We start from the raw sequence: 57107 nt of genomic DNA, 5'->3' as shown, positions 1-57107 counted from the left end.
GTTGTCGGTAACTCACTAGCATTGAGCTCATGCTGGTGGGTGAAAGGCCACATAAACGCCCAACATTAAAACAGCCCTCAGCTGCGTTAGCGGAGCAATGTCCCGCAGCATGCACGCACCCGATTCTATGGCAGTGATCTAATACGACAGACGTAAGGCGCTGTCACAGCACAGCGGCGGTATTGATAGTTCCAAAGGAAGACGCGGACAGCGGCCACGTCAGTGCGGCGTAGTTCCTGCCGCCCGGAACTATTCAATAGAAAGCGATACACATCTTCGAATACAGCAGCATTTGTAATCCGTCCAGCCAGTGGCATGTTTCCGAGGTGTTCTAGATAGCCCCGCATCGCTTTTCTTAATAGTTGGTCTATCCATGTAACCATAATTCAAAGTCTCAATTGTCAGACGCAGCTCGTTTACAGGCTTCGTATTCAATCCTCGTGACCTGCTCCCCATTGATAAAAACACTGCAATGTTAGTCGTTCTTCCATTAATTGAGAGAACAGTTTTAAACTTCCGTTTCTCGCTCAAAGCCGACTTGCAACGTAGGCATAGGTTCCTTTCAGCCAAGCAGTGAAACCGGCCATCTTCCGCAGTGGACGAAAATCCAAACATTGCCATCATACTTTTACGTCTGAAGGTCAATGGTGTTCACCTCGGGTGAAGAGTGGTGAAGAGTGCCAATCTAAGTGATCACCAGATAATGTTATGATTTTTAAGAATAAACATTAAAGGTGAACAGGGTGAACACTTTTTAATAAAATCTTTTTTTTCTGAAGATAACCTGTGCATTTAGTTTCATGAAGTCTGAACTTATCCGCTATCGAAAAGTACAGACAAAACGGCATTGGTATACGTTTAGGTATACCAACCAAAGTTGAATTCATAAAAGTCACACTAATACAGTAATTTGAAGGAAAAATTCAGATTCCGCCAGCCCACCAAATTATTGGTCGATGGCTACCAGAACCATTCGATGAAGTCCTTAAAGCCCGCAAAGCGAAAGTTTTGCGGGCTTTTTTGTGTCCTGGATTAGTCGCGCACTGATACAAGCGAGATGGCCGCAATTGCTGGCCAGAGAGGACAATACTACGGCGGCGACCATCGACACGCTGGAATCTTCGAGAGAACATGCAAGCATGGTTGGCTACTCGCTGATTATCCTGCCGGATCAGGAAAAATGGAGCGGTGACGGCGCGAGTATCAAGGCGATTACCGGCGGCGATGCCGTGGCGATTGACCCGAAGTACCGCGACGCCTGTTCAACTCACATCCCGGCGGTGATACTGGCTGTGAACAATAATCCGATGCGCTTCAGTGGCCGCAGCGGCGGCGTGTCCCGCCGCCGGGTCATCCTGTTGTTCCCGGACGTGATACCGGCGAACGAACGTGATCCAAAACAGCTGGAAAAGATTGCCCGTGAGCTGGCGGTTATCGTGCGCCACCTGATGCAGCGCTTTACCCGACCTGATGATGCCCGCGAGCTGTTGCAGGCGCAGCAGTCGCCTGAGGAAGCGCTGGAAATCAAGCGCAGCGCCGACCCGCTGGTCGACTTCTGCGGCTACCTGACGCTGCTCAGAACGCCAACTGGCCTTTTTATCGGCAATGCCAATATCCGGCCGATGAATCCGAGACGATACCTGTATCATGCCTATCTGTCGTTTATGGAGGCCAGAGACCATTAGCATCCCATGATGCCTGACAGCATTCGGCCCGGCGGTGCTATTGCTGGTTTAATGTGTGGGCCTGACGCACCCGTATGCGTGCTATTAGGCGGATTTGTGGGCGGTGCTTTAGCGGCATGGGAAATGGGCAACTGGTGGAAATAGAGATGGAAGAAATTACGACACTATCGTTATCGGAAGTGAATCAGGCAACAGATACCACCCAGGCCCGGTCTGAAGTGCTGCTTGAAGACAACTCAACAGGAATTATTATTCCCGGCCAAGTGCTTGAGGCTGCGATAAAAGTCGATGCGCGTCGCTATCTTTTATTCGTGACGGATGACGTCATCTTTGAAGAAATGCTGACGATCCTACTGCTGGATCTTTCTCAAGGCGTAGTAGAAGAACTAACTATTGGAGGCGCTTATACTTCAGGTCGCTTTGAAGATTTAAAGGTTTCGCCCCGCTCCGCAAGCTTCCGCTTTATCGGTGATACCACATGGACAGTAAAAGTATCGCCTTCACCCACGTTAAAACTGCCCTTTTCCGATCCTCGCGGTGTAAGTCGTCCGACGATATTGCGGAAATACATTGATATCTCCGCTACCCCTGCTCCGGCCAGGGCTGAAGGTGGCTGTTAGTGCAGTCTCTGGGCGCTTTTCTTTATCACCAGAACAGGCGACAAAGCTGCGAGACGAAACGCTCTTGGCATACGCTCAGCTATACTCATCAAAATTGAATTTATTAAATCATATAAATAACGTTGCCGAGAAAATTCAGATTCCGCCAGCCCATCCGGCAAAGACCTGAGAGCCCATATGGCATAAGCCCTGCGGGCTTTTTTGTATCCTTCAGCGGCGTTGTGCCCAGACCTTTCCGCATTAACCGCTATACATCAGCGATAACCTCTGTAATCGCTCCACTTAAACTCGCTCAGCCATTCTCTCTACCGTAGTCCACGCCCTAAGCGCTTCCGGCAGCCTCATTAGCGGGCGACCAATAGTGAAAACGACAGCGCTTCCAGTTTAACAATAGCCCGGGGATAGCCTGAGCCAGCTTGCTGGCGTGATCAAAATCAGTAATTTGTTGCTGATGAACCAAACGATAGCTATCGGTAACGGCTAGCCAGCTAATCTGCACGTCGTTCAGTTTCAGCAAGGCCGCCTCGCCTTCCGCTGACTCTGCGGCAAACGCAAAGTCCATCACTGCTGATAATTCATTCATCAATCCGGCCACGTCGCCTGTATCCGGCTGGCAGATATCATTAACCGCCAGGTAAACCCGGCTACGTAAGAACAAGGGGAAAATGCGCTAAATAGCCATGTTCGCAGCAGGCAGCAACGCTGGTGATGCGCCATGCTAAACTGGCCTCCTCTCGCCTGTCGCCAGTCCGCCTCAATTCGTGCGCCAGGCGCCTGCTGGCAGGCTGCACTCAGCAAGACGTCTGGCTATAATGCGCTCATTATTGCTTAACGCGCGCGACCGGTCAGACGCAACACCAGACCAATAAAAAGTAGCGCAATGCCCGAGGCATAAATCGGGAACCAGCGCGCCCACCAGTTAGTAGAGAACAGCGGCGCGCTGTTGACATGACTGACGGCATAGCTGCCATAGAGATTCACGGCCAAAGCTATTGCAAAGCTAACAAGGCCGATAAAAACCAGTAGATTCGAGACCTTATGCATTGTGCTTCTCCTGTTCAGGGCCGGATAGAAATTGTCGCCGGAAATCACTATTTCAATATAAATTTCATTGATGTAATTATTTTCTGCGCCTGTATCCAACTGCTCTCTGGTGAGGAAAGTGCTTCCCGGAAAATCCTCCAGTCGACTATTCGCACCAGCAGAAGCAGCGGGTCAACACAGTGTGCATTGCTCAGTCGGCACCATACTGGCCAGGCCGACTTTACCTCGAGCGGCGAATGATGTTCACCTTCGGATGAAGAATGGCGAAGAATTTCCGCCTAATTAATCATTTAAGTCACTGATAATAAATCACAAAAATTAAAAAGTGAACAGGGTGAATACTTTTCCCTTATATTTTTTATTACAATCTTCAAAAAATTAGTTTAACAATTACTCTTTCAGACTAAGACATCACGTCACTAACTTTGATAGCTTTAACCTGCTATAGCGAAAGACAACCCGTGTAATGGTCTATGCCTGGATACTAACTATCGACCGGTTGAAAAACCGTAGACGAAACGGCATTGATATACCACTCAAAGTTGAATTCAAAAAAACCATTTAAAAACATAAAGAGCAGAAGATCCAAAATAAAGAGCAGAAGAACCAAAAAATTAGAAAATTGCCAAATGGCGTTTTGATAAATCAGACCTGAACGGTACGTCCTCAGCACGAGAGCTGTAAAAGATTACAGGCAGTAATAATTGAAGATTTACATCACTGCCAGTCACCGCGTATTATCCTCTGTTAACTCTACACCGGACAATGACACAAGGAATGTATCATGATGGCGGCTCTACAGTTTCCCTGTACTATATTCAAAACTCAAAATAGGATGGATGACTATAGCGCTGAGGATATGCGCTGTGGCGATCTGACTGAAGCACAACTGAAATCCCATTACCGGCTGGACTATATCTCTGACCGTGTTGATCCTTACATGCTGACCCGGCGTTCCTCAATGGATCGGCCTCAATCCATGTTCTGTTGCAATCGGCGCGGAGCCGGAGAGAAAATTAGTCGGCAGCAGTGCGCCATGATGCTGTTTGATGAGTTCCGCTCGTTATCCCGTAATTTTTCCATTTATGGGCCGTACAGCCACCTGATCGAAAAGATGATCATCCATATGCAAAACGGCAACGGTACGCCTTTCCATGATATGTCACTGGACACAGCTTTAAAGGAGCATATTCTTAATGACAAATCAAAAAATAGCACTCGCCTAAGACTGCATGAAGTTATTAAAAAAAATATTGATTGGCATAAAAAACATTACCCAGCAAAAGAAAAGGATAAATTAAAAGAAATAATCCTCGGCGGGAAACTCCCTAAATTTGACCGTTTCCAGGATGATTTTAATGGCATGGGTATCACTGTTCATGATACCTGGGCAACGCGTATCACCATAAAATCACTGCATATCTATAACGATCACTTTCGCGCAGTGGTGCATTACAAAGTTCAGGATCACTTTGGCCTCGACAGTGACGATATACTGAAGAAAAAATTCAGCCAGTTCCATTTTTTCCGTATCTGGTTCGTGCTCCAGCGATACAATCAGTTTGGCTTCAAGCCCTTTATGACCAACATGGAAGCCATCATAGAAATTAAGGGAGCTCACAAATGAGAGTGAAAAATAGGAGAACTATAGCTTCGTTCTTTCTGGCTGGCTTGGTGCTGCTTGTCTACTGGTTTTGGTTGTCTCTGCGTCCAGTAGAGATTGTCGCTATTCATCACAGAAGTAGTGGTTTCAGTGATGTGCTGGTCACTAGTTTTCCACCGACTGATAAAGGGAAAATTAAATGGTGGTTAAAAAACCAGAATATGTTAAAAGATAAATATGCCATTCCAAAACCTGATTCAAATGGCTATTTTTATGTCACCTTCTGGTTGTTTGGGAAAGGGTATAAGGAAGAAGGAAAATATGACAGACTCTGTTTTAATGATATAAAAACAAAAATAAACTGCATCGAAAAGGACGCTATCTTTTCTGTAGATAAAAGTAGAAATATGGGTTTAATGTTCACTGTGTATGATGGCGATAATTATCGCTTAGACCTTAATGGCGACATTATAAAAGTTACATCTGATTAGGTCTGCCTCTCTCGCGTAGAGGCAGCAATAAAATCATTCGCCCTGCCCGGCTTGCACCAGCAAAGCGGAAGTAGCAAATACTCAGGAGTCTATCCAGACGGAGAAAAGCGGCAATGCCTTGCCGCCGCCTCACTGATATTGCGCCTTTCCCCGACATGAACGCCCTGTTTTGATATGCGCCGGGTATGATTGCATTCTCTACCATGACGACAGCCTTGAGTGACCTGTTAAATCCAGCGACAGTAAAATCCGGCGGTTTCGCTCATTCGCCCCGCCATTAAAAAGCGCGCGAAAAGGGCTTTGTGCTTATCCATCAGCCAGCTTCGCTAAGGCCCGAATTACACAGGCCTGCTTTCAGCAGCGCGTTCTGGCAGGATCCACTCGCCGGTTACCTACTCCAGCTGGCTGGCAATCAGGCGCAGCTGTTCGGCAAGCTGCTTTAAATTTTGCTGCTTTTGATTGGCCGCACCGGTAGAGCTGCGCACCACCAGCTTCGCCGGCAGGATTGATGACGAGCGTTGCCGATCTAGATCGCTGGCCAACAGAATACGCGCTACCGCTTCTTTTCCCTGTAGGTCAAGATCCAACGAAACCGTGGTCAGAGCCGGATGGAAAAACGCGCTTTCATAAGTGTCATCGTAGCCAATAACGGAAATCTGTCCGGGTACCGCCACGCCGCGCTGATGAAGCGCGCTTAACACGCCGAGCGCCATCTGATCGTTGCCTACCAGCAGCGCGCTGAAGTCAGGCGCTTCACGCAGCAGCTGCAGGATGCCGTTATAGCCGCTCTGCGCGTCCCAGTTACCGTGGCGGATGCTGACCGGCTCCAGGCCATAGCTGGCCAGCGTCTCCAGCCAGCTTTTCAGACGCAGCCTGGCGGAAACCGACTGTTCAGGCCCGGCCAGCAACGCAAAATCACGGTGCCCCTGCTCATAAAGATATTTGATGCTGGCGCGGGTGCCGTCCGCCGGGTTAAACGAAACGTTAAACACCGACGTGTAGGGATCGACATCCAGAAACAGGCACAGGATATCTTCGTTCTCCAGCACGATCCGCTCGGCATCTTCGCTCTCCAGCGGCACGTTGATAATGACCTTATCCACCCGCTGCGACTTCAGCTCATTGATACAATCCTGCAAACTTTGATTGACGTTCTCATCAATCATGGCGATCAGCACCTGATAGTCAGCGGCATTGGCGTAGCGTTTTACCGCCGCGGCCACCTGTGAAGGCGCGTGCAGCGCCAGCGAGGTGGTCACCAGTCCCAGCGTCGTGCTTTGCTTACCGACCAGCTGCTGCGCCAGTCTGTTAGGCACGTAGCGCAGAGTTTCAATGGCGGCCTCCACCTTGCGCCGCGTTGCTTCCGAGACGTTTGCCGACTTATTCAAAACCCGCGAAACCGTCTGATACGACACGCCAGCATGGCGGGCAACGTCCTCTAAGGTGGCATTTTTTGATTTCATAACTCGCATCCCTGTTAACCAGTGGCGGAATAGTATCATAACGTAACTTCAGGTCAGGTTACCGTTATCACACTGCAATAAAACAACAAAAAAGTTATACCTTCACATACAGGATTAAGTGATCTGTTTCACCAATCGTTACAAAATGCGCCCTTTTATTTGCAGTATGTCACATATTATTGCGATTTGAATTGTCACCCTCTGGGGGAAAGGCGTTTACTGCCGCCGTATGTGAACGTATTACAATTAAACTGAGGGTAACATGAATACAAGGCTTCGCACTGCTGCTGTGGCGCTCGCTGCAGTCCTGACCTCCCCTACACTTTATGCGGCGATCGACAACATTGATTTCCATGGCTACCTGCGCGGTGGCGTAGGCGTGTCTCAGGATGGCGGCATGGAAGAGTGGCAGAAAAACAAGATTGGCCGTCTGGGCAACGAAGCGGATACCTATGGCGAGGTTGAGCTGGGCAGCGAAGTCTATAAACAGGATGACGTCAGCTTCTACGTCGACACCATGGTCAGCATGTTTTCCGACGGCTCCAACGACAACGAAACCACTTTCGGCGACGATGCGCAGTTTGGCCTGCGTCAGCTTAATCTGCAGATCAAGGGGCTGATGCCTGGCGACAAAAATGCGGTGATCTGGGGCGGTAAACGCTATTACCAGCGCCACGATTTACATATCATCGATACCAAATACTGGAATATTTCCGGTTCCGGCGCCGGTATTGAAAACTATACGCTCGGCCCCGGCGCCATCTCCTTCGCCTGGATCCGTGGCGATGCCAATGACGTGGACTACCGCGTGGATGACGACAACGACGTAAATATTAACTACCTCGATCTTCGTTATGCCGGCTGGAAACCCTGGAGCGGCGCGTGGACCGAGTTTGGTATTGATTACGCCATTCCTAACACCACCAAAAAACAGGAAGAGTATGGCGGCCTGTACGACGCTGAAAACGGCGTGATGGTAACAGGCGAAATCAGTCAGGATCTCTGGGGCGGCTATCAGAAACTGGTGCTGCAATATGCGGATAAAGGGCTGGCGCAAAACATGATCTCCCAGGGCGGCGGCTGGTATGACATGTGGAACGACACCAGCAATGCCAAAGGCTACCGCGTGATCAACACCGGCCTGCTGCCGATCACCGATAAGTTTTCGCTGAATCAGGTCTTCACCTGGGGATCGGCCGATGACGTTACCGCCCTGACCAATAAAAGTACGCTGCTGTCGCTGGTGGGCCGTGGTCAGTACCAGTTTACGCAGTATGTGCGCGGCATCGGTGAAGTGGGCAGTTTCTGGCAGAAAGATGAGAATAAAGTCGGTGGCGACTACAAACAGGCCGGACAGAAATACACCCTGGCTTTAGCGCTGGCCGCCGGTTCGGAGTTTATGTCGCGCCCTGAACTGCGCGTGTTTGCCTCTTACCTGAATGACTCTGAAAACGGCCACAGCTTCCAGGACAACACCAGTAACGATACCTGGAACTTCGGCGTGCAGGTCGAAGCCTGGTGGTAAACGCGCACTATCCTCATTGTCATTATTATTAGCCTCTTATACAGAGGCTTATTTTGGATAACCGTCGCCGGTTATCCTTTTTTTTTATCCCGGCTGAAAGAAGCGCGCCTCCAGCAGCTGACGCAGACGATCGGACTGCGTACCGAAAATCGCATGAACTTCATGCCCAAGAATAACCACGCCAATCGCTCCCGCCTCCTGCAACCCCGCAGAATCTACCACCGCCAGTGATTTCACCGTTACGCGTAGCCGCGTTAAACAGGCGTCTACCTGCCGGATATTGTCGCGCCCGCCAAAGCAGTTCATCAGCCGATCCAGCAAAGCGCTGTCGGCCGGGGCGGCCTCAGTCGGCAATGCCTGTCGACTGAAGTAGTGTTTAAACGATTTCAGACTCACCATGCTGCTCTCCTTCAGAGAAAAAAAAGGCGGGCTGCTGCCCGCCATCTTACTGACAACGCTTACCGCTCCATCAAGCCAGCGGCGCGCACAAAACGCGGCAGCCCCACGGCACCAGCGTCAGCGGCCCGGCCAGCGGCGTGCCGTCAATTAAATCCTCAAGCCCCGCCGGTAGCTGTAGATGATGCGTTTGGCCGCTAAAATTCTGCAGAAAGATAAAGGCACGTTCGCCATCGGTGCGCCGCTGGGCCGTGACGCCTGGCGGCAGATCGATCGCCAGCGCGCGCGGCAGCGCCAGCTGTTTAATCAGCGCGCCGTAGAAGTCACGATGGAACGCCAGATCGTTACGCGATGCGATATACCAGGCTTTGCCCTGGCCAACGCGGTTAACGGTGACAGCAGGCGTACCGGCGTAGAAGTCGCTCTCATAGCTGGCCAGCGCCGTAGCGCCTTCCAGATGGATATGCTCGCAAAGCTCGCGTGCCTGATAAGGCCCGCTCAGGCCAAGCTCGTTGCCGCGCACGCCGCGCACGCCGTTGAACTCTTCATCCGTCAGGCTATCGATCTCTTCCGCCCAGATACCCAGCAGCGGCCGCAGCGGGCCTGGAAATCCGCCGGGATAGCAGAGATCGCTTTCATTGACGATGCCGCTCCAGTAGCTGGAAACAAAGTGGCCGCCCTGCTCCAGATGCTGCTGCACACGCCCGGCAAAGCCGTCGCGCACCATATAGAGCATGGGCGCTATCACCAGCGCATAGCCGCTGAAATCGCTGTCGCCGTTAATCACATCCACCGCCACGCCCTGCTCCCAGAACGCGCGATAGTGTTCGTTGACGGTGCGCTCATAATGCAGGCCCAGATTGCGCGGCCCTTGGGCATTGTCCATTGCCCAGCGGCTTTCCCAGTCAAAGACGATCGCCACTTTGGCTTCAGTCCGGCTGCCGACTACCGGCGTCATCGCCGCCAGCATCCGGCCCAGCTCGCTGACTTCACGCCCGGTGCGGGTATCGAGATGGCCGACGTGGTCTATCACTGCGCCATGGAATTTTTCAACCGAACCGCGGCTTTTGCGCCACTGAAAGTACTGCACCGAGTCCGCGCCATGCGCCACCGCCTGGAGCGAGGAAAGGATATGCATACCCGGCTTTTTAAGCTTGCTGGTTGGCTGCCAGTTGGTGGCGCTCGGCGTCGACTCCATCAGCACAAAGGGTTTGCCCTGCTTCAGAGTACGCATCAGGTCGTGATACATCGCGGTATAGCAGGCGAGCGCGGTTTCATCCTTGTCGTTGTGCCACATGGGATAGCTGTCCCATGAGATGAAATCAAGCGCCTGCGCCAGCTTCCAGTAGTCGTAATCGTAAAAGTACTCCATAAAGTTGGTGGTTGCCGGTAGCGCCGGGTTCGCCGCCTTCAGCGGTTTGATCTCTTCACGACAGAAGTCGGTGACCTGATCGGTCATAAACCGCCGCCAGTCGAGGTTCAGGCCATGGATCGAGACTTCGCCCTGCGGAGCCGGCGAGACAACCTGCGACCAGTCGCTGTAGGTGTGGCTCCAGAAATCGCTCCACCAGGCGTGATTAAGATTTTCCAGCGTTTCGTAACGGTGCTGCAGCCAGCCGCGAAAAGCTTCCTGGCAGCGATCGCAATGGCATTCGCCGCCGTACTCATTGGAAATGTGCCAGCCGATTACCGCCGGATGGTGCGCATAGCGCGCGGCCAGCTGTTCATTCATCGCCCGCACTTTCTGGCGGTAAACCGGCGAGGTCATACAGTGGTTATGTCGGCCGCCATGCAGCGCGGGTACGCGATCGCGTCCAACACGCAGCACCTGCGGGTATTTCTGCGACATCCAGGCCGGACGCGCGCCGCTGGGCGTGGCGAGGAACACCGAGATGTCCTGCTGGTGCAGCTTGTCCAGCACGTTGTCCAGCCAGGCGAAATCGTAGCGTCCCTCCTCCGGCTCCAGCTTCGCCCAGCTGAAAATGCCGACGGACATCACGTTACAGCGTGCCTGCTTCATCATCGCTACATCATCATCAATGATACCCGGCTGGTGAGCCCACTGTTCCGGGTTGTAGTCAGCGCCGTGCAGCAGCGCGTTGACCCTGGCGCTGAGCGGGGGAAATTTATTCATACCTGTTCCTTTGAGGTGTCAGAAATATCAGCGATAGCGCCAATGGATTAATGAAAAACCTGTAGCGAAGGCAGCGCCTTGCCGTGACAGTCAAACAACGCCTGATTTTCGCGGGCGTTACCCTGCTTCCACTCGTCGTGGATATACTTCATCCCGGCTGGCGTCGCCCAGGTATTGCCCGGCGCCGGGATCCAGGCCGGTTCCCAGTACACCACGCCCTTGCCGCGATGGTTCGGCACCGCCAGCACCGCTTTGATCAGATCGTGCAGATAAGCCGCCTGACCGGCCACCGTGCCGGGATAGCCGCCCGCCTGTTCCTCTTTAGCCTGGAAGCTGTTTTCGGCGCTATCGCAGTTTTCCAGCGTGTAGCCATAGGCGGCCTCCACCACCATTACGTCTTTGTTATAGCGCTGGCTGATGTCGTCCATATTGACTTTCAGCGCGCTAATCGGGCCGTTCCAGTAGGTGTACATCGACAGGCCGATAATATCGAACGGCACCTGGCGCTTGACGATTTCATCAAACCACCAGCGGAACATGTCGTTTTTGGTGCCTTCGGCCAGATGCAGCATGATCTTCACCTGCTGCGGATCGCTGAGGTTTTCGCGCAGGCCACTGATGCCCGCTTTCAGCAGGGCCGCCAGCCGATCGAACTCGCCGCCGTTCTGCCCCCAGCTTTTGCCCTCTGGCCAGAGCATGCCGCCGTTCAGCTCGTTGCCGATCTGCACGATATCCGGCATTACGCCTTCCGCCTTAAAGCGGGCGATGGCGTCGCGCGTATAGTCATGCACCGCAGTTTCCAGCTGCGGGAACGGCAACGACTGCCAGGCTTTAGGCTTGAACTGCTTGCCGGGATCGGTCCAGAAGTCGCTGTAATGGATGTCGAGCAGCAGCTTCAGGCCCGCGGCTTTTACGCGTTTTGCCAGCGCCAATGTGGTCGGCAGATCGTTACCGCCGCCGCCGTAGGTATGGCCGCTGCCGTCGCGGGGATCGACCCACAGCCGTAGACGAACGGTATTGATGCCGTTGGCTTTCAGGATGGCGATGGCATCCTGCTGCTGATTGGCCGCGTTATAGAATTTCGCGCCCTGTCGCTCCAGTTCCGCCAGTGAAGAGATATCCGCACCCTTCACAAAATCCGCTGGCCACGGCCCGGCGGAGGCGACAGGTGCCGGATCGGCGGCGAGCAGCGGTGTCGCCCAGGCCAGCGCCAGGGCGAGAAGTAAGGTTTTTGGTGTCATGATTTATCCTTTGGTGCCGCCTGAGGTCAGGCCGGAGACGAAGTATTTCTGCAGTGCCAGATAAAAGACGGCGACCGGCAGCGCAATCAGCACCGCGCCTGCCGCGTAGGTGGTATAGCTGGCGCCCATCTTTTGCGACACCAGGTTATAAAGGCCAATCGGCAGCGTGAATTGCTCGGGGGTACGCAGGATGGTGCTGGACAGGATAAAATCACCCAGCGGCCCGGTGAAGGAGAACAGCGCCACCACCGCCAGGATCGGCTTCGACAGCGGCATAATAATCTCCACAAAGATACGGAAGTTGCCCGCGCCGTCCATGCGTGCCGATTCATCCAGATCTTTAGGGATAGAATCGAGATAGCCCTTCATCAGATAAGTGTTCATCGGGATCATGCCGCCCACGTATATCAGCACCAGCGCAATATGGCTGTTAATCAGCCCCAGCAGCTGCGACAGCACGAAAATAGCGATTAGCGCGGAAAACTGCGGGATCATCTGCAGCAGCAGAAACAGCATCAGCCCGTTTTGCCGTCCTTTGAAGCGAAAGCGCGAAAAGGCATAGGCCGTACAGCTGACGCTGAGCAGGGTCAACACCATGGTCAGGAAGCTGATTTTCATCGAGTTCCAGTACCAGGTCAGGTAAGGCACGGTGCCGTTGAACAGGTTGCGATAGTGCTGCAACGAGGCGTTTTCCGGGATGATCGAGCTGCTGAGCAGGCTATTGCCGGCGTTCAGCGACGCGCCTACCGTCCAGATCAGCGGATAAATAATAATGGTCGAGACCACTAACACCACCAGCCAGGTCAACGACAGGCGCACCCATTTTTCGCGTTTAATACTCACGGACTTCGCCATAATTGCTTCCTTACGCCATCTCATCTTGTTTAAACGATCGGGTTGCGCGGAACTGCCACAGCGCAAGACCCACCACGAAAATCGACAGCAAAATAGTGATGGTGGCGGCGATAGCGTACTGCGACGACGACATGGTGAGCTTGTAGATCCATGACACCAGGATATCGGTCCCGCCAGCGTTCGATCCCGCTACCGCCGGCCCGCCGTTGTTAAACAGGTAGATAATGTTGAAATTATTAAAGTTGAAGGTGTACTGGGTGATGATGATCGGCGCAATGGCGTAGAGCACCAGCGGCAGCGTGATGGTTTTCAGCCGCGTCCACGCGCTGGCGCCGTCCATGATCGCCGCCTCGTAGAGATCGTCGGGGATCGCCTGCAATACGCCGGTGGTCATGGCGAAGACAAACGGAAAGCCGAGCCAGGTCTGCATCAGGATCAGCGCGGTTTTACTCCAGAAGGGATCGGTCATCCACGCCTTCGGCGCAATCCCAAAGAAATGGAGAATGGCATTGTTGATCACGCCAAAGCTGTCGTTGAACATACCGGCAAACACCAAAATAGTGACAAAGCCCGGCACCGCCCACGGCAGGATAAAAATAGTGCGGATAAGCGGCTTAAAGCGCAGGTCTTTCTGGTTGACCAGGATCGCCAGCATGACGCCGACGCTACACTGTAGCGTGGTGGCCAGCAGCGTCCACACCACCGTCCACTGCAGCACGTCCAGGAAAGTGGAGCGCCAGATCGACAGGGTGAAAATATTAACGAAGTTTTTGAAGCCGACCCAGTCCACCAGCTTCGCCGGCGGCGTGTGATAGAGGTTATAGTTGGTGAAGGCGATGGCGAAACCAAACAGGATCGGAAACACCACCACAAACACCAGCAGGATAAAGCCGGGCGAAATCATCAGGTAGGGAAAGCCGTCACGCAGCAGCAGCTGATACTGCTGGCGCACGCTGTTCAGCGGCTGATGGTTATCGCGCTTTGCGCCGTTAAGCCAGGCATCGCGCACCGACAGCGCCCAAATCGCCACCCCAAAGGCAACGATAAGCACGCTGATAATGCCCTCCGCCAGCAGAAAGATCGAGTTATCGCGCGGCACCTCTTCGCCCAGCGTATAAAGCCCCCACAGCCCCTCGCGGAGAAAATCGTGGAAGACGCCGGTAAAGCTGCACAGCAAAACCAGAAAGCAGAGCCCTTTGGCCCACTGGCGGTGATAAAACTGGCCGCAGCCAGGCAGCAGCGCCAGCAGCGCGCCGGTCGTCGCATGGCGGCGCGGACGCTTAGGCATCGCCAGCTTTTCATCGGAAGAAATAGTCACACCCGGATCCTTATCCTGTGCGGGTTGCCCCGCGAACCTGCATTACTGGTTACTGGCCTGCATCGCTTCGATCTGCATTGAAATTTGCTTCACGGCGTTATCCAGCGCGGCCTTCGGTTCCTGCTTGCCGGAAACGCTCAGCTCCAGCGCGGCATTGGCCGGGCCCCAGACTTCCTGCATCTCCGGCACGCCCGGCATCGCGGAGGCGCGGGTCGCCTGCACCGCTACCGCATTCGCTTTCTCATCGTTTTTGATGATCGGATCGTTCATCAGCGCGGTCACCGGCGGGATCTCCTGCGTCTTCTGATAGCGTTCTTTCGCATACTGCGGCTGGTTGATAAAAGTGATGAACTTCTGCGCCAGCGCCCGATCTTTACTCCAGGTCGACACCACATAGCCTTTTACGCCCAGGAACGAGCTCATCGGCTTGCCGTTGGGCAGCAGCGGCAGCGGCGTTACGCCATAGTTGATGCCCGCCGCCTGATAGGGCTGGAAGGCCCACGGCCCGTTGATAACCGCCGCGGCTTTTTTCTCGGTAAACAGTGAGTCGATAGCATTCAGGCCGTTGTCGCCCATAATGCCGCTCGGCAACAGTCCTTCGCTGAAGAAGCGCTTGAGGTAAGTAACTGCTTCAACGCTGCCGGGCGTATTTAACCCGACATCCTGGGTCGCGAGCGCGCCCTTGCCGTCTTTGCCAAAGATGTAAGCGCCCATTGGCGACATAACGCCCCAGCTGTAGTAAAGCTGGTCGAACTTCGCCAGCAGGCCGTATTGCTGCGCCGCGCGCTGCTTCTGAGAGAAAGCGCGATATTCATCCAGCGATTTCAGCGGTGACGGCAGCAGATCCTTGTTGTAAATCAGCACCAGCGTTTCCACCGCCTTCGGGATGCCGTAAACCACCTTATCGTGCACAAATGCCGCCATGGCCGATGGCGTGTAGGCCGCCTGCTCTGCCGCCGCGACGTTCAGCGGTGCCAGCAGCCCCTGCACTACCGCGCTGCCAAGCTGATCGTTAGGGATCACCAGCACGTCCGGGCCGATGCCGGCCGGGCCATCAAGCCGTAATTTTTCGATCTGCTGGGCGAACGGCATTTCCTGCACCTTCACCTCAACGTTAAATTGCTTTTGAAAATCGACGATCGCCGTTTTGATGCCGTCCGATTTTTTAATATCTTCCCAGACGGTGAGCTGTGGTGCGGCCCAGGCCGCCTGATTCAGCATCAGGGCTGACAGAAGAAGCGTAACGCCAGTTTTGATTCTCATTAAAGACCCCATGTGAAGGTATGACATTTCAAACTAAAAGATGCTGAAATCATGTGCGCAGTTCGCGGTTTTCCTCGGCTTTCACAATCTATAAAGCAGGAACGACGTATCGCATTGTGGGCTTAAGCTACGCGTAACTTCCGTCGTGCTCCAGCCCCTTCGCATCAATGTGTGATCGGTATTACAGAAATCAACAACAGCGATAGGGCGTGCATCAGGGCGGCGTTATAGTCAAAGCAGGCACCATCAGGGCTGACGTGAAGTGCTCGTAATTGTTATACGTACTACATACTTCCACAGCCAAACCTTTTCGCCATGAGGATCCGCATGTCCAGCATCAGACTGAGAAACGTCACCAAACGCTTTGGAAAAACAGAAACGCTGAAAAATATCGAGCTTGATATTGAGGCGGGCGAGTTTGCCGTTTTTGTCGGCCCTTCCGGCTGCGGTAAATCCACCCTGCTGCGGCTGATTGCCGGACTGGAGGAGATCAGCGACGGCGAGATTTTAATTGGCGATGAGGTGATGAATGACGTTGCGCCCGCTCATCGCGGCGTGGCGATGGTCTTTCAGTCCTATGCGCTCTATCCGCATATGACGGTGGCGGAGAATATCGGCTACGGCCTGAAGGTTAACGGCGTGCCGAAAGCGCAGGTTCAGCATCAGGTTGAGATGGTGTCGAAAACGCTGCAGCTTGCCCACCTTCTCGACCGTAAACCGAAGCAGCTCTCCGGCGGGCAGCGCCAGCGCGTCGCTATCGGTCGCGCTATCGTGCGCAACCCACGCGTGTTTATGTTCGATGAGCCGCTCTCGAACCTGGACGCGGAACTGCGCGTCGATATGCGGCTGCACATTGCCAAACTGCATCAGGAACTGAAAACCACCATGGTCTATGTCACCCACGACCAGATCGAGGCGATGACGCTGGCGGATAAGATCGTGGTAATGAACTACGGCAAGGTGGAACAGGTCGGATCGCCGATGGCGCTCTACTATAATCCGGTAAACCGCTTTGTGGCGGGCTTTATCGGCTCGCCGAAAATGAATTTTCTGCCGGCGCGCGTGCAGCAGTGCGGCACCGGCGGACTGATCGCCAGTATCAATGAGGGCGAGCATACGCTACAGCTGCCGCCGCCGGTGCGCCAGCTGCAGCCGGGCGACGCCATTACGCTGGGCATTCGTCCAGAGCAGCTGCAGATTGGCGGCGACGCGCCGCTGCATCTCAATTTCCATTGCGAAGTGGTTGAACGGCTTGGCAACAATACTTATCTGTTTGGCCAGGGCCACGGCCACGACGGCTTCAAGATGCTGCTGCCGGGCGACGTGCATTTCCGCCCTTATCAACATCTACAGCCCGGGTTTTACCCCCATCACTGCATGGTGTTTGATGCCGAGGGAACCCGCATCAGCGCCGATATCGCCATGCCGCAGGTACGTGCCGCCTGATCGATATGATACCGCCCTCTTTCCGTTCGGCCCTGCCGGACGGATACTTTGTGTTCGTCAGTATCCGGCCCCACTTTCTCGCTGCTGCAATCCTTCTCTTTATCCCTGCGTAAGCGCTTTTTAACCGCCATTCCACCGGTAAAGCAGCAAAATCGCCCGCTTCAGCTATGCTCAAATACAGGTTATTCCTAAGGCGGGGCGTCATTTGCCGTGCCATGCTTAACTACACAACGGATCAATGTTTGGTGAGGAAATCATGAAAAAAACGATTATTGCACTTTCTGCCCTGCTGCTGGCTTCTCCTGTTTTTGCCGCCACACACGCAACGGACGACACCGTAGCCGCCGCTAACGAAGGCGCCAACACGGCAAAAGAGAAACTGCACCAGACCCAGAATGAAGGCAAAGAGCTGAAGCTGAAGTCTGAACACGCGGCGGAAGGCAAAAGCCACGACACCACCAGCAAAATCAGCGAAGGCACGCAGAAAACCTGGCATAAGACCAAAGAAGGTACCGAAAAAGGTTGGGATGCAACCAAAGAAGGCACTGAAAAAGGCTGGAATAAGACCAAAGAAGGCGCCAGCGATCTGAAAAAGAAAGTCACTGAGTAATCGCTTATCGTGATCGAGTTGAAGGCCGCTTATGCGGCCTTTTCTTTTATGGCTCTACAGGGTTTCACAGACTGATGGGGAGCGAACGCTAGCGGCTGATGCTGGCATTCAGCGCCTCAATTGACGTTTGCAGCCCGGCCTCAACGCTCATCGTCAAATCTTCCATTTCCAGCGCGACATAGTCGTTGTAGCCGGTCATGCGCAACACGGAGAAAAACTCCTTCCACCACAGTAAATCTTTCCCGCAGCCCACCGCTACATAGTTCCAGGTTCTGGATTTCGTTTCCGTTACCGGCTGCGTTTCCATCAGTCCATCAATATCCGCCAGACCGCGCTCAATGCGCGCATCTTTGCCGTGCACGTGGAACACCGCGCCTTCCAGCTTTCTGGCGGCGGCGATCGGATCGGCACCCATGGCGATCAGATGCGAAGGATCAAGGTTGATCCCTATCATCTCATCTACCGCACTACGTAGCTTAAGCAGCGTCGACGCGTTGTAAACCAGCTGGCTCGGAAAGGCTTCTATAGCAATTTTCTCAATGCCGTGCCGACGCGCATGCTGCACAAATTTTTTCCACCAGGGAATAGCCACCTCTTCCCACTGGTAAGCCAGCACGCCAGGCATATAGTCGGGCCACGACACGGTTGAAGCGATCCAGTTTGGGATTTTATCTTCCGGGCCGCCGCCCGGCAGGCCGCTCATCATCACAATCTTTTTCACGCCCAGCCTGGCCGCCAGCTCAATGGTTTTGTAGCTGCTGTTGCTATGCCTTTCCCCCAGCTCGCCTGGCGCCAGCGGATTGCCTGAACAGTTCAGCGCCACGATCTCCATATCGCGCCGTTCCAGTTCATGACGGAAAGCGGCCAGCTTTTCCGCAGAGGCCAGCAGCTCATCGGTTGGCACATGCGGACAGGGCGACCAGCCGCCTGCCGTCATCTCCACGCCGTAAATCCCGTAGCTTTTTACCCGATCCAGCATTTCGCCAAATGACAAATTTGCCAGGACGTCCGTACAAAGTGCAAGTTTCATGGGTGATCCTTAATTCATCAGGTCTGGATTGCGCTGTCGGCCTGTTTAAAATTCCGGCTTTACAAACAGCGTAATAAAATCGGTTTTGCTGGTTGCCTGCGCCAGCAGCGTGCTTTTCCATTCGTTGCTAAACAGGTCAGCGATATCGGCGATAACCTGGATATGCTCGTTTTGCTTCGCCGCTACCGCTACCACGATAAAGGCGATCTTGCCCTTCCCCCAGTTCACGCCCTGTGGAAACTGAAAAACCTGAAAGCCGGTTTTAATCACCAGATCGATGCGCTCTTTAGCGCAGTGCGGCAGAGCAATCCCCGCGCCCAGATAAGTCGATACGCTGCTTTCCCGCGCCAGCATGGCATCAAAGAAGCCATGCTTTACGTAGCCGCCCTGCTCCAGCGCTGCGGCTGCCTGACGGATCGCCTCTGTTTTTGACGAGGCCTGGCAGTCGAGAAAAAGGTCGTCCTGCGAAAGTGCCAGCATAGTCGGTTCCTGTTAATGATTAGCGGTAGAGCGCCGGACGCGGCGGCACGGTGACTTCGTGTTTTAAGCCATCCTGCAATGAAGCGAGTCCCGCATCGCACACCAGCGCAACGACGTAACCGTCCCAGCAAGACGGCCCGCTCATCTCTCTGCCGCTGCTGATATTGTCGATAAAGTTCTGCACCTCCCGATCGTAGGCAGTGGCAAAGCGTTCCATACAGGTTTTGGCGATAGGGTATCCGGCGCCGCTGACGGATCGCTTCACGGTTAGCGCCTGTTCTGTCAGGCTGGCGATAGCATTTTCCCCGATAACTTCACACTGGATGTCGTAACCGTAGTTGCAGTTAACAAACAGTTCGTCATCGATGCGCACGCCCGATTCCGTTTCAAAAATCACCATCAGCGGATCCTGCAAATGCGGCAGCGCGCGGCTGGTTTTTTTACGCGGTATATCGACGCGTACCGAAACAATGTTTTCGTTAAGCAGGTAGCGGATGATGTCGATTTCATGGGTTGCTGAATCGTTAATCGCCATTTCCAGCGTATAGCTCTCCGGTACGGAAGGATTGCGGTGCGCACAGTGCATCAGCAGGATATCGCCCAGCTCGCCGGCATCGATGCTCTTTTTCAGTTCGATATAGCCGGGATCGAAGCGACGCATAAAGCCCAGCTGTAGCAATCGTTTACCGTATGCCGTTTCCGCATCGATAATGGCTTTCGATTCTTCAGCGGTCGGCGTCAGCGGCTTTTCGCAAAATATTGGCTTGCCGACTTTGATGGCGGCCAGGATCTGTTCCTTGTGCACAGGGCCGACAGAACAAATAAAAATGGCGTCCACGCTTTCTGAATGAATCATCTCAATAGCGTCATAATAAGCGGTGGCCTGGTACTGCTTCGCCAGCGTATCCGCTACGCCGCTATTGATATCGCACACCGCCGTGACTCTGGCGTTATTAATTACTGTACTGAAGCGTTGCAGATGATCGCGGCCAATCATGCCCAGGCCAATGAGTCCGATATTTACTGGCATTGCGTTTACCTCACTTTTAAAAGCGGAATTTATTTTCAATCTGTTCTAAGGTCAGCCCGCGCGTTTCGGGCAGAAATTTAACCAGCAGGATCAGCATCACGACATTGGTCGCCGCGAAGAAGCCAAAGGTCATGCCGCCGCCATAGTGATGCAGCAGCAGCGGGAAGATGGACTGGATAATAAAGTCGAAGATCCACAGGCCGAACACGGCGATACCCATGCCAAGGCCGCGCATCCGCAGCGGATAGATTTCCGCCAGCATCAGCCAGAAAACCGGCGCTATCCAGCCCTGCATAAAGACCAGAAACAGCAGCATCAGACCCAGGATGATGTAGCTTGCGCTCGCAAAATCGGCATGCAGACTCTCCACGCCGTTTTGGATTTCGGTATGGAAGAAAAGCTTAAAGGAGAGTCCGATCAGCACCAGGCTCAGGGTGACGCCAGCCTGCCCGGTGAAAAAGATTTTTCTGCGCGAGTGTTTGCCAATCAGCACCATGCCCAGCAGCGTTGCGAGGATGGAGACCACGCCGTTGGCCACCGCGCCGGTGACCGCGGCCGCATCGCCCAGACCAGTAGCTTTCAGCACTGTCGGCGCGTAATACATGATGGTATTGACGCCCGTCACGCGTGTGGCCAGCACGATCATCAGGCCAATCAGAATCAGCTGGATAACCCAGGGTTTTTTCAGCTCGGCAAAGATATTCAGCCGTGCCGTATCAATCTGGAGAATGCGCTGTATCTCTTTGACCTCACGATCGACCTCTTGCGGCAGACGGATGGTTTTCAGCACCTTTATGGCTTTATCGGTTTCGCCGTGGCGCAGAAGAAAGCGCGGTGATTCCGGCATCATCAGCATCCCGATCCACAGCAGTGCGCCGGGAATAGCCGGGATCGCCAGCATGATGCGCCAGTTATGCGACATATCGGGATAAAAATTAACGATACCGGCGTTCATCGAGTAGGCGAGGAACTGGCCGGTAACGATCATCAGCTCATTGACCGTAACCAGTCGCTCGCGCCGGGCTGGCCGCGCCAGTTCAGTGATGTAAACAGGTACGGTTACCGAAGCGCAGCCGACGGCCAGGCCAAGGACAAAGCGGGCGACGATCATGGAAGGGACATTCCAGGCGAAAGCCGTGCCCAGCGCGCCAATAATAAATATCGCCGCGACCCACAGCAGGTTTTTCCGCCGCCCCTGCTTATCGGATAAATAACCGCCGAACAGCGATCCCAACGCCGCGCCGAACAGCAAAAAGGAAGTAATAAAACCTTCCTGCACCGGCGTTAAATTAAAATCATATTTCATAAAAATTAATGCGCCGGAAATTACGCCGGTATCATAGCCGAAACATAATCCGCCGATAGTAGAGACCAGCGTAATAAAGCGCATTCGGTCGGGATTTTGCAGGTGACTTTTATTATACATAGGGTTTTCCGTCTGGTTTTAAGGAACGCCTTGCATCATTTTTTATAAACCGTTAATGGCTGTTGCCGCCGTTTAAAAACAATCCCAGGCTACAGCGGACAGAGAAAAGGGTATACCGAAGTGAAAGAAAAAGGCCATATAGAAAGATAACGAAAAATTCATACCGTGGTGGAGATCAATATTCCGCTTAAATTTTCCCATAGCGGGTGACAGCAATCACAAACTGATTTTAACGCGTTGACTTAGCAAGAATGAAGAGATTATTTCTACGCTTCCTTTTATTAAAAATAACAAGGAAGATAATATCTTACGGCATTAATTACGCTGGTAATCGGGGCGGCAATCAGGCTTTTATTCTGCCGTTTTGATGATTTTCGTCCTGTCGGTCAACATTAAAAAGCCATAGCGAAAAAGGGGATTTACCTTTTTGCCGACGGGATGGCGGTTGAACCTTTTATTTCAAAATGTGCTCAAAAAAGACTCGGCCGGTGCAACGGCAGCCGTTTTTGCTGGTTGATTGCGGCGGCATAAAGCAAAAACAGAGATTTTCTGGCCGACTATTTTTCTATATCCATTATCAATCAGCAGTTTATAGAAAAATAAAAACTAATTTTGATGATTACAGCCAGCGACTATTGATGTAAGAATAGTGATGAACGCCACGGGAGAAATTATGCTGACATTTTGCCTGAACGACTGCTCCGCCACGGGCGGCTTTGCAAACGGCATGCGGCCGCGTTTGCTGTTTATGTGCCGGGCCGACGGCATTGGCGCCGCCACGCCGCGCGTGATGCACCGTCATCAAGAGCGGTTTGAGCTGATGTTTATTATGCAGGGCAGCGGCACTTATCATATCGACGGGCGTCAGTATCAGGCGAAACAGGGCGATCTGCTGCTGTTTAATGCAGGCGTGCTGCATGACGAATGCCCGCACGCTACGGACGACCTGATGTTATTCAGCTGCGGCGTAGAACAGCTCAGTATTCACGGGCTGCCACTAAATCATTTAACGCCGCGCGGCCAGACGGCGATGATGCCGAGCGGCGTTTATTACGACGAAATCCGCCAGCTCTTTTTACAGATGTGGCAACATATCAACAGTAAAAAGTCCTACGCCAGCGAAACGGGCCACAGCTTATTGCAGGCGCTGCTGTTAATTTGTCGGACAATCTGGGCGGAGAAAAACGAAGTTAGCGATCCTGACGCACTGTCGCCAGGCCAGCGTATTAAAGATTTTATTGACGAACATTATAAAGACAATCTTGATTTCCGTTTAATTACGGCCGAACTGCAAATGAATCGTTTTTATCTGGCGCATCTGTTTAAAGCTTTTTCAGGTTATTCGCCTAAACAGTATCAGACCCGACGCAGGATCGGCGAAGCGCAGTCTTTATTACTCAGCACCGAACTGGGCGTAACGGAAGTGGCGAATGCGGTAGGCTATGACAACGTCAATAACTTTCATCGTATTTTTCATAATCTGGTAGGCATCCCGCCCGCTCGCTATAAAAAGTTCTGGTTAACTGGCGAGCTGAAAAATGTGCCGACGCCGGGCCAGCAGTCAGCAAGCGCATAGCGCGCCGGACGCGATTTCTTAAGGGCCTTAAGGTTTTCCTAACCTTTCACTGGCAGGCTGAGCCTCTCTTTTCTTGCTCCGGATTGCTGGTATGTCACTGATGCAGCTAAAAAGAGTGTCGCTGAGTCGACACCTTTTCCTGATCCTCTTTTCCGCCTACATTGCTTTGTTTCTGAATCTTGCCTTCTACCATCAGGTGCTGGCGGCCATGCCGCTTACCACGTTGCGCTGTACGCTGGTTTTCCTTTCTATGCCGCTGGTAGCGTTCAGCGTCATTAACATCGTGCTGACGCTGGCTTCGTTTCTGTGGCTGGACAGGCTGCTTATCGCCCTGTTTATCCTGGTTTCCGCTGCGGCTCAGTATTTTATCTGGAACTACAATATCGTTCTCGACCGCTCGATGATCGTCAATATGCTGGATACCACCGCGTCGGAGTCCTTTGCCCTGATGACGCCGCAGTTTGTTATCAGCCTGCTGCTTTCCGGCGTGCTGGCCGTCGTGCTGGCGTTCTGGATACGCTTCAAAACGCCGTCGGGCCTGTTGAGCAGCGTGGTACCGCGCGCTATCAGCCTGGCCGCCTCTGCCATGTTGATCCTACTGATAGCCCTGCTCTTCTATAAAGATTACGCCTCGCTGTTTCGCAATCATAAAGAGCTGGTGAAGTCGCTTAGCCCTTCCAACAGTATTGCCGCAACGCTTTCCTGGTATAAGCACAACCAGCTGACGCACCTGCCGCTGGTCAGGCTGGGAGAAGATGCGCATCAAAGCCCGCAAATGCTCAACAGCACGAAAAAAAGCCTGACCATTATTGTGCTGGGCGAAACCTCGCGCGCGGCGGATTTTTCGCTTTCCGGCTATTCGCACCAGACCAATCCCCTGCTGGCGAAAGATAACGTTATCTATTTCCCGCAGACCCTATCCTGCGGCACCTCTACGGCAGTGTCGGTGCCCTGCATGTTTTCCGGGATGCCGCGCACGCACTATGATGATGTGCTTGCCAGCCATCGGGAAGGCCTGCTGGATATCGTGCAGCGCGCGGGCCTGAGCGTGCTGTGGAATGAGAACGACGGCGGTTGTAAAGGCGCCTGTGACAGGGTGCCGCATCAGGATATGACGCGCCTGGATCTGCCTGGCGAGTGCATCGATGGCGAATGCTACGATGACGTGCTGTTTCACGGCCTGGATGACTATATCAACCAGCTGAAGGGCAACGGCATTATCGTGCTGCATACTATCGGCAGCCACGGCCCAACCTATTATCATCGCTATCCGGCGCAGTTCCGCCGTTTTGTGCCGACCTGCGATACCAACCAGATCCAGGACTGTTCCAGGGAGCAACTGGTCAACACCTACGACAATACCCTGCTCTATGTGGATTACATCGTCGATAAAGCCATTAACGTATTAAAATCACACCAGGATCGTTTTACCACCAGCCTGGTCTATCTTTCCGATCACGGGGAATCGTTGGGCGAAAACGGGGTCTATCTGCATGGTATGCCCTACGCGATAGCGCCGGAAGAGCAGAAGCATGTGCCGATGCTGATTTGGCTGTCGCCCGACTATCAGCAACGCCACGCGGTGGCTATGGACTGTATGAACAAACTGACGAAGAATAAGTGGTCGCAGGATAATCTGTTCTCTACGGTGCTGGGGCTGACCGGCACGGTGACGCGTGAGTATGTGCCTGGCGACGATATCCTGACGGCCTGTCGGAGCACAAATCGGTGAAAATTCTGGTGGTGGAAGACGATGCCCTGCTGCTACAGGGTTTGCTTATGGCGCTGGAAGGCGAAGGCTACGTTTGCGACGGCGTAAGCACCAGCCACGACGCACAGGCCGCGCTTGCCAGCGGCCTCTATAGCCTGCTGATCCTCGATTTGGGATTGCCGGACGAGGACGGCCTGCGCCTTTTGCTGCGCCTGCGCCGCCAGAAGAAAAAGTATCCCGTACTGATCCTCACCGCGCGCGATACGGTCGGCGACCGCATCACCGGACTGGACGCGGGCGCGGACGATTATCTGATCAAACCTTTTGCGCTGGAAGAGCTGCTGGCGCGCATCCGGGCACTGATCCGCCGCCATGTTAACCAGGGTGACAGCAGGCTGACTTTCGGCCAGCTGGCGCTGGATATGACGCATCGCCAGATCCATCTTGCCGACAGGCTGCTGGAGCTGACGCCGAAAGAGTACGCTATTCTGTCGCGGCTGATGCTTAAGGCCGGGCAGCCGGTGCATCGCGAAATCCTCTACAACGATATCTACAACTGGGAAACCGAGCCCTCCACCAACACGCTGGAGGTGCATATCCACAACCTGCGCGAAAAAATCGGCCGGTCGGCGATCCGCACCGTGCGCGGCTTTGGCTATGCCCTGATCAAGGCCGATACGAATGAGTAAATTTTTCTTTCAACGTCAAGGCAACACGATGCGCTTTCGCCTGCTGATGGCGGTTGGCCTGATTTTGCTGTTCTGCCAGGTGATTAGCGTGGCGTGGCTGTGGCACGAAAGCAAAGAGCAGATCCAGCTGCTGGTGGACGCGGCGCTGCATAATCATGACCAGCACAAGCACGTGGAAAAAGAGATCCATGAGGCCGTCGCCAGCCTGGCCGTGCCGAGCCTGATTATGATTACGCTCGCCCTGCTGCTCTGTTTCCAGGTGGTGAAATGGATCACGCGGCCGCTGTCTGAACTGCAAAAGCAGCTGGAAAACCGCAGCGAGGACGATCTCGATCCCATCAGCTGTGCCCGTTCGGTGCGGGAAGTGGATGCCGTTACCCAGGCTGTTAATCAGCTGATTACGCGTCTGACCACCAGTCTGGAGCGCGAACGCCTGTTTACCGCCGATGTCGCCCACGAGCTGCGCACGCCGCTGGCCGGACTACGGCTGCATCTGGAGCTGATAGAGAAAAAGCACGCCGTTAACGTGCGCCCTTTGCTCGAGCGTCTGGATCAGATGACCAACAGCGTCTCTCAGCTGCTCCAACTGGCGCGCGTCGGGCAATCCTTTACCGCCGGCAACTATCAGCAGGTTTCGCTGATGCGGGATGTGATCGCGCCGATGAGCCTGGAAATGCAGGCGATGCTGCAACAGCGTGGACAAACGCTGGAAGTGGCGGCAACGCAGGATGTCACGGTGCGCGGCGACGCCACGCTGCTGAGCGTCCTGCTGAGGAACCTGCTTGAGAATGCCCATCGCTACAGCCCAAAAGGCACCGTCGTGACCGTTCGCATTGAAAACGTTTCCGGCGCGGTGCTGGCGGTGGAGGATTGCGGGCCGGGCATTGACGAAAGCAAAAGCGGCGAGCTGAGCCGCGCTTTTGTACGGATGGACAGCCGTTACGGCGGCATCGGGCTGGGCCTGAGCATCGTCAGCCGCATTGCCCAGCTGCATAAGGCGCAGTTTTTCCTCGAAAATCGGCCGCAAACCGGCGGTTGTCGCGCCTCGGTAAAATTTTCCTGACGGCAGCTCAGGCGGCGAACCAAACCCGCAGAAAAGCCAGGATCACAAGGCCGCTGAAAATCACGGCGGTATATTCACTTAGCGGACGGCTGTGCGGCTGTTTCATAGTGTTCTCCTCAGGTTGGTGAGAAGAGTTTCCCGCAGGAATATTAAGGCAACATTAAGGGCGCGCTAAACGGCGGAAAAATGTTGCTTTCGAGCTGGCGGAACCCGCGGGAAAATGCCCGTTGCGGTTTGCCCTCTTATACCGAAATCCTTCTGGTGCTACGCTGCGTGTTTATCCGTCACGCTATTAAGGAAACCTCTATGTTTACCGGTCTCAGCGCGTTCCCTTTAACGCCAATGAATGAAACAGAAATTGATGAGCGCGCTTTTCGCGGTTTGATCCAGCGACTGGCGGCAGCCGGAGTGACGTCGCTTGGCGTGTTGGGTTCGACGGGCAACTACGCTTATCTGACGCGTGAGGAGAGAAAGCGTGTGGTTTCGCTGGCCGTCGAGGAAGCGGGAAAGGTGCCGGTGATGGTGGGCATTGGCGCGCTGCGGACGCGTCAGGTGCTGGAACTGGCCGAAGACGCGCAGCAGGCCGGTGCGAAAGCGCTGCTGCTGGCACCAGTTTCCTACCAGAAGCTGCGGGAAGAAGAGGTGTTTCAGCTGTATCAAAGCGTTAACGACGCTATTTCCGTGCCGCTGTGCCTGTATGACAATCCCGGCACCACGCAATTTACCTTCAGCGATGAGCTATATGGTCGACTCGCCGGGCTTTCCAGGCTCGCCGCTATTAAAATTCCCGGCGTGCCGGACGATGCCGCCCAGGCAAAAGCGCGGATAGACCGTCTGCGCCAGCTATTGCCGGACAAAATAGCCATTGGCGTCAGCGGCGACGCGCTGGCCGCGCGAGGCCTGAATGCGGGCGGCGAGCTGTGGTTTTCCGTGCTGGGCGGCCTGTTTCCGCAGGTTTGCCAGCGGATTATCCGGCTGAGCGCCGCGGGTCAGCAGCTGGAGGCGCAAAACCTTTCCGATCGGCTGGCCCCGCTCTGGGCGCTGTTTGCAAAATATGGCAGTTTGCGGGTTGTCGCCGCGCTGGCCGCCAGGCTGGGCCTGACGGAAGCGGTTAATCTGCCGCAGCCGCTGGCGTCAATTGATCGTGAGGATGCCGGGCGGCTGGAGGCTGTTCTGCCCCTGCTGGAGTGAAAGGCTCCAGCAGCTATCTGCCCCGCTGGAGTAAAAGGCCACAGTAGTAGCAATCATCTGCTGCTGTTGGATTGAAAGGCCAAAGCGGCGGTAATTATCTGCCGCTGCCGGACTGCCAAACCAAAGCGGCGGTAATTATCCGCCGCCGGACTGCCAGCCAGGATGGCGTGAAACAGGGGCGGCCGTTACCTGCCGCCTGGCAACTTCGCTCTCTTTACATGGCTAAAAAATGCGCAAAAACCCGCCCTTTATATAAGATTATCTTATAACACAACCTCATAACATTTACCCCGCACCGCTTTCTTTTTCTCAGCATTCCCCCTTACTTCAACAGGCAAACGTTTACCTGGCGACAAACAGGCTTTTTCGGCGCAGACAAGCAACAGCCCGCTTAAGTTCCGTCCTTTGCGTGATCTACATCACACTTTAATTAAAGTGAAATGAAACAGAGTTTGACAACTGTGAGCGATATCTATTTCCTTAAGCGCGGATGACGGCACACTTTTCCGGCATTTATACGGGCGCTTTCGGCACTGAAACCGCCTTCCTGTTCCGTTCCGGATAACGACAGATAAGACCATCGCGCGGGCTGCAGAAAATGGTCGATAAGCATGTGGTAATATAATGAAATATAAATCTCTGATGGCTGGCGCAGTGATGGCGCTTTCATACAGCACCGCTTCTTTTGCTGCCCCCGAGCAGCCGCAGTACGTTTCCGACTGGTGGCACCAGAGCGTTAACGTGGTAGGCAGCTATCACACCCGTTTCGGGCCGCAGTTTAACAACGACGTTTATCTGGAATATGAAGCCTTCGCCAAAAAAGACTGGTTTGATTTTTACGGCTACCTGGATCTGACCAACTTCTTCGGTGCCGGTAACTCCAACGCCAACGGCATTTTCGACCACGGCTCGCCGATGTTTATGGAGATCGAACCGCGCTTCTCCATCGACAAACTGACCAATACCGATCTGAGCATCGGGCCGGTGAAAGAGTGGTATTTCGCCAACAACTATATCTACGATATGGGCCGTAACAGCGACAACCGTCAGAACACCTGGTACATGGGCCTGGGCACCGATATCGATACCCACACGCCGGTCAACCTGTCGCTGAACGTGTACGCTAAATACCAGTGGGAGAACTACGGTGCCGCTAACGAAAACAGCTGGGACGGCTATCGCTTTAAGGTGAAATACTTTGTGCCGCTGACTTCGCTGTGGGGCGGTAACCTGAGCTATATCGGCTTTACCAACTTTGACTGGGGTTCCGATCTGCGCGACAAGAGCGATGCTTCACGCACCAGCAACTCCATCGCTTCCAGCCACGTGCTGTCGCTGGTTTACGATCACTGGCACTACTCTGTGGTGGCGCGTTACTTCCACAACGGCGGCCAGTGGGCAGATGGCCAGGAGCTGAACTTCGGCACGGGTAATTTTGAAGTGAAATCCACCGGCTGGGGCTACTATCTGGTGGCCGGCTACAACTTCTGATCCGCAACGCTTCCTCAACCGCCAGCCCTTTGCGCGCTGGCGGTGCTGTTTTCCCGCTTTTTCCCGCCCGCTGCACGCCCTATACTGCTTGCCCTGGTGCCTCAGTAACAAAGGATGATGTATGCCTGCTTTATCGGCCGAGCAATCGGTAAAATTACGTCCGCTGGAACGCGAAGATCTGCATTTTGTCCACCAGCTGGATAATAACGCCAGCGTGATGCGCTACTGGTTTGAAGAACCTTATGAGGCGTTTGTCGAGCTGTCCGATCTCTATGACAAGCACATTCACGATCAGAGCGAACGGCGTTTCGTGGTGGAGTATGCGGAAGATAAAGTGGGCCTGGTGGAGCTGGTCGAAATCAACCATATTCACCGTCGCGCGGAGTTTCAGATTATTATCGCGCCCGGCCATCAGGGCAAAGGTCTTGCCAGCAAGGCCGCGCTGCTGGCCATGGAGTACGGTTTCTCCGTTCTCAATCTCTACAAGCTTTATTTAATCGTCGATAAAGAGAATAAAAAGGCTATCCATATCTACACCAAGCTGGGATTTGAAATTGAAGGCGAGCTGATCCACGAGTTTTTTATCAACGGCGAGTACCGCAATACCATCCGCATGTGCATCTTCCAGCATCAGTATCTGGCTAAGCACCGCCCGCCGCATACGATGGTTAAGCCCACAGCGCAGTAGCTCCGGCTATCCGGCCCGCCAGCAGCGCGGGCCACCACGTTTTCCGTCAGCCGCGCGCACCGACAGGATTCATAATGATCCGGGCTGGCGGTTCTTCGATGTGGTACATGCCGCCGTTAAATGGATCGACCAGCAGCCAGCCGGGGAAGCCGCCAAGCGGGATATTACCCAGCAGATACCAGAGGTTGGCCTTCTCGTTTAGCGGAATGGTTTGCGGCACGAAGCCCGGCTGCTCCAGCATCAGCAGAAATTTCTTTTTGCCGAAGTAGCTGCCGTCCGATTTTGCCAGCGTCACGGTCTTTGGCGTGTAGCCTTCCGCCACCGCCCGGCCGGTTTCATCCTGCACCACAAATTTTGCCCCTTGTGGCCAGCTCTGAATGCTCACATCCTGGGTTTTGTCGCCCACGATAGTGGCGCATCCGCCAAGCAGCCACGCTGCAAACAGCACCGGTAAAATACGTTTCATAAGCTTTCCTGCCAGGTTAAATAGTGAGAATAGTTGGGCGCAGCGAATAACGCCCGGCGGCTGCGGGCGTTATGGTGCAAAGCTCTGAAGGTATTATCGGCAGCGTTGGGCGATAGCTTTAATATCGGCGGGCGTGGTGCGGCAGCAGCCGCCAATCAGCCTGGCGCCGGCGGCCTGCCATTCGGCAAGGTTATCCGCCAGCGTGCAGGTCGAGGCGTCGCTGTGCCAGCTTTTACTGACGGCATCGTACTGCTCGCCGGAATTGGGATAGACCACCAGCGGCTTCGCGCTCAGCGCGGAGAAAACTTTCAGCGCGGCCGTCACCTTATCCAGCGCGATACAGTTGATCCCCAGCGCCACCGCCTGCGGCTGCGCATCCAAAAAGGCGATGACTTCAGCTAACGGCGTGCCGTCGCTGAGATGTTCGCTGTCGCGCAGCGTAAATGAAAACCAGGCCGGCGTGGCGGGAAACTCTGCCAGTAGCGCGATCAGCGCCTTGATCTCCGCGAAGGAAGGCAGCGTTTCGCAGGCCAGAATATCCGCCCCCGCCGCCACCAGCGCCCGCACGCGCGGCCGGTGGAAAGCCATCATCTCCGCCTGCGGCAGCGCATAGTCGCCGCGATACTCGGAACCGTCGGCCAGAAACGCGCCGTAAGGCCCTACGGAGCCGGCAACCAGCAGCGGCCCGGCCTGCGGCGCGGCGGCCAGATAGTCCTCGCGGGCCTTCACGGCCAGCGCCACGCTTCGGGCAATCAGCGCCAGCGCAGCCGTTTCATCCAGCCCGCGCTGCGCAAAACCCTGCGGCGTCGCCTGATAGCTGGCGGTGATCGCCACCTGCGCGCCCGCTTTAAAGTAGTCGTAATGCACCTGATAAATCAGTTCAGGATTTTCAATCAGCACTTTCGCAGACCAGAGCGCGTCGCTCAGGTCGCAGCCGCGCGCTTCCAGCTCGGTAGCCATCGCGCCATCCAGCACCAGTCCGGCGGCTACCTGCTGTTTTACGGCATCAATCGACAACATGTGGAGTCTCCTTTGCCTGCTCGCGTTTTTGCAGCAGCTGAGTAAGGTAGTAAGCGCCGTAACAGACGGCGATAAAAGGCAGCCCGCAGTAGAGCGCGATGCGCTGCTCGGGATCGAAAGCCAGCCCGACGCAGGCCAGCAGGCAGAGCACAAAACCTAAAATCGGCGTCAGCGGATACCACGGCGCGCGATATTTCAGTTCGGCAAGCGGTTTACCCGCGCGCAGATGCGCCCGGCGGAAGAAAAAGTGCGCGGCGCAGATGCTCAGCCACACGGCCACCACCGCAAAGCCAGAGATAGCGGAAAGCGCGACGAACACCGTATCCGGCGCGATCACGCTGGAGAACAGCGCCAGCAGGCCGCCCAGCATACTGACGGAAATCGCGGTCAGCGGAATGCCGCGACGGGTCAGGCGGGCAAAGCAGCGCGGCAGCGTGTTCTGATTGGAGAGCGACCAGAGCATCCGGCCAGAGGCGTACAGGCCGGAATTAGCGGCTGACAGAATCGCGGTCAGGATAACGAAGTTAAAGATATCGGCCGCGTAAGGGATACCAATTTTCTCAAACACCAGCACAAACGGGCTTTTCACAATGCCGGCCTGATCCATCGGGATCAGCGCGGCCAGGATCAGCACGGTGCCGATAAAGAAAATAATCAGCCGCGCTACCGTGGTGCGTATCGCCAGCGGCAGCACCTTGTGCGGATTTTCCGTCTCGCCAGCGGCAATGCCAATCAACTCGGTCCCGGAGAACGCGAAGTTTACCGCCACCATCGTCATCAAAATTGGCAGCACGCCGTGCGGCAGCCAGCCGTGCGCGGTCAGGTTGTGGAAGAACGGCGCGCTGCTGCCGTCTTTTAACGGAATAAAGCCGAACATCGCGCCTGCGCCAAGCACGATAAATGCCAGAATGGTGATGACCTTGATCAGCGAAAACCAGAACTCCCCTTCGGCGAAGAAGCGGGAAGAGATAACGTTAAGCAGGAAGATAAGCGCGCAGAACAGCAGGCACCAGAGCCAGACCGGCGACTGGGGGAACCAGTACTGCATACAGAAACCGGCGGCCGTCAGGCTCGATCCCAGCGCCACGGTCCAGGTCAGCCAGTAAAGCCACGCCACGGTATAGCCGGTCGCCGGGCTGAGGTAGCGCGCGGCATAAACGTGAAACGCGCCGGTTTCGGGCATCGCGACGGAAAGCTCGCCCAGGCTGAGCATCACCAGATAGACCACCAGCGCGCCAATCAGATAGGCCAGCAGCGTACCCGCCGCACCGGTAGTGGAAATAATATAGCCGGTATTAAAAAACAGGCCGGTGCCGATCACGCCGCCAAGCGAAAGCATTACCAGATGGCGCGCCTTCATGCTGCGTTTAAATTGTTGCGTATTGTCCTGCTGAGTCTGCTGCATCCTGTTATCCGTATAGACGTCTAAACTTCTACATAGGCCAGGTGTTATACCTGGTCTGTGCCGGTAATGCAACGTCAGGAAACGTAAAGCAGCGCTTTCAGCCCGTCAGGCGATCAGTCGAATACGGATTCGAGATAGCGTTCCAGCGCGGCGCGCGAGCTGAAGCCGTGCGGAATACCGTAGTGATCCCGGCTGTCGCCGACCAGGTACATGGGAAACTGCACGTAGTGCTCACAGGTTTTGATTTCGTTCGCGGGTTCCGCAAAGCTGTGGCTTTTTTCCTTCAGCGTGGGATGGATAACCAGCGCGGTGCGTCCCAGACGCGCTTCGCGATTTACGTACACATAGCTGTCGCCTCGGCGATAGCCGTAAGCTTTTGCGGTGACCGCGTCCATTTCAAATCCCGCTTTTTCCAGTACGCGAGCGACCTCATCAGGGCGTAGATACATGCTTAATCCTCTAATACTTGCCAACTCCGTCACCTTACCTTAGCGCCAGGGCGCAGGGCTTTCGGAATTGTCCAGAAACAGGGTGCGCGGCAGCCCGACGCACGAAATATCTCTCTGATAGTCTATAGTAAATAGTCCGTATCATTTCCAGGAGAGCGCTAAATGTTTAACCGGACGACAAAGAACGAAGATATTGATATCAACCAGGACGTCACTCTGCTGGCTGATACCCTTGATGGCCTGCTGAAATCCTACGGCAGCAAATCGAAAGAAGAAGTTGACGATGCGCGCAGCAAAGCGCAGGCGCTGCTGAAAGAAACCCGCGCTAAGCTTAACGGCGGCGGCAACCGCGTGTCTCAGGTCGCTAAAGACGCAGGCGAGCATGTGGATACCTTTGTGCGGGATAACCCGTGGCACGGCGTCGGCATCGGCGCGGCGATCGGCGTTTTCCTTGGCGCGCTGATTGCGACCAGCACTTCCCGCGATTAATTTTACGCCTGTATGCTCTGATCAGTCCCCGCTTATGCGGGGATTGTTATTTCTGCGGGACGGCGAATTCTGCCGGATAAGAGTGCAGAAGTGGCTGCGGCCGGCAAGTTCTGCTGCCACAGTTACACGACATCTTGTTTATGTGGTTTACCGCCCTGCTTTAGCAGCTATATCCAATACCTGCTGTTTTATGACAGCCTTCCCAATAACCTCTTACTGGATATTTCTCGCCCCGCCTCTGCTGGCCATCAGCATCCGGCCTTCGTCATGAATTTATTGCGCCGTACCGCTTGCTTCTTAGCCAAGCCGTTTGCCGAATCCCCTTTCAGTTCTGCCATGCAAAAAGCCTGAAATTTTTTTGCCGCGCTAAATCCAGGTGCGGCAAGGCTTTGCCCCGCTTAGCGCTGATAAGCGCACAAGCTATAAGGTTGCAATCGATAAACACCACATCTAGTATTTAATACAGCAGCCAACACACAATATATGGTTATGCGGCGTTTCTGCCCGGAAGCTTGCTCAACAGTCTGTCAGCCTTATCCGTGCCGGATATCCGCCTACAAAGGGAAATACGAATCATGCGCATTATTATTTACACTAAAGATAACTGTGTCCAGTGCGGCGCGACGAAAAGCGCGATGGATAAGCAGGGCATTGCGTATCAGCTGATCAACCTCGATCGGGATCCCACCGAGCTGCAGACGCTGAAAGCGCTGGGCTATCGCCAGGTTCCCGTGGTGATGGCGGAAGGCGAACACTGGAGCGGCTTCCGCCCCGATAAGATCGCCGCGCTGGGCCGTGCCGTCGCGCAGGGCTGACGCCATGCTGGTCTATTTTTCCAGCCAGTCGGAAAACACGCACCGCTTTGTGCTGCGTACCGGCCTGCCCTGTCGCCGTATCCCGATCGGCGGCCAGCCGCTGCGCGTGGCTGAGCCCTATATCCTGGTGGTGCCCAGCTACGGCGGCGGCACCACCAAAGGTGCCGTGCCGAAGCAGGTCATTCAGTTTCTTAACGATGTCGATAACCGCCAGGGCATTCGCGGCGTAATCGCCGCCGGCAACCGCAATTTTGGCGAAGCTTACTGCCTGGCGGGCAGCATTATTGCGCAGAAATGCCGCGTCCCGTGCCTCTACCGTTTCGAGCTGCTGGGCACTGAAGAAGACATCGCCAACGTATCCAGGGGAGTAACCCAATTTTGGCAACAACAGAAAGCACACCCATAGCGCCAACCACGGCCGACTACCATTCCCTGAACGCGATGCTCAACCTTTACGATGCAGACGGCCATATTCAGTTTGAGAAAGATCGTGAGGCGACGCGCCGCTATTTCTTACAGCACGTGCTGCCAAATACGGTGACGTTCAGCTCTGTTAGTGAGCGCTTACAATACCTGGTAGCGGAAGGCTATTACGAAGCCGAGGTGCTGAACGCTTATTCTTTTGATTTTATCAATGCGCTGTTTGAGCAGGCTTACCAGCATCGCTTCCGCTTCCAGACTTTCCTTGGCGCGTGGAAGTTTTACACCAGCTATACGCTGAAAACCTTCGACGGCAAACGCTATCTTGAAGGCTTTACCGAGCGCGTCTGCATGGTGGCGCTGACGCTGGCCAAAGGTGACCAGGCGCTGGCGACGGCGCTGGTGGAAGAGATGCTGTCCGGCCGTTTTCAGCCTGCCACGCCAACATTTCTGAACTGCGGCAAGCAGCAGCGCGGCGAGCTGGTTTCCTGTTTTCTGCTGCGTATTGAAGACAATATGGAGTCGATCGGCCGTTCGGTGAACTCCGCACTCCAGCTGTCCAAACGCGGCGGCGGCGTGGCGTTTCTGCTTTCTAACCTGCGCGAGGCCGGTGCGCCGATCAAGCGTATTGAAAACCAGTCTTCCGGCGTGATCCCGGTGATGAAGATGCTGGAGGATGCTTTCTCCTACGCCAATCAGCTGGGCGCGCGTCAGGGCGCGGGCGCGGTATATTTGCACGCGCATCATCCCGATATCCTGCGCTTTCTGGATACCAAACGGGAAAATGCCGACGAGAAAATCCGTATCAAAACGCTGTCGCTGGGCGTGGTGATACCGGACGTGACCTTCCAGCTGGCGAAGGCCAATCAGCCGATGGCGCTCTTTTCGCCTTACGACGTCGAGCGTATTTACGGCCTGCCCTTTGCCGATATCAGCATCAGCGAGAAATATGAGGAGATGCTGGCCGACGAGCGTATCCGCCGCACCTTTATTAATCCACGCGAGTTCTTCCAGACGCTGGCGGAAATCCAGTTCGAGTCCGGCTATCCCTATATTATGTTTGAGGATACGGTTAACCGCGCCAACCCGATCAAGGGAAGGATTAATATGAGCAACCTTTGCTCGGAGATCCTGCAGGTAAATACGCCGACCGAATACCATGAGGATTTAAGCTATCGTCATATCGGCAAGGATATCTCCTGCAACCTCGGGTCGCTGAATATTGCGCATACCATGGATTCGCCTGACTTTGCCCGCACGGTGGAGATCGCGGTACGCGGCCTGACGGCCGTTTCCGACCAGAGCCATATCCGCTCCGTGCCTTCCATCGAAAACGGCAACGCGCAGTCGCACGCTATCGGCCTGGGCCAGATGAATCTGCACGGCTATTTAGCGCGTGAGGGCATCCACTACGGTTCACCGGCGGCGCTGGACTTTACCAATCTTTACTTCTATGCCGTCACCTATCACGCGCTGCGCACTTCTAACCTGATTGCCCGGGAACGCGGCGAGCGGTTTGCAGGTTTTGCGGCCTCTCGCTACGCCAGCGGCGAATACTTTGACCAGTATGTTAATCAGCCCTGGCAGCCGCGCACGCCGGAAGCCGCCGCGCTGTTTGCCAAAGCGGGTATTACGCTGCCTTCGCAAGAGGACTGGCGGCAGCTGCGCGATATGGTTACGCACTACGGCATCTATAATCAAAATTTGCAGGCGATCCCGCCGACCGGCTCGATCTCCTATATCAATCACGCCACGTCGAGTATTCACCCTATCGTCTCGCGTATTGAGATCCGTAAGGAAGGGAAAACGGGCCGCGTCTACTATCCCGCGCCGTTTATGACCAACGATAACCAGGCGTTTTACCGTGACGCCTACGATATCGGGCCGGAAGCGATTATCGATACCTATGCCGAAGCGACGCGCCATGTCGATCAGGGGCTGTCATTGACGCTTTTCTTCCGCGATACCGCCACCACGCGCGATATCAATAAGGCGCAGATTTACGCCTGGAAGAAAGGCATCAAAACCCTGTATTACATTCGCCTGCGTCAGATGGCCCTGCTCGGCACTGAAGTCGAAGGCTGTGTTTCCTGCTCGCTCTAACCTGACCATAAGGGAGCGAAGGCATTCGCTAAAAATATGATGAAACTACAACGCGTGCACGCTATTAACTGGAACCAGATCGAGGACGAAAAAGATCTGGAAGTCTGGAACCGTTTGACCTCGAACTTCTGGCTGCCGGAAAAAATTCCGCTTTCTAACGATATTCCGGCCTGGAACGGGTTAAGCCCACAGGAGCAGCAGCTCACCATCCGCGTCTATACCGGACTGACGCTGCTGGACACCATTCAGAACACCGTTGGCGCCCCGGCGCTGATGGTGGATGCGCTGACGCCGCATGAAGAAGCGGTGATATCGAATATCAGCTTTATGGAAGCGGTACATGCGCGATCCTACAGTTCTATCTTCTCCACGCTGTGCCACACCAGCGATGTCGATGCGGCCTATGAATGGAGCGAAAATAATATCTTTTTGCAGCGAAAAGCCGACATCGTGCTGGAACACTATCATTACAGCGATCCGTTAAAAAAGAAAATCGCCAGCGTTTTTCTGGAGTCTTTTCTGTTCTATTCCGGCTTTTATTTGCCGATGTACTGGTCAAGCCGCGGCAAACTGACCAATACCGCCGATCTGATCCGCCTGATTATCAAAGACGAGGCGGTACACGGCTACTATATCGGCTACAAATACCAGAAGGCGCTGCAAAAAGAGAGCAAGGCCAGACGCAAAGAGCTGCATCAGTTCGCCATGGAACTGATGCTGGCGCTGTATGAAAACGAGCTGGCCTATACGGCGGATCTGTACGAAGGCCCGGACTGGTGCGAAGAGGTGAATAAGTTTTTGCACTATAACGCCAACAAGGCGCTGATGAACTTAGGTTACGAGGCGCTGTTCCCGCCAGAGCTAACCAATGTCGATCCCGCTATTTTGGCCGCGCTTTCTCCCAATGCCGACGAGAACCACGATTTCTTCTCCGGCTCCGGCTCTTCCTATGTGATGGGAAAAGCCGTGGATACCGAAGATGAGGACTGGAATTTTTGAATAAATGCGGGCGGCTTTTTGGCTGGCCGTCCGCTGGCATTATTTTTTATTGATCGAACGTTCAATAAAAATTTACTGAAAGATATTCTCCTTTTTTACGTTACTTTATTCCGTCTACAAGCGAAAAATCCCCGCTAAATTACCTCTTCCAGGACGTCTTTTTATAATAAATATCGCACTATTTTCCCTGTCTGAAATTCCTCGTCATCCCTTACCCTTACTGGCATTACCGGAGATGCACGTCTCAGGATCAATTCCGCCAGGCCGCGCAAAGGGTTGCCTCAGCCTGAGAGTGTGTTAGGGTATAGACCGTTCATATTTTACCAGGACCGATTGAAATATAAGAAAATTAACTATTTGTCAGGAATAAAATAATTACATGGCTATTAAACTTGAAGTTAAAAATCTTTATAAGGTTTTTGGGGAAAATCCCGATCGCGCTTTTAAGTATATCGATAAAGGCATGGGTAAAGAAGCACTGCTGGAAAAAACCGGCCTCTCGCTTGGCGTAAAGAATGCCAGTCTGGCCATTGAAGAAGGCGAGATATTTGTGATCATGGGCCTTTCCGGCTCCGGCAAGTCCACCATGGTTCGCCTTCTCAATCGTCTGATAGAACCCACCCGTGGTCAGGTCATTATTGACGGTGTCGATATAGCGAAAATATCCGACAGCGAATTACGTCAGGTGCGCCGAAATAAAATCAGCATGGTGTTCCAGTCATTTGCGCTGATGCCTCATCTTACCGTCTTAAATAATGCGGCTTTCGGCATGGAATTAGCTGGCGTCCCGCTCCAGCAACGGCAGGAAAAAGCGCTGGAGGCGCTGCGTCAGGTTGGGCTGGATAATTATGCCCACGCCTGGCCGGACGAATTATCCGGCGGAATGCGTCAGCGTGTTGGATTAGCGCGCGCGCTGGCCATCAATCCGGATATATTATTGATGGATGAAGCCTTCTCCGCGCTCGATCCTTTAATCCGTACTGAGATGCAGGATGAGCTGGTAAAACTGCAATCCCGCCACCAGCGCACCATCGTCTTTATTTCTCACGATCTGGATGAGGCCATGCGCATTGGCGACCGTATTGCGATTATGCAGGGCGGGGAAGTGATTCAGGTCGGCACGCCGGATGAAATTCTGAATAATCCCGCCAACGACTACGTGCGCACTTTCTTTCGCGGCGTGGATATCAGCCACGTCTTCAGCGCCAAAGATATCGCCCGCCGCAGCGCCAGCGCGCTGATGCGTAAAGCGCCGGGCTTTGGCCCGCGTTCGGCCATCAAGCTGTTGCAGGATGAAGACCGCGAATATGGCTACGTGCTGGAAAAGCAAAAGTTTGTCGGCGTGGTCTCTACCGATTCGCTGAAGGCCGCGCTGGCCGCAGGCAACGGGCTGGATCAGGCTATTTTGCCCGCGCCTGTCGCCATGCCCGGCGATACGTCGCTTAACGATCTGCTGTCGCATGTCGCACAGGCCCCCTGCGCGGTGCCCATCGTTGGCGAAGATAATAACTATATCGGCATCATTTCCAAAGGCATGTTGTTACAGGCATTAGATCGTGAAGGGAGCCAGCCATGAGCACACCAGTAACCGACCCGTGGCAGAGCGCATCCGCCGCCCCTTCTGACGTCACGCCAGCCGCTGACGCCGCTTCAACCAGCAGCGCAGATGCCTGGGGAACGCCGGGCGGTCACGATGCGGCGGCCAGCAGCAGCGACTGGTTAAGCAGCACGCCAGCCCCGGCGCCGGAGCATTTCAGTCTGCTCGATCCTTTTCACAAAACGTTGATCCCGCTTGATAGCTGGGTAACCAGCGGGATCGACTGGATCGTCAGCCATTTCCGTCCGCTGTTCCAGGGCATCCGCGTGCCGGTTGATTATATCCTCAGCGCTTTTCAGCACTTCCTGCTGGGGATGCCGTCGCCCGTCGCTATCGTGCTGTTTGCGCTGATCGCATGGCAGATATCCAGCTTCGGCATGGGCGTCGCCACGCTGATTTCGCTGGTTATTATTGGCGCTATCGGCGCCTGGTCGCAGGCGATGGTGACGCTGGCACTGGTGCTGACTGCCCTGCTGTTCTGCATGGTGATTGGCCTGCCGCTGGGGATCTGGCTGGCGCGCAGCGATAAGGCCGCCAAATTTATCCGGCCCCTGCTGGATGCCATGCAGACGACGCCCGCGTTCGTCTATCTGGTGCCGATCGTGATGCTGTTTGGCATTGGCAACGTGCCCGGCGTGGTGGTGACCATTATCTTCGCCCTGCCGCCGATTGTGCGCCTGACCATTCTGGGCATTAAACAGGTTCCGGCTGATTTAACCGAAGCCGCCGAATCCTTTGGCGCCAGCCCGCGCCAGATGCTGTTTAAGGTGCAGCTGCCGCTGGCGATGCCGACCATCATGGCGGGCGTTAACCAGACGCTGATGCTGGCGCTGTCGATGGTGGTGATCGCCTCGATGATCGCCGTTGGCGGCCTGGGTCAGATGGTGCTGCGCGGCATCGGCCGTCTTGATATGGGGCTGGCCACCGTCGGCGGCGTAGGCATTGTTATCCTCGCCATCATCCTTGACCGCCTGACGCAGTCCGTTGGCCGCGACAGCCGCAGCCGCGGTGCCCGTCGCTGGTATGCCAGCGGCCCGTTAGGCCTGATCACCCGTCCATTTATCCACTAATCCTGCCTGCTGGCGGCGTTACGTCGTCGCCAGCCTCCGCTTTTTGAATAACAAGGATCTTCTATGCGTAAGACAGCACTGTTAGCCGCCGCATTCTCCACGCTGGCCCTTCCGGCTTTTGCCGCCGATTTGCCTGGTAAAGGCATTACCGTTAAACCTATTCAAAGCACCATTTCGGAAGAAACCTTCCAGACGCTGCTGGTCAGCCGCGCGCTGGAAAAGCTGGGCTATACCGTCGATGAGCCAAGCGAGGTGGATTACAACGTCGGCTATACCTCGCTGGCCGCCGGCGACGCCACCTTTACCGCCGTCAACTGGCAGCCGCTGCATGACGATATGTATAAAGCGGCAGGCGGCGACGCGAAATTCGATCGTCAGGGCACCTATGTGCAGGGCGCGGCGCAGGGCTATCTGATCGATAAGAAAACCGCCGAAAAATATCATATTACCCGAATCGACCAGCTGAAAGATCCTGAGCTGGCGAAGCTTTTCGACAGCAACAACGACGGCAAAGCGGATCTGACCGGCTGTACGCCAGGCTGGGGCTGCGAAGCAGTTATCAACCATCAGATCAAAGCCTACGGCCTGAGCAATACGGTTGAACACAATCAGGGCAACTATTCGGCAATGATTGCCGATACGATTTCCCGCTTTAAAGAAGGCAAGCCGATCCTTTACTACACCTGGACGCCTTACTGGGTCAGCGACAAGCTGGTACCCGGTCGGGATGTCGTCTGGCTACAGGTGCCGTTTTCCGCCATGCCTGGTGAGCAAAAGGCTCTGGATACTAAATTGCCGAACGGCGCTAATTACGGCTTCCCGGTGAACAGTATGCATATCGTGGCGAATAAGGCCTGGGCTGAGAAAAATCCGGCGGCGGCTAAACTGTTTGCCGAAATGAAACTGCCGCTGGCGGATATCAATGCGCAGAACGCGCGTATGCAGCAGGGTCAGTCCAGCGAAGCGGATATCAATGCGCACGTCAACGGCTGGATCAAAGCGCATCAGGCGCAGTTTGACGGCTGGATCCACGACGCGCTCGCCGCCGCTAAATAAAAACCCGCTTGATACAAGGGAAAGCGCACGGCCGGCTAGCCATCATATAGCTATGTGGAAGCACGCGGCCATAGCCATGTGGAAGTATGCGGCCCGTCTGCCACGATATAGCTATGTGAAAGAACGCGGCCATAGCCATGTGGAAGCATGCGGCCCGTCTGCCACGATATAGCTATGTGAAAGAACGCGGCCATAGCCCTGTGGAAGCATGCGGCCCGTCTGCCACAATATAGCTATGTAGAAGAATGTGGCCGGTTAGCCACGATATAGCTACGTGAAAGAACGCGGCCCGTTTGCCACGATATAGCTATGTGAAAGAAGATAATCGGTTTGCCGTGCCCCGCGTCGTTTCCGGCGCGGGACACGCGCCCTCTTCTCTCGTTTCCCTGGCTACAGCGTTGCGGTAAAAGTTCCCTTTCCGCTTTCGGCGGCAATCCGCGCCAATTGTAAATAATTCTATAAATAAAATAGTTTTTCAGGTTACTATCAAGCTATTCTTCTTTTTAAATTTCTGATTATCACCATGAAATCCCCTCAGCACGGTCTTAGCTCTGCCCTTGTTGCCCTGATGTCGATCGCCACCGGCCTTTCCGTTGCCAGCAACTATTATGTGCAGCCGCTACTGGAAACCATCGCGCGCGCTTTTTCTCTTTCCGTTAACGAAGCGGGGTTTATCGTCACCACCGCACAGCTTGGCTACGCCGTCGGCTTACTGCTGCTGGTACCGCTGGGCGATATGCTGGAGCGCCGGGCGCTGATTGTGGTGATGAGCCTGCTGGCAGCGGGCGGCATGGTGATCACCGCGCTTTCCACCAATATTGTCTTTATGCTGCTGGGCACGGCGCTGACCGGGCTGTTTTCGGTGGTGGCGCAGATCCTGGTGCCGCTGGCGGCCACGCTGGCCGCGCCGGAGAAACGGGGTAAGGTCGTCGGCACCGTAATGAGCGGACTGCTGCTGGGCATTCTGCTGGCGCGCACCATTGCAGGCGGTCTGGCACAGCTGGGCGGCTGGCGCACCGTTTACTGGGTTGCCAGCGCGCTGATGGTACTGATGGCGCTGGCGTTATGGCGCTATCTGCCGCGTTATAAGCAGTCGGTAGCGCTTAACTATCCGCAGCTGCTGCGCTCAATCTTCACGCTCTATTTTACTACGCCGATCTTAAGAACCCGCGCGGTTATCGGCTGCCTGGCGTTCGCCAACTTCAGTATGCTGTGGACCTCAATGGCTTTCCTGCTGGCTTCGCCGCCTTACGGTTTCTCGGAAGGCGAAATCGGCCTGCTTGGGCTGGTGGGCGCTGCAGGCGCGCTGGCGGCACGTCAGGCGGGTTCGCTGGCGGATAAAGGTAAGGCTCGCCTGACCACCACCGTCGGCCTGCTGATCCTGCTGGCCTCATGGGCGATCACCGCGATGGGCGGTCACTCGCTGACTGCGCTGGTTATTGGCATTATCCTGCTCGATTTGGCCGTACAGGGCGTACATATTACCAATCAGAGCGTGATCTACCGCGCTATGCCGGAGGCGCGCAACCGTCTTACCGCCGGTTATATGACCAGCTATTTCATCGGCGGCGCCGCCGGTTCGCTGCTCTCGGCCGCCGCCTATCAGTACGCTGGCTGGCACGGCGTCTGCGCGGTGGGTGCTTTCATCACCGTGCTTAACCTGTTGAGCTGGTGGCGAGGCTCCCGTTACGAGCTGACAACGGATTAACCCGTTGATAACGTATTGCAACACTTTCAGCGCCGCCGCCCTGTTAAGCGTTTACACAGTCTGGTATGGTTAGCCTGACACTTATTCAGGTTAGTTACTTTTTCGATTGAAACTATTAAATTCTTAACGGTACAGCATCCCTTGTTACGCAGGCGCTATGCGGAATTTTTTTCGGCTATAGCGTAGCAATAATGGGTAACCGGCCCCGCGCTGATTACCCCGGCCTGCTGGCAGGCGATTGGGTTTGACGTTTTTTGGCAGCCCACTCCCGCCGGTTTGCCGTTTTCGCCCGACCTCCGGGTTCGGGCATGACAGGTAGAACCTGTAGCAGCGCCCCGTTCCGGCGCTGCATAACGCCCTGGGTTATGGAGTGACCTGGACAATAGAGATGGCGTTGGCTGGCCATGCCAGCCGACAGACACGACATTATATCGCCGTCGTTACAATACCAGTTGCAACTTATGAGGTTCCCCCAGATGGAAAGTTCGTTTGCCCCCATTGAACAGATGCTGAATTTCCGCGCTAACCGTCAGAAAGATTTCCCTTTACAGGAAATTATGCTGACGCGCCTCTGCATGCATATGCAGAGCAAGCTGCTGGAAAACCGCAACAAAATGCTCAAGGCACAGGGGATTAACGAGACGCTGTTTATGGCGCTGATCACGCTCGACGCGCAGGAAAACCACAGTATTCAGCCTTCAGAACTCAGCTCCGCGCTGGGCTCGTCCCGTACTAACGCCACCCGTATCGCCGATGAGCTGGAAAAGCGCGGCTGGATCGAACGCCGTGAAAGCGATAACGATCGCCGCTGTCTGCATCTGCATTTAACCGAGAAAGGCCATGATTTTCTGCGCCAGCTGCTGCCGCCGCAGCATCAGTGTCTGCAGCTGCTCTGGTCCGCGCTCAGTCCGGCAGAAAAAGGCCAGCTGGAAGGCATAACGCGTAAACTACTGACGCGTCTGGATAAAATGGACGAAGACGAGACGATCGCCGCCCTTTCTCGCTAAGCTTTCCCGCAATAGCATATTGTGCGACACAACCGCCGCCGCTTATCGCTATTTTAGCCGCAACCCAACTGATGCCAGCGCTTTTGCGCTGGCATTTTCGGATCCGGAACCGGCCTCCGGAGCCTGCCAGGATGAACGTGGAGAACCTTATGAGTGCAGAAGCACAGCAGCAACCCAACAATAAAAAGAAGAAGCGCAAAGGCGCGCTAATCGTGCTGGCGTTGATATTCGTTATCGCCGGGCTGGCATGGCTGGCCTGGTGGTTTATCGTGCTGCGCCATTTCCAGGAAACCGATGACGCCTACGTGGCGGGCAATCAGGTGCAGGTCATGGCGCAGGTATCGGGCAGCGTCAACAAGGTCTGGTTTGACGATACTGACCACGTTCATAAAGGCGACGTGCTGGTAACGCTGGACAAAACGGACGCGGAACAGGCTTTCGAGAAGGCGCAGACCGCGCTGGCGACCAGCGTGCGTCAGACCCACCAGCTGATTATCAACGGCAAGCAGTATCAGGCAACGATTGAGCTGCAAAAAACCGCGCTGGCGCAGGCGCAGGCCGATCTGAAACGTCGCGAACCGCTGGGCGCCGCTAACCTGATCGGACGCGAAGATTTACAGCACGCGCGCGATGCCGTCGCTACGGCTCAGGCTCAGCTTGAGGTGGCGATCGAGCAGTATAACGCCAACCAGGCGGCAATCCTGAATACCTCTCTGGAGAATCAGCCGGCGGTGAAACAGAGCGCGGCCGAACTGCGTGACGCGTGGCTGGCTTTGCAGCGTACCGAGATTGTCAGCCCGATTGACGGTTTCATCTCCCGGCGCAGCGTGCAGGTTGGCTCGCAGATCTCAACCACTACGCCGCTGCTGGCCGTGGTGCCGGAGAAAAATCTCTGGGTAGACGCCAACTATAAAGAAACGCAGCTGGCCGATGTGCGTATCGGTCAGCCTGCCACGGTTGTCAGCGATATTTACGGCGACGACGTGGTTTATCACGGCAAAGTCGTAGGGCTGGATATGGGCACCGGCAGCGCGTTCTCGCTGCTGCCCGCGCAGAACGCAACGGGCAACTGGATCAAAGTGGTGCAGCGTTTGCCGGTGCGTATCGAGCTAAACCCTGACGAGGTCGCGCGTCATCCGCTGCGCATCGGTCTGTCGACGCTGGTTAAAATCGACACCAGCAATAAAGACGGCAGCGTACTTGCCACCAGCGTGCGCCAGAAACCCGCTTATGAAAGCGACGCGCTGGCGTTGGATCTGGCTCCGGTCAACCAGCTGATTGCCGATATCATTCACGCAAATGCGGGCTGAGCGCGCGGGAGGCTGTTATGGCACAAAAACCGCTTGAAGGCGCCCAGCTGGTTCTGATGACCATCGCGCTGTCGCTGGCGACGTTTATGCAGGTGCTGGATTCCACTATCGCCAACGTCGCTATTCCGACTATCGCCGGTAATCTGGGCGCCTCTAACTCGCAGGGCACCTGGGTGGTGACCTCGTTCGGCGTCGCCAACGCGATTTCTATTCCCATTACCGGCTGGCTGGCGAAGCGCGTGGGTGAAGTAAAGCTCTTTGTCTGGGCGACCGCCGCTTTCGCCGTCGCCTCCTGGCTATGCGGTATGTCCAATAGCCTGGGCATGTTGATTTTCTTCCGCGTCCTGCAGGGCGTGGTGGCCGGGCCATTGATCCCGCTGTCGCAGAGCCTGCTGCTCAGCAACTATCCGCCCGCGAAGCGCAGCATCGCCCTGTCGCTCTGGGCGATGACGGTGATTGTCGCGCCTATTTGCGGGCCGATCCTGGGCGGCTGGATCAGCGATAACTATCACTGGGGCTGGATCTTCTTTATCAACGTGCCTATCGGCGTGGTAGTGGTGATCCTGACGCTGCAAACGTTGCGCAATCGGGAAACGGCAACGGCAATCCGGCCTATTGATACGGTCGGGCTGGTGCTGCTGATCGTCGGGATTGGCTCGCTGCAAATGATGCTCGACCGTGGCAAGGAACTGGACTGGTTCAGCTCGCCGGAGATTATCACGCTAACCATTGTCGCGGTGATAGCGCTGGCGGTGCTGCTGGTCTGGGAGCTGACGGACGACCATCCGATCATCGATCTGTCGCTGTTTAAGTCGCGGAATTTCACCATCGGCTGCCTCTGTATCAGCCTGGCCTATATGCTCTATTTCGGGTCGATAGTGCTGTTGCCGCAGCTGCTGCAGGAGGTCTACGGCTACACGGCCACCTGGGCCGGGCTGGCTTCCGCGCCGGTCGGCATCCTGCCGGTGATCCTGTCGCCTATTATCGGCCGGTTCGCCCATCGGCTGGATATGCGCAAGCTGGTCACCTTCAGCTTCATTATGTATGCGGTTTGCTTTTACTGGCGAGCCTATACGTTTGAACCCGGCATGGATTTCGGCGCATCGGCCTGGCCGCAGTTTATTCAGGGCTTTGCCGTGGCCTGCTTCTTTATGCCGCTGACCACCATCACGCTGTCCGGGCTGCCGCCGGAGCGGCTGGCGGCCGCGTCCAGCCTGTCGAACTTTACGCGCACGCTGGCCGGGTCGATCGGCACCTCGATCACTACCACAATGTGGACCGACCGCGAGGCGATGCACCACAGCCAGCTTACGGAGTCAGTGAACGCTTACAACTTCAATTCGCAGGAGATGTACGGCAAGCTGAATCAGCTGGGGATGTCGCACGATCAGGCTTCGGGCTGGATTGCGCAGCAGATCACTAATCAGGGGCTGATTATCTCCGCCAACGAGATTTTCTGGGCTTCCGCTGGCGTCTTTCTGTTTCTGCTGGTGCTGGTCTGGTTTGCCCGGCCGCCGTTTGGCTCCGGCAGCGGCGGCGGCGGCGCGCACTGAGTCGATATAAAAAAAACGGGCCGCAATGGCCCGTTTTTAATGGCTTAACCGTCAGCTTTCATGAACCTTAACGGCCCGCTTCGCCTCAGGCGTTCTGACGCCACCATTCCGCCAGCAGAATGCCGGTCGCTACGGAAACGTTAAGGCTTTCCACGTTGCCGGTGCCGCCGATAGAAACGCTCAGGTCGCCCTGCTCCAGCGTGGTGTCGGACAGGCCGTCGCTCTCCTGACCCAATACCAGCACCATCTTAGCGGGCAGCGCAGCCTGCGCCAGCGGCTCGCCCTGATGGCTGGACGTGGTTACGATGGCGTAACCGGCACGGCGAAACGCATCCAGACCTTCAGCAAAGCTTTCACCGCTGATAGCCTGCACGTGTTCCGCGCCGCCTTCCGCCGTGCGTACCGCCGCGCCGGATTCCAGTAGCGAAGCATCCTGCACCAGCAGCCCTTTCACACCGAAGTGCGCGCAGCTGCGCATGATACCGCCCAGGTTATGCGGGTTGCCGATATCTTCCAGCGCCAGCACGCAATCTTTCTCTGGTGCCTTAGCCAGCCACTCGCGAACCTGAATGCCGGGACGCTTTTTGATCAGGAAGCAGACGCCGCCGTGATGTTCGGTGCCGGACGCCTTCGCCAGCTCCGCATCGTCTACCACATGGTAGGCTTTACGGTTGGCGGCCATCCATTTCAGCGCATCGCGAAAACGCGGCGTTACGCTCTGGACGAACCAGGCGCGCACGATGCAGTCGGGACGGCTCTGGAACAGCGCCTGACAGGCGTTTTCGCCATAGACGCGCGTTTCTTCATTACGCTGACGACGGATCTGCTCCGGGTCGATACCGCTTTTGCCGCCGATGCCGCCGTAATCGGGCTTGTCATCTACCGCTGACGGCGCGCGTGAAACCGTACGCCATGGCGAACCGCCTGCTACGTCGCGATCGCGCCCGCCACGCGGCTTTTCTGTATTACGTGAAGAACGGCGGTCGCCGTCCGGACGAGGCGCGCCTTTACCGGTACGGGGATTTCCCGTCCGGCTGCTGCTCTCATCATCGCCGCGGACATACATCACTTTGACTTTACCGCTTTTACCTTTAAATTCGTCGTTCATTTTCCCTCCACCTGGCTGAGCGCGAAGCGCGCAGATTACCTGATGTGGCACCGCTTAGCTATTAACTTCCCGCTAAAGGCTCGTTTCCGTGCCGTGCTGACCTTTAAGACAGCATAAATCGCGTGAGTCACGACCTATTGTACCCATCGAACAAATCTCTTTGTTGCTGACGCAAAGCCGAACCATAATTACCGCTACTTAATCATAACAAAGTAAGCGATCGCTTACCGAGGTGTATCATGAATACGGTTTGTGCTTCATGCCAGGCGACCAACCGCGTGCCGCCGGAACGTATTGAAGACGGCGCAAAGTGCGGCCGCTGCGGCGACGAGCTTTTCAATGGCGAGGTCATTAACGCCACTACCGCCACGCTGGATAAATATTTACAGGACGATCTGCCGGTTGTCGTGGATTTCTGGGCGCCGTGGTGCGGCCCCTGCGTTAACTTTGCGCCGGTATATAAAGACGTTGCGCTAGAGCGCGGCGGCCAGGTTCGCTTCCTGAAGGTGAATACCGAAGCGGAGCCGGAGATCAGCGCACGTTTTCGCATCCGCAGCATCCCGACCATTATGATCTTTAAGCAGGGTCAGATGGTGGATATGCTCAGCGGCGCGATGCCTAAAGCCCCTTTCAACGAGTGGCTGGACGAAAACCTCTGAGTCCCTGGTGGTCAGGTTCGCCTGGCCACTACTGTTTTTACCGCTTTTCTGCCAGAATGGCGTTTTCCCCAGATAAATTCCTATGATCGAAAACGCCGTTCTTCGCCTGCGCGCCGAGCGCCTTGCGCGGGCTACCCGTCCTTTTCTTGCTCGCGGCAATCGTATCCCCCGCTGTCAGCGCTGCCTGCTGCCAAAAAAGAACTGCCTGTGCGAGACCCTACAGCCGGTAGCGGCGCGCAGTCGTTTTTGCCTGGTGATGTTTGACAGCGAACCGATGAAGCCCAGCAACACGGGCCGCCTGATTGCCGATATCCTGCCCGATACGCAGGCTTTCGGCTGGTCGCGCACCGAGCCCGATCCCCGGCTGCTGGCCGCGGTAAAAAATCCTGACGTGCAGCCGCTGGTGGTGTTCCCGCAATCCTACGCCGATGCGGATCGCCCGGTGATAAACCGTCCTCCCGTCAACGGTAAACCCCCGCTGTTTATTATGCTCGACGGCACCTGGACCGAAGCGCGCAAGATGTTCCGCAAAAGCCCGTGGCTGGATACGTTGCCGGTAATGTCGCTGACGCTCAGCCGCCCGTCCAACTATCAACTGCGCGAGTCGCACGGCGACGGCCAGCACTGTACGGCCGAAGTCGCGGCGGAGCTGCTGCTTCAGGCGGGCGATACCGCAGCGGGTACGGCGCTCTTCCGGCACTTCGATCTGTTTCGCCAGCGCTATCTGGCGGGTAAGCCGCACCATCCGTCTCATCAGCAAAGCGCGGCCGTGACATCCGACGATTAAAAAAGGGCGGCCTTTATACTGGCCGCCCTTTTCTGCTCTCTGGGTTTTATGTGTGTTTAAAATAATATATTTCCGGCTCTTCTGGACTATCGGTTACATATTATATCGATATTCTAATTGGGCAGAAACCACTCAAAAAAAATAACCAGCAGCCGGATATAAAGCCACTACTTGTTAATTTAGACAGGATACCCCTTGCGCAGCCTTATGGTGATTTAGCTCAGCAAAGGCCAGGCTGATGCCCTCCATAAGGTACCGATATAAGGGGAAAAACCGCGTGCCCGTAAGGGAAAATGAGCCGCCTGCTTCTGTTACAGGCCAAGGGTACTTGTTTATTTGAAAAGTAAAAGCCCTGCCATCACCAACAAAATCAGACGACTCATTTAATTCATATTCATCAGTGAAAACACTTCCCCTTAAAGGCGGATAACATTCGCTGACGACATATTATTACGCGTCTGGTACTGCTTACTCAATCTTAATAATTACCCGTTGGAAAGTAATAATTGAGAGAGAGAAAAAAGTAACTATCGGGCAGCGCTGGTCCGTCAAAATAAAAACGTTCAGCCTTTAAGAATTTAACCTTTTTAACATCCACGCGGTTATTACAGAATTTCTCTACGGCACAGGTAAAAAATCAACGGCGTGCTGCATCTCTGCTGTCTGGCAGCCTGTAAACCAGATAAATTTGTGAGCTGATACCGAGGATTGCGGCCTGGCTACGGCACCAGACGTCGGTTGGCGTTAAACTCACTTTTTCTGCACAGGAGACGGCTATGAGTCAACGAGGGCTGGAAGCGCTGTTACGCCCCAAATCCATCGCGGTTATTGGTGCCTCGCCGCGCCCGGAACGCGCGGGCTATCTGATGATGCGCAATCTGCTGGCGGGAGGGTTTAGCGGTTCCGTTCTGCCGGTCACGCCGAAGTATCAGGCCGTATGCGGCGTGATGGCCTGGCCCGATGTCGCCAGCCTGCCCTTTGCCCCCGACCTGGCGGTAATCTGCACGCACAGTCGCCATAATATCGTCCTGCTCCAGGCGCTGGGCGAGCGCGGCTGCAAAGCCTGCATCATTCTCTCTTCGCCGGGCAGCCAGCATGACGAGCTGCGTGAGTGCGCCAGCCGTTTGCAGATCCGCCTGCTCGGGCCAAACAGCCTGGGACTGCTTGCGCCCTGGCAAGGGCTGAACGCCAGCTTTTCCCCGGTGCCTATTTATCAGGGCAGGCTGGCGTTTATTTCGCAGTCCGCCGCCGTCTCTAATACCATTCTCGACTGGGCGCAGCAGCGGCAGCTGGGCTTCTCCTGGTTTATCGCGCTCGGCGACAGTCTGGATATCGACGTGGACGACCTGCTGGATTTTCTGGCGCGCGACGGCAAAACCAGCGCTATTCTGCTCTGTCTGGAGCAGTTAAGCGACGCACGGCGCTTTGTCTCGGCAGCCCGCAGCGCCGCCCGAAACAAGCCGGTGCTGGTGATTAAAAGCGGGCGCTCGCAGCAGGCGCGTCAGCTGCTGGGCGCGCCCGGCGGCATGGACGGCGCCTGGGATGCGGCGATACAGCGTGCAGGCCTGCTGCGGGTACAGGATATGCACGAGCTCTTTTCCGCGGTGGAAACCCTCAGCTATATGCGGCCGCTGCGCGGTGAGCGACTGATGATTATCAGTAACGGCGCCGCGCCTGCCGCGCTGGCGCTGGATGCGCTGGATGCGCGCGGCGGCAAACTGGCAACACTGGGCGAGGCGTTAACGGCGGCGCTGCAAAGCTGTCTGCCGGACGGCTGCCAGGCCGGCAATCCTTTGGATCTGAAAGATGACGCTACGCCAGAACGCTATCAGCAGGTGGTGTCGCTGCTGCTCGGCAGCCACGATATCGATGCGCTGCTGGTGATTTACGCGCCCAGCGCCGTTGCGCCCGCTACCCTCACCGCGCAACGATTAATAGAGGTGACGGCAAAGCATCCGCGAGCGAAACAGATCGCCCTGCTGACCAACTGGTGCGGCGAGTTCTCTGCGCCTGAAGCGCGCCGCCACTTCAGCGAGGCCGGTATTCCCACCTATCGTACGCCGGAAGGCGCGGTCACCGCGTTTATGCATATGGTGGAATACCGCCGTAATCAGAAGCAGCTGCGCGAAACGCCCGCGCTTCCGGCCGATCTGGCGACCAATACGGCAGAAGCCCACCAGCTCATTCACCTGGCGCTGAAAGAGGGCGTGACCACGCTGGATACCCACGAAGTCCAGGGCATTTTGCAGGCCTATGGCTTAACGACGTTGCCAACCTGGATCGCCAGCGACAGCGTGGAGGCGGTACAGATAGCCAGTCAGGCAGGCTATCCGGTAGCGCTTAAGCTGCGCTCGCCCGATATCCCGCATAAATCGGAAGTCCAGGGCGTGATGCTCTATCTGCGCTCGGCTGGCGAGGTGCAGCAGGCGGCGGAAGCCATTATCGACCGGGTCAAACTCGCCTGGCCGCAGGCGCGTATCGACGGGCTGCTGGTGCAGAGCATGGCCAACCGCGCCGGCGCTCAGGAGTTGCGTATCGTGATGGAGCAGGATCCCGTATTCGGGCCGGTGATTATGCTGGGCGAAGGCGGCATTGAGTGGCAGGCAGAGCGGCAGGCCGCCGTAGCCTTGCCGCCGCTGAATATGGCGCTCGCCCGCTATCTGATTATTCAGGCCATTAAAAATGGTAAAATACGCGGACGCAGCGCGCTTTCGCCGCTGGATATTTCGGGCCTTAGCCGGGTTTTGGTGCAGGTGTCCAACCTGATCGTGGACTGTCCGGAGATCAGGCGGCTTGATATCCATCCTTTGCTGGCGGCAGGCGAAACCTTCTCGTTACTGGATGTCACTATGCAGCTGGCGCCTTTCGACGGCGATCCCGAAGCGCGCCTGGCTATCCGTCCGTATCCGCACCAGCTGGAAGAACAGGCACAGCTGAAAAACGGTGAACCGCTGCTGTTCCGGCCCATCCTGCCGGAAGATGAGCCACTGCTACAGCAGTTTATTGCTCAGGTGACGAAAGAAGATCTTTATTATCGCTACTTTAGTGAGATCAATGAGTTCACCCATGATGATTTGGCTAACATGACCCAGATCGACTACGATCGGGAGATGGCGATCGTTGCGGTGCGTCAGCATGAGATCGTCGGCGTAACCCGCGCGGTCTCTGACGCCGACAACGTGGACGCCGAGTTTTCGGTGCTGGTGCGTTCCGATTTGAAGGGGCTGGGCCTGGGGCGTCAGCTGCTGGAAAAGATGATCGACTATACCCGTCAACATGGTCTGCTGAAGCTCAACGGCATTACTATGCCGAATAATCGCGGCATGATAGCGCTGGCGCGCAAGCTGGGTTTTACCGTGGATATCCAGCTTGAGGACGGTATTGTCGCGCTCTCCCTGACGCTACAGGAAAACGGTTAATGTCTGGAAACGTAAAACTGCCCACATCCCGCCTGACTGATGGTAACATTAGCGGTTATGGCGATGATTTTAAGGCAAAAGGCTATTCCATGAACAGAGAAGAAACGCACTGTGATGCTGTCTAAATTCAAACGTAACAAGCACCAACAGCACCTTGCGCAACTGCCAAAACTGTCTCAGTCGGTTGCCGATTTTACCACGCTGTATACGCCTGCCGACTTCCGCCAAACGCTGCTGGAAAAAATAGCATCGGCGACAACACGTATCTGCCTTGTGGCGCTCTATCTGGAAAACGATGACGGCGGACGAGCTATTCTTTCCGCGCTATACGAGGCAAAGCGCCTCCGGCCCGGGCTGGATGTCCGCATTCTGGTTGACTGGCATCGCGCGCAGCGAGGCCGTATCGGCGCTTCTCGCGGCGCAACCAACGCGGACTGGTATTGCGAGATGGCCGAACAAAATGCCGATATCGCTATTCCTGTATACGGCGTGCCGGTAAATACCCGTGAAGCGCTGGGCGTTCTGCACCTGAAAGGCTCGGTCATTGACGATACGCTGCTTTATACGGGCGCGAGTCTGAACGACGTCTATCTGCATCAGCACGAGCGTTATCGTTACGATCGCTACCAGCTGATTACCAATCCCACGCTGGCCGATACGCTGTTGAACTGGATTGACACCAATCTTATTCAGGCCGAAGCCGTTCACCGGCTCGATCAGCGCGAGCGCCCGAAAAGCCCTGAGATAAAAAACGAAACGCGGCAGTTTCGTCAGGAACTGCGTGGCTTCGATTATGATTTCGAAGGCGACGCCAACAACGAGCAGCTGGCGGTCACGCCGCTGGTCGGGCTGGGTAAACGCAGCCTGTTGAATAAAACCATTTATCATCTGATGCCCTGTGCCGAGCAGAAGCTGACGCTTTGTACGCCCTATTTCAACCTGCCCGCGATCCTGGTCCGTAATATTATCTGGCTGCTGCGCCGGGGCAAAGACGTTGAAATCATCGTCGGCGACAAGACCGCAAATGATTTCTATATCCCGCAGGATCAGCCTTTTAAAATTATCGGCGCGTTGCCTTATCTGTATGAGATTAACCTGCGCCGCTTCCTCAGCCGCCTGCAATATTATGTCACCAGCGGTCAGCTGACCGTGCGGCTGTGGAAAGATGGCGAGAACAGCTACCATCTGAAAGGCATGTGGGTGGACGAAGAGTGGATGCTGATCACCGGCAACAACCTCAATCCGCGCGCCTGGCGGCTTGACCTGGAAAACGCCGTGTTGATCCATGACCCGCTCCAGGAACTGGCCGCACAGCGCGAAAAAGAGCTGGCGCTGATCCGCGAACATACCACGGTTGTGCAACACTATCGGGATTTGGAAAGCATTGCGGACTATCCGGTCAAGGTCAGAAAGCTGATCCGCCGCCTGCGACGTATTCGCATCGACAGGCTAATCAGCCGTATTCTGTAAGCCAGCTATACTAAGCCCTGTCAGTCATACAGGGCTTTTTTTATGCGCTTGCTTCCTCTTATTCTGCTTTGCTGTTCCGGCTGTAGCCATATGGCCCAAGACAGCTGGACAGGTAAAGATAAAGCGGAACACTTCTTTTCTTCCGCGTTTCTTTCTGCGGCGGGCACCGCTTACGGCGAACGTCAGAACTGGCATGAAAGCCACAGCGGCGGTTTCGGCCTGCTGTTCTCCATCAGCCTGGGCGCGGGCAAGGAGTTTTATGACAGTCGCGAAGCGGGTTCAGGCTGGAGCTGGAAAGATTTCAGCTGGGATATAGCCGGCGCCGCCACCGGCTATACTCTCTGGAATACGGCTCGTTAAAGCTTCATCCCCTTCCCTTTCTTATGCAGCAGCAGCGATACCAGGAAGGCAACCGCGCCCATAGCGGAAACATACCAGAAAAAACTATTCTCGCTTCCCGCCGCCTTAAGCGACAGAGCCACATATTCCGCCGATCCGCCAAATAAAGCGTTAGCCACCGCATAGGAAAGCCCCACGCCCAACGCACGCACCTCTGGCGGGAACATCTCCGCCTTCAGGATACCGCTGATTGAGGTATAAAAACTGGTAATCAACAGGGCAAGCATGACCAGCGCAAAGGCGACCCAACTGCTTTGGACGTTTTGCAATATCGTCAGGATCGGCACGGTGCAGATCGCCGCCATGCCGCCAAAGATCAGCATCGATCCTTTCCGGCCGATCTTATCGGAAAGCGCGCCGATCAAAGGCTGGATCAGCATAAAGATAAAAAGTGCCGCCGTCATTAATGCGCTGGCGCTGCGCGTATCCATCCCTGAGGTATTCACCAGATACTTCTGCATATAGGTGGTAAAAGTATAAAAACTTAACGAACCGCCAGCGGTAAATCCTAATACCATTATAAATGCACGACGGTGCTTCCAGAGCCCTTTTAACGATCCGGCATCCTGATGCGTGCGGCTTTTTTTGTCGGAGGTTTCATTTAAAGAACGGCGTAAATAGAGCGCGACAACGGCAAGCAGCGCGCCCAGCGCGAAAGGAATGCGCCAGCCCCATGCGCGTAAATCTTCATCGGATAAAAGCTGTTGCAGAACGACCACGGTCAGCAAAGCCAGCAGCTGACCGCCGATCAGTGTGACGTATTGGAATGACGCATAGAAGCCCTTTTTACCTTCAATCGCGACTTCACTCATATAGGTCGCGCTGGTGCCATATTCTCCTCCTACTGATAATCCCTGAAACAAACGAGCCAGCAGCAGAAGCGCGGGCGCCCAAACGCCAATCGCAGCGTAGCCTGGCAGGCAAGCGATAACCAGCGAGCCAAAACACATCATGCAAACAGAGATCAGCATGGAAGTTTTGCGCCCGTGTTTGTCGCCAATATAGCCGAACAGCCACCCGCCGACCGGTCGCATTAAAAAACCGGCGGCGAATACGCCTGCTGTTTGCAGCAGCTGCGTGGTGGCATTACCCGAAGGAAAAAAGATATGGGCGAAATAGAGGGAGCAGAAGGAATAGACATAAAAATCAAACCATTCAACAAGATTACCTGAAGAAGCGCCTACGATGGCCCAAATCCGTTGACGGGTAGTGATGACAGAAGTGCTGGCGGCGTCTGTCTTAGACGATGCGGCATCGAACATAATTCCTCCTCGCATTTTTCCTTGCTAATAATTAGCGTCAAAAGTGAAACAGCAACCAGCAGTAAACCGCACCCGCGTAATGTTAAGAATCTGTTTTTTCAGAGACGAATAGATTTGTGACGCAGATCCGTTTTAGCGCTGCTTTGCCGTGAGGAGAGCGTTCTTCTGACGACAAAAAGGAACTGGATGAGGGTATAAATGCTCGGTGAAGGCATAACCGCAGAGGCGAGTCAGAAGATCGATAACAACTTTTATTTTGAGCAGTTAAATGATGCGAGAGTTCCGCCTGAAGAGAATAAAGCGCGGTTTTTATACGTGCCGGGCCGTAAAGGGAAATTCCGGGCCCCTGCGCGCTTTATCCGCAGCGGAGCCGCTTTTTCCCGGCCCACAAACGCAAAAAACCCCGACCGTGAGGTCGGGGCTGTTGCAATTTGATGCCTGGCAGTTCCCTACTCTCGCATGGGGAG

50 protein-coding genes and 2 pseudogenes (1 of these 52 running past the window's edge) are annotated in these 57107 nt (G+C 55.1%); 32 read left to right on the top strand and 20 right to left on the bottom strand.

All coding sequences use genetic code 11. The features are described 5' to 3' along the window. A pseudogene (locus AB3U87_RS18325) lies at positions 1–383 on the bottom strand (endonuclease domain-containing protein) (it extends 35 nt beyond the left edge of the window). Positions 384–1061: 678 nt separating this feature from the next. Between AB3U87_RS18325 and AB3U87_RS18320 the strand changes: the two are divergent. Together AB3U87_RS18320 and AB3U87_RS18315 are read left to right on the top strand one after the other, a co-directional pair. Continuing rightward, a pseudogene (locus AB3U87_RS18320) lies at positions 1062–1682 on the top strand (primase-like DNA-binding domain-containing protein); the annotation flags it as partial. A 149-nt stretch (positions 1683–1831) separates the two neighbouring features. After that, positions 1832–2305, top strand: a complete 474-nt coding sequence (locus AB3U87_RS18315; protein ID WP_394150032.1) for a hypothetical protein — start codon at positions 1832–1834, stop codon at positions 2303–2305. A 322-nt stretch (positions 2306–2627) separates the two neighbouring features. Here AB3U87_RS18315 and AB3U87_RS18310 read toward each other — a convergent pair whose 3' ends face one another. After that, the gene (locus AB3U87_RS18310; protein WP_394150030.1) at positions 2628–2888 is read right to left on the bottom strand and encodes a hypothetical protein; all 261 of its coding nucleotides are present in this window, start codon (positions 2886–2888) and stop codon (positions 2628–2630) included. A 245-nt stretch (positions 2889–3133) separates the two neighbouring features. After that, the gene (locus tag AB3U87_RS18305; RefSeq protein ID WP_301252674.1) at positions 3134–3349 is read right to left on the bottom strand and encodes a hypothetical protein; all 216 of its coding nucleotides are present in this window, start codon (positions 3347–3349) and stop codon (positions 3134–3136) included. Between the two features lie 784 nt (positions 3350–4133). Between AB3U87_RS18305 and AB3U87_RS18300 the strand changes: the two genes are divergently transcribed. After that, a complete protein-coding gene (locus AB3U87_RS18300) occupies positions 4134–4976 on the top strand; it encodes a YPO3983 family protein (protein WP_394150028.1) in 843 nt (280 codons plus the stop codon). Next, a complete protein-coding gene (locus AB3U87_RS18295) occupies positions 4973–5443 on the top strand; it encodes a DUF943 family protein (RefSeq protein WP_394150026.1) in 471 nt (156 codons plus the stop codon). Before AB3U87_RS18300 ends, AB3U87_RS18295 begins: the two co-directional genes overlap by 4 nt. 392 nt (positions 5444–5835) lie before the next feature. On the opposite strand, the gene AB3U87_RS18290 is transcribed toward AB3U87_RS18295, so the two are convergent. Next, positions 5836–6906 (bottom strand): LacI family DNA-binding transcriptional regulator, encoded by a 1071-nt coding sequence (locus AB3U87_RS18290; RefSeq protein ID WP_369896944.1) that lies wholly within the window; start codon positions 6904–6906, stop codon positions 5836–5838. Between the two features lie 262 nt (positions 6907–7168). Here AB3U87_RS18290 and AB3U87_RS18285 point away from each other — a divergent pair, with 262 nt between their 5' ends. Continuing rightward, positions 7169–8431, top strand: coding sequence for a maltoporin (locus AB3U87_RS18285; protein ID WP_253459132.1), 1263 nt, complete (start codon positions 7169–7171; stop codon positions 8429–8431). An 84-nt stretch (positions 8432–8515) separates the two neighbouring features. On the opposite strand, the gene AB3U87_RS18280 is transcribed toward AB3U87_RS18285, so the two are convergent. The 6 genes from AB3U87_RS18280 to AB3U87_RS18255 form a co-directional block, all read right to left on the bottom strand. Continuing rightward, the gene (locus AB3U87_RS18280; RefSeq protein WP_253459130.1) at positions 8516–8830 is read right to left on the bottom strand and encodes a PTS sugar transporter subunit IIB; all 315 of its coding nucleotides are present in this window, start codon (positions 8828–8830) and stop codon (positions 8516–8518) included. Positions 8831–8900: 70 nt separating this feature from the next. Beyond that, positions 8901–10961, bottom strand: a complete 2061-nt coding sequence (locus AB3U87_RS18275; protein ID WP_394150023.1) for a beta-galactosidase — start codon at positions 10959–10961, stop codon at positions 8901–8903. A gap of 47 nt (positions 10962–11008) precedes the next feature. Further along, positions 11009–12202: a glycoside hydrolase family 53 protein gene (locus AB3U87_RS18270; protein ID WP_394150021.1), complete on the bottom strand. Its 1194-nt coding sequence runs from the start codon at positions 12200–12202 to the stop codon at positions 11009–11011. 3 nt (positions 12203–12205) lie between these two features. Continuing rightward, entirely contained in the window at positions 12206–13057 is an 852-nt protein-coding gene (locus AB3U87_RS18265; protein ID WP_394150019.1) for a sugar ABC transporter permease, read from the bottom strand. Positions 13058–13067: 10 nt separating this feature from the next. Continuing rightward, the gene (locus AB3U87_RS18260; RefSeq protein WP_301289828.1) at positions 13068–14345 is read right to left on the bottom strand and encodes a carbohydrate ABC transporter permease; all 1278 of its coding nucleotides are present in this window, start codon (positions 14343–14345) and stop codon (positions 13068–13070) included. A 72-nt stretch (positions 14346–14417) separates the two neighbouring features. Beyond that, entirely contained in the window at positions 14418–15638 is a 1221-nt protein-coding gene (locus AB3U87_RS18255; protein ID WP_253459121.1) for an extracellular solute-binding protein, read from the bottom strand. Between the two features lie 327 nt (positions 15639–15965). Between AB3U87_RS18255 and AB3U87_RS18250 the strand changes: the two genes are divergently transcribed. Together AB3U87_RS18250 and AB3U87_RS18245 are read left to right on the top strand one after the other, a co-directional pair. Continuing rightward, positions 15966–17084 (top strand): ABC transporter ATP-binding protein, encoded by a 1119-nt coding sequence (locus AB3U87_RS18250; RefSeq protein ID WP_253459119.1) that lies wholly within the window; start codon positions 15966–15968, stop codon positions 17082–17084. A gap of 256 nt (positions 17085–17340) precedes the next feature. Next, positions 17341–17694, top strand: a complete 354-nt coding sequence (locus tag AB3U87_RS18245) for a hypothetical protein (protein ID WP_253459116.1) — start codon at positions 17341–17343, stop codon at positions 17692–17694. 88 nt (positions 17695–17782) lie between these two features. Here AB3U87_RS18245 and AB3U87_RS18240 read toward each other — a convergent pair whose 3' ends face one another. The 4 genes from AB3U87_RS18240 to AB3U87_RS18225 are packed head-to-tail and all read right to left on the bottom strand — an operon-like array spanning position 17783 to position 21660. After that, positions 17783–18724, bottom strand: coding sequence for a sugar phosphate isomerase/epimerase family protein (locus AB3U87_RS18240; protein ID WP_394150016.1), 942 nt, complete (start codon positions 18722–18724; stop codon positions 17783–17785). Positions 18725–18769: 45 nt separating this feature from the next. Then, on the bottom strand, positions 18770–19204 hold the full coding sequence (locus tag AB3U87_RS18235; protein WP_253459110.1) for a PTS mannitol transporter subunit IIA: 435 nt from the start codon (positions 19202–19204) through the stop codon (positions 18770–18772). Positions 19205–19223: 19 nt separating this feature from the next. Further along, entirely contained in the window at positions 19224–20234 is a 1011-nt protein-coding gene (locus AB3U87_RS18230) for a Gfo/Idh/MocA family protein (protein ID WP_253459107.1), read from the bottom strand. A 16-nt stretch (positions 20235–20250) separates the two neighbouring features. Further along, positions 20251–21660: a sugar porter family MFS transporter gene (locus AB3U87_RS18225; protein ID WP_369896956.1), complete on the bottom strand. Its 1410-nt coding sequence runs from the start codon at positions 21658–21660 to the stop codon at positions 20251–20253. Between the two features lie 673 nt (positions 21661–22333). Between AB3U87_RS18225 and AB3U87_RS18220 the strand changes: the two genes are divergently transcribed. The 7 genes from AB3U87_RS18220 (at position 22334) to speG (ending at position 30069) form a co-directional block, all read left to right on the top strand. After that, the gene (locus AB3U87_RS18220) at positions 22334–23236 is read left to right on the top strand and encodes an AraC family transcriptional regulator (protein ID WP_394150013.1); all 903 of its coding nucleotides are present in this window, start codon (positions 22334–22336) and stop codon (positions 23234–23236) included. 91 nt (positions 23237–23327) lie between these two features. Continuing rightward, positions 23328–24968 carry a phosphoethanolamine transferase EptA gene (gene eptA, locus AB3U87_RS18215; RefSeq protein ID WP_394150011.1) on the top strand — a complete coding sequence of 547 codons (1641 nt, stop codon included), beginning with the start codon at positions 23328–23330 and terminating at the stop codon, positions 24966–24968. Further along, complete coding sequence (pmrA, locus tag AB3U87_RS18210; protein ID WP_301252682.1) at positions 24965–25636, top strand: two-component system response regulator PmrA; 672 nt, start codon at positions 24965–24967, stop codon at positions 25634–25636. The genes eptA and pmrA overlap by 4 nt, the downstream gene beginning before the upstream one ends. Beyond that, positions 25629–26699, top strand: coding sequence for a two-component system sensor histidine kinase PmrB (gene pmrB / locus AB3U87_RS18205; protein ID WP_253459093.1), 1071 nt, complete (start codon positions 25629–25631; stop codon positions 26697–26699). Before pmrA ends, pmrB begins: the two co-directional genes overlap by 8 nt. A gap of 306 nt (positions 26700–27005) precedes the next feature. Next, positions 27006–27890: a dihydrodipicolinate synthase family protein gene (locus AB3U87_RS18200; RefSeq protein WP_301252684.1), complete on the top strand. Its 885-nt coding sequence runs from the start codon at positions 27006–27008 to the stop codon at positions 27888–27890. 624 nt (positions 27891–28514) lie between these two features. Continuing rightward, a complete protein-coding gene (locus tag AB3U87_RS18195) occupies positions 28515–29381 on the top strand; it encodes a nucleoside-specific channel-forming protein Tsx (protein WP_253459086.1) in 867 nt (288 codons plus the stop codon). Positions 29382–29502: 121 nt separating this feature from the next. Further along, positions 29503–30069: a spermidine N1-acetyltransferase gene (gene speG, locus AB3U87_RS18190; RefSeq protein WP_253459083.1), complete on the top strand. Its 567-nt coding sequence runs from the start codon at positions 29503–29505 to the stop codon at positions 30067–30069. A gap of 46 nt (positions 30070–30115) precedes the next feature. Here speG and AB3U87_RS18185 read toward each other — a convergent pair whose 3' ends face one another. The 4 genes from AB3U87_RS18185 to AB3U87_RS18170 form a co-directional block, all read right to left on the bottom strand. Beyond that, positions 30116–30535, bottom strand: coding sequence for a hypothetical protein (locus AB3U87_RS18185; RefSeq protein WP_125289397.1), 420 nt, complete (start codon positions 30533–30535; stop codon positions 30116–30118). A 93-nt stretch (positions 30536–30628) separates the two neighbouring features. After that, entirely contained in the window at positions 30629–31555 is a 927-nt protein-coding gene (mmuM, locus tag AB3U87_RS18180; RefSeq protein ID WP_253459080.1) for a homocysteine S-methyltransferase, read from the bottom strand. Next, positions 31542–32960: an S-methylmethionine permease gene (gene mmuP, locus AB3U87_RS18175; protein WP_253459077.1), complete on the bottom strand. Its 1419-nt coding sequence runs from the start codon at positions 32958–32960 to the stop codon at positions 31542–31544. The genes mmuM and mmuP overlap by 14 nt, the downstream gene beginning before the upstream one ends. A 113-nt stretch (positions 32961–33073) precedes the next feature. Next, complete coding sequence (locus tag AB3U87_RS18170) at positions 33074–33409, bottom strand: DUF2002 family protein (protein WP_125289393.1); 336 nt, start codon at positions 33407–33409, stop codon at positions 33074–33076. A gap of 162 nt (positions 33410–33571) precedes the next feature. On the opposite strand from AB3U87_RS18170, the gene AB3U87_RS18165 reads away from it, so the two are divergent. The 12 genes from AB3U87_RS18165 (at position 33572) to emrB (ending at position 47536) form a co-directional block, all read left to right on the top strand. Beyond that, on the top strand, positions 33572–33898 hold the full coding sequence (locus tag AB3U87_RS18165; RefSeq protein ID WP_125289392.1) for a DUF883 family protein: 327 nt from the start codon (positions 33572–33574) through the stop codon (positions 33896–33898). Positions 33899–34473: 575 nt separating this feature from the next. Next, the gene (gene nrdH / locus AB3U87_RS18160) at positions 34474–34713 is read left to right on the top strand and encodes a glutaredoxin-like protein NrdH (protein ID WP_394150006.1); all 240 of its coding nucleotides are present in this window, start codon (positions 34474–34476) and stop codon (positions 34711–34713) included. A 4-nt stretch (positions 34714–34717) separates the two neighbouring features. Then, a complete protein-coding gene (gene nrdI / locus AB3U87_RS18155; RefSeq protein ID WP_394150004.1) occupies positions 34718–35119 on the top strand; it encodes a class Ib ribonucleoside-diphosphate reductase assembly flavoprotein NrdI in 402 nt (133 codons plus the stop codon). After that, positions 35092–37236, top strand: coding sequence for a class 1b ribonucleoside-diphosphate reductase subunit alpha (nrdE, locus tag AB3U87_RS18150; protein ID WP_394150003.1), 2145 nt, complete (start codon positions 35092–35094; stop codon positions 37234–37236). Before nrdI ends, nrdE begins: the two co-directional genes overlap by 28 nt. Before the next feature lie 39 nt (positions 37237–37275). Further along, positions 37276–38235 carry a class 1b ribonucleoside-diphosphate reductase subunit beta gene (gene nrdF, locus AB3U87_RS18145; protein WP_394150051.1) on the top strand — a complete coding sequence of 320 codons (960 nt, stop codon included), beginning with the start codon at positions 37276–37278 and terminating at the stop codon, positions 38233–38235. 379 nt (positions 38236–38614) lie between these two features. Next, the gene (proV, locus tag AB3U87_RS18140; protein ID WP_369896965.1) at positions 38615–39811 is read left to right on the top strand and encodes a glycine betaine/L-proline ABC transporter ATP-binding protein ProV; all 1197 of its coding nucleotides are present in this window, start codon (positions 38615–38617) and stop codon (positions 39809–39811) included. Next, the gene (gene proW / locus AB3U87_RS18135) at positions 39808–40902 is read left to right on the top strand and encodes a glycine betaine/L-proline ABC transporter permease ProW (RefSeq protein WP_301730868.1); all 1095 of its coding nucleotides are present in this window, start codon (positions 39808–39810) and stop codon (positions 40900–40902) included. Before proV ends, proW begins: the two co-directional genes overlap by 4 nt. Positions 40903–40965: 63 nt before the next feature. Next, complete coding sequence (gene proX, locus AB3U87_RS18130; RefSeq protein ID WP_394150001.1) at positions 40966–41958, top strand: glycine betaine/L-proline ABC transporter substrate-binding protein ProX; 993 nt, start codon at positions 40966–40968, stop codon at positions 41956–41958. A gap of 523 nt (positions 41959–42481) precedes the next feature. Further along, positions 42482–43666, top strand: a complete 1185-nt coding sequence (locus AB3U87_RS18125) for an MFS transporter (protein WP_253459059.1) — start codon at positions 42482–42484, stop codon at positions 43664–43666. 476 nt (positions 43667–44142) lie between these two features. Beyond that, positions 44143–44673: a transcriptional repressor MprA gene (mprA, locus tag AB3U87_RS18120; protein ID WP_253459056.1), complete on the top strand. Its 531-nt coding sequence runs from the start codon at positions 44143–44145 to the stop codon at positions 44671–44673. A gap of 149 nt (positions 44674–44822) precedes the next feature. Beyond that, positions 44823–45983: a multidrug efflux MFS transporter periplasmic adaptor subunit EmrA gene (emrA, locus tag AB3U87_RS18115; protein WP_253459053.1), complete on the top strand. Its 1161-nt coding sequence runs from the start codon at positions 44823–44825 to the stop codon at positions 45981–45983. Positions 45984–46000: 17 nt separating this feature from the next. Then, a complete protein-coding gene (gene emrB, locus AB3U87_RS18110) occupies positions 46001–47536 on the top strand; it encodes a multidrug efflux MFS transporter permease subunit EmrB (RefSeq protein WP_253459050.1) in 1536 nt (511 codons plus the stop codon). An 85-nt stretch (positions 47537–47621) separates the two neighbouring features. Here the strand turns inward: emrB and AB3U87_RS18105 are convergent, their stop codons facing one another. Further along, positions 47622–48644 carry a tRNA/rRNA methyltransferase gene (locus tag AB3U87_RS18105; RefSeq protein ID WP_253459047.1) on the bottom strand — a complete coding sequence of 341 codons (1023 nt, stop codon included), beginning with the start codon at positions 48642–48644 and terminating at the stop codon, positions 47622–47624. A 239-nt stretch (positions 48645–48883) separates the two neighbouring features. Between AB3U87_RS18105 and trxC the strand changes: the two genes are divergently transcribed. From trxC to AB3U87_RS18080, 5 genes are all read left to right on the top strand, one after another. Beyond that, positions 48884–49303: a thioredoxin TrxC gene (trxC, locus tag AB3U87_RS18100; protein WP_394149997.1), complete on the top strand. Its 420-nt coding sequence runs from the start codon at positions 48884–48886 to the stop codon at positions 49301–49303. An 82-nt stretch (positions 49304–49385) separates the two neighbouring features. Beyond that, positions 49386–50090, top strand: a complete 705-nt coding sequence (locus AB3U87_RS18095) for a tRNA-uridine aminocarboxypropyltransferase (RefSeq protein ID WP_394149996.1) — start codon at positions 49386–49388, stop codon at positions 50088–50090. Positions 50091–50866: 776 nt separating this feature from the next. Then, positions 50867–53509, top strand: a complete 2643-nt coding sequence (locus AB3U87_RS18090; protein WP_369896973.1) for a bifunctional acetate--CoA ligase family protein/GNAT family N-acetyltransferase — start codon at positions 50867–50869, stop codon at positions 53507–53509. 114 nt (positions 53510–53623) lie between these two features. After that, on the top strand, positions 53624–54979 hold the full coding sequence (gene pssA / locus AB3U87_RS18085) for a CDP-diacylglycerol--serine O-phosphatidyltransferase (RefSeq protein ID WP_253461240.1): 1356 nt from the start codon (positions 53624–53626) through the stop codon (positions 54977–54979). Positions 54980–55021: 42 nt separating this feature from the next. After that, positions 55022–55339, top strand: coding sequence for a YfiM family lipoprotein (locus AB3U87_RS18080; protein WP_301252699.1), 318 nt, complete (start codon positions 55022–55024; stop codon positions 55337–55339). Here the strand turns inward: AB3U87_RS18080 and AB3U87_RS18075 are convergent. Continuing rightward, positions 55336–56640 carry an MFS family transporter gene (locus AB3U87_RS18075; protein WP_253459036.1) on the bottom strand — a complete coding sequence of 435 codons (1305 nt, stop codon included), beginning with the start codon at positions 56638–56640 and terminating at the stop codon, positions 55336–55338. The genes AB3U87_RS18080 and AB3U87_RS18075 overlap by 4 nt on opposite strands. A 198-nt stretch (positions 56641–56838) precedes the next feature. On the opposite strand from AB3U87_RS18075, the gene AB3U87_RS18070 reads away from it, so the two are divergent. Continuing rightward, entirely contained in the window at positions 56839–57075 is a 237-nt protein-coding gene (locus AB3U87_RS18070; RefSeq protein WP_394149993.1) for a hypothetical protein, read from the top strand. Positions 57076–57107 lie beyond the last annotated feature (32 nt).

This window comes from Erwinia plantamica (genome assembly GCF_043420595.1).
Classification (GTDB): Bacteria; Pseudomonadota; Gammaproteobacteria; order Enterobacterales; family Enterobacteriaceae; genus Erwinia; species Erwinia aeris.
The sequence above is the reverse complement of the archived record's forward strand: the minus strand, read 5'-3'. Positions and strand labels throughout refer to the sequence as shown.

Excerpts from the sequence above, each read along its gene's own strand:
- AB3U87_RS18315 (WP_394150032.1), top strand. The coding sequence starts at position 1,832 with ATGGAAGAAATTACGACACTATCGTTATCGGAAGTGAATCAGGCAACA.
- AB3U87_RS18310 (WP_394150030.1), bottom strand. The coding sequence starts at position 2,888 with ATGAATGAATTATCAGCAGTGATGGACTTTGCGTTTGCCGCAGAGTCA.
- AB3U87_RS18305 (WP_301252674.1), bottom strand. The coding sequence starts at position 3,349 with ATGCATAAGGTCTCGAATCTACTGGTTTTTATCGGCCTTGTTAGCTTT.
- AB3U87_RS18300 (WP_394150028.1), top strand. The coding sequence starts at position 4,134 with ATGATGGCGGCTCTACAGTTTCCCTGTACTATATTCAAAACTCAAAAT.
- AB3U87_RS18295 (WP_394150026.1), top strand. The coding sequence starts at position 4,973 with ATGAGAGTGAAAAATAGGAGAACTATAGCTTCGTTCTTTCTGGCTGGC.
- AB3U87_RS18290 (WP_369896944.1), bottom strand. The coding sequence starts at position 6,906 with ATGAAATCAAAAAATGCCACCTTAGAGGACGTTGCCCGCCATGCTGGC.
- AB3U87_RS18285 (WP_253459132.1), top strand. The coding sequence starts at position 7,169 with ATGAATACAAGGCTTCGCACTGCTGCTGTGGCGCTCGCTGCAGTCCTG.
- AB3U87_RS18280 (WP_253459130.1), bottom strand. The coding sequence starts at position 8,830 with ATGGTGAGTCTGAAATCGTTTAAACACTACTTCAGTCGACAGGCATTG.
- AB3U87_RS18275 (WP_394150023.1), bottom strand. The coding sequence starts at position 10,961 with ATGAATAAATTTCCCCCGCTCAGCGCCAGGGTCAACGCGCTGCTGCAC.
- AB3U87_RS18270 (WP_394150021.1), bottom strand. The coding sequence starts at position 12,202 with ATGACACCAAAAACCTTACTTCTCGCCCTGGCGCTGGCCTGGGCGACA.
- AB3U87_RS18265 (WP_394150019.1), bottom strand. The coding sequence starts at position 13,057 with ATGGCGAAGTCCGTGAGTATTAAACGCGAAAAATGGGTGCGCCTGTCG.
- AB3U87_RS18260 (WP_301289828.1), bottom strand. The coding sequence starts at position 14,345 with ATGCCTAAGCGTCCGCGCCGCCATGCGACGACCGGCGCGCTGCTGGCG.
- AB3U87_RS18255 (WP_253459121.1), bottom strand. The coding sequence starts at position 15,638 with ATGAGAATCAAAACTGGCGTTACGCTTCTTCTGTCAGCCCTGATGCTG.
- AB3U87_RS18250 (WP_253459119.1), top strand. The coding sequence starts at position 15,966 with ATGTCCAGCATCAGACTGAGAAACGTCACCAAACGCTTTGGAAAAACA.
- AB3U87_RS18245 (WP_253459116.1), top strand. The coding sequence starts at position 17,341 with ATGAAAAAAACGATTATTGCACTTTCTGCCCTGCTGCTGGCTTCTCCT.
- AB3U87_RS18240 (WP_394150016.1), bottom strand. The coding sequence starts at position 18,724 with ATGAAACTTGCACTTTGTACGGACGTCCTGGCAAATTTGTCATTTGGC.
- AB3U87_RS18235 (WP_253459110.1), bottom strand. The coding sequence starts at position 19,204 with ATGCTGGCACTTTCGCAGGACGACCTTTTTCTCGACTGCCAGGCCTCG.
- AB3U87_RS18230 (WP_253459107.1), bottom strand. The coding sequence starts at position 20,234 with ATGCCAGTAAATATCGGACTCATTGGCCTGGGCATGATTGGCCGCGAT.
- AB3U87_RS18225 (WP_369896956.1), bottom strand. The coding sequence starts at position 21,660 with ATGTATAATAAAAGTCACCTGCAAAATCCCGACCGAATGCGCTTTATT.
- AB3U87_RS18220 (WP_394150013.1), top strand. The coding sequence starts at position 22,334 with ATGCTGACATTTTGCCTGAACGACTGCTCCGCCACGGGCGGCTTTGCA.
- eptA (WP_394150011.1), top strand. The coding sequence starts at position 23,328 with ATGTCACTGATGCAGCTAAAAAGAGTGTCGCTGAGTCGACACCTTTTC.
- pmrB (WP_253459093.1), top strand. The coding sequence starts at position 25,629 with ATGAGTAAATTTTTCTTTCAACGTCAAGGCAACACGATGCGCTTTCGC.
- AB3U87_RS18200 (WP_301252684.1), top strand. The coding sequence starts at position 27,006 with ATGTTTACCGGTCTCAGCGCGTTCCCTTTAACGCCAATGAATGAAACA.
- AB3U87_RS18195 (WP_253459086.1), top strand. The coding sequence starts at position 28,515 with ATGAAATATAAATCTCTGATGGCTGGCGCAGTGATGGCGCTTTCATAC.
- speG (WP_253459083.1), top strand. The coding sequence starts at position 29,503 with ATGCCTGCTTTATCGGCCGAGCAATCGGTAAAATTACGTCCGCTGGAA.
- AB3U87_RS18185 (WP_125289397.1), bottom strand. The coding sequence starts at position 30,535 with ATGAAACGTATTTTACCGGTGCTGTTTGCAGCGTGGCTGCTTGGCGGA.
- mmuM (WP_253459080.1), bottom strand. The coding sequence starts at position 31,555 with ATGTTGTCGATTGATGCCGTAAAACAGCAGGTAGCCGCCGGACTGGTG.
- mmuP (WP_253459077.1), bottom strand. The coding sequence starts at position 32,960 with ATGCAGCAGACTCAGCAGGACAATACGCAACAATTTAAACGCAGCATG.
- AB3U87_RS18170 (WP_125289393.1), bottom strand. The coding sequence starts at position 33,409 with ATGTATCTACGCCCTGATGAGGTCGCTCGCGTACTGGAAAAAGCGGGA.
- AB3U87_RS18165 (WP_125289392.1), top strand. The coding sequence starts at position 33,572 with ATGTTTAACCGGACGACAAAGAACGAAGATATTGATATCAACCAGGAC.
- nrdH (WP_394150006.1), top strand. The coding sequence starts at position 34,474 with ATGCGCATTATTATTTACACTAAAGATAACTGTGTCCAGTGCGGCGCG.
- nrdI (WP_394150004.1), top strand. The coding sequence starts at position 34,718 with ATGCTGGTCTATTTTTCCAGCCAGTCGGAAAACACGCACCGCTTTGTG.
- nrdF (WP_394150051.1), top strand. The coding sequence starts at position 37,276 with ATGAAACTACAACGCGTGCACGCTATTAACTGGAACCAGATCGAGGAC.
- proV (WP_369896965.1), top strand. The coding sequence starts at position 38,615 with ATGGCTATTAAACTTGAAGTTAAAAATCTTTATAAGGTTTTTGGGGAA.
- proW (WP_301730868.1), top strand. The coding sequence starts at position 39,808 with ATGAGCACACCAGTAACCGACCCGTGGCAGAGCGCATCCGCCGCCCCT.
- proX (WP_394150001.1), top strand. The coding sequence starts at position 40,966 with ATGCGTAAGACAGCACTGTTAGCCGCCGCATTCTCCACGCTGGCCCTT.
- AB3U87_RS18125 (WP_253459059.1), top strand. The coding sequence starts at position 42,482 with ATGAAATCCCCTCAGCACGGTCTTAGCTCTGCCCTTGTTGCCCTGATG.
- mprA (WP_253459056.1), top strand. The coding sequence starts at position 44,143 with ATGGAAAGTTCGTTTGCCCCCATTGAACAGATGCTGAATTTCCGCGCT.
- emrA (WP_253459053.1), top strand. The coding sequence starts at position 44,823 with ATGAGTGCAGAAGCACAGCAGCAACCCAACAATAAAAAGAAGAAGCGC.
- emrB (WP_253459050.1), top strand. The coding sequence starts at position 46,001 with ATGGCACAAAAACCGCTTGAAGGCGCCCAGCTGGTTCTGATGACCATC.
- AB3U87_RS18105 (WP_253459047.1), bottom strand. The coding sequence starts at position 48,644 with ATGAACGACGAATTTAAAGGTAAAAGCGGTAAAGTCAAAGTGATGTAT.
- trxC (WP_394149997.1), top strand. The coding sequence starts at position 48,884 with ATGAATACGGTTTGTGCTTCATGCCAGGCGACCAACCGCGTGCCGCCG.
- AB3U87_RS18095 (WP_394149996.1), top strand. The coding sequence starts at position 49,386 with ATGATCGAAAACGCCGTTCTTCGCCTGCGCGCCGAGCGCCTTGCGCGG.
- AB3U87_RS18090 (WP_369896973.1), top strand. The coding sequence starts at position 50,867 with ATGAGTCAACGAGGGCTGGAAGCGCTGTTACGCCCCAAATCCATCGCG.
- pssA (WP_253461240.1), top strand. The coding sequence starts at position 53,624 with ATGCTGTCTAAATTCAAACGTAACAAGCACCAACAGCACCTTGCGCAA.
- AB3U87_RS18080 (WP_301252699.1), top strand. The coding sequence starts at position 55,022 with ATGCGCTTGCTTCCTCTTATTCTGCTTTGCTGTTCCGGCTGTAGCCAT.
- AB3U87_RS18075 (WP_253459036.1), bottom strand. The coding sequence starts at position 56,640 with ATGTTCGATGCCGCATCGTCTAAGACAGACGCCGCCAGCACTTCTGTC.
- AB3U87_RS18070 (WP_394149993.1), top strand. The coding sequence starts at position 56,839 with ATGCTCGGTGAAGGCATAACCGCAGAGGCGAGTCAGAAGATCGATAAC.